Raw genomic sequence first — 55,233 nt, forward strand, 5'->3', positions numbered from 1 at the left:
TCCGCTGCCGGACAGGCCGTCGATTGCAGTGCTGCCGTTCGACAACATGAGCGGGGATCGCGAGCAGGATTATTTTGCCGACGGCATGGTCGAAGAGATCATCACGGCGCTGTCGCGGTTCAAATCGCTGTTCGTCATCGCGCGAAATTCGAGCTTCGCCTACAAGAACAAGGCTATCGACATCAAGCGGGTGGGCCGCGAGCTCGGCGTACGCTATGTGCTGGAAGGCAGCGTGCGCAAGGCCGGCAACCGGGTCCGCATCACCGGCCAGCTGATCGAGGCGACGACCGGCAACCACATCTGGGCCGACCGCTTCGACGGCGAGCTCGAGGATATCTTTGGCCTGCAGGACAAGGTCACCTCGAGCGTTGTCGGCCTGATCGCGCCGAGGCTGGAGCAGGCCGAATTCGAGCGTGTCAGGCAGAAGCCGACGGACAAGCTGGACAGCTACGACCTCTATTTGCGCGGCATGGCGCTGATTCATCAGCGCGCCTCGCTCGCCGATGCCTATAAGCTGTTCAAGCAGGCGATCGAGCTCGATCCGCAGTTCGCCGCGGCGCATGCCATGCTGGCGTGGACCTGGATGGCCCGGCAGGCCACGACCGGCTCGCCGCTCGACGGCCCGGAGCGGTTCGAGGCCGTCAAGCACGCACGGCTGGCGTCGCGACTCGGCGAGGAGGATGCGTTCGTGCAGTCGACGGCCGGCCACGTGTTGACCTATCTCGGGCATGACTACGACCTCGGCTCGTCGATGGTCGAGGAGGCGATCGCGCTGAACCCCAATCTCGGATTCGCCTGGTATTCGCGCGGCTGGGTCTCGCTGATGTGCGGTGAGACCGAACGCGCAATCGAGAGTTTCGACCACATGATCCGGCTTAGTCCGCTCGATCCCCTGCGCGTCAGCGCCTGGATCGGCATGGCGCACGCCTGCTTCTGGCTCGAACGCTATGAGGAGGGGTGCAAGGTTGCCAGGCGGTCGTTGCGCTTCAACTCCAATGCGCATTCATTGGGCGCCTTCATCATCAATGCGATCCGCGCAGGTGATGCGGAGGAGGCGCGAAAGGCGATCGCTCGTCTGTTGCGGGTGCATCCTGGCTTCCGTACCTCGCATATCAGCGAGGCGTTCCCGGTGCGCGACGCCGTATTGCGCGACCAGATCGGCGCTGCGCTGCGTGACGCAGGATTGCCGGAGTAACCAAGGCGTTTTCGAGCGAAGTGGCCGCCGTTTCGCGTCAAGAAGAGCGTCCGAACGACAAGCCCTAGCCCTGCCGGAAACCCATCCGGAATGCGCCCCAGTGGCGGCCGCCGACGAAGATCGGCGATGACAGGTCCTTCATCAACACGAAATTGCCGCCGCCCATGTCGCGGCGGTAGGTCTGCAGCAGGAACGGCTTGGTATTGGCCGCGACCTTGCTCACCGCGCGGTCGTTGAACAGCCGGCGGTTGCGGCAGTTGGCGTTGTTCCACACCGGGTCCGGGCCCTGCGGCTGCCGATAGTTCGGATTGTGGGTCGGCAGATAGCCGCCGCGCGCCCAGGCGACGCAGAACACGATGCGCGGATCGGCCTTCTGGATCGGATCCTGGATCGCGGGCAGCACGCGATCGGTGAAAGAGACATAGTCGGTCAGATACTGTTTCGGATCGGTGCCGGCGATCTCGCGATAGTTCTCGTCCATCAATTGCGCGAGCGTGATGTCACCTTGCGCGACCGCGTTCTCGAACAGGTCGGAGATCCGTTTCGCGGTCTCGATCACGACGCGGATCAGCGGCGTATCAGAGGTCTCGACGCCGCTGTCGGCAATGGTCACGATCAGGCTCTCGGAGAGCTCGAGCAGCTTCGCCACGCGGCCGTCGGCGTGCTTGAGGTCGCGCGAGGACAGGTCGACGCCCTTGGCGAGCTCGTTCAGTTCCGTGATTACGCTCTCGCAATGGCCGAGATTGGAGGTCGCGGCGCGCGCCACGCTGCCGATCTCGGCGCCGACCAAGGAAAAGCCATCCTGCACGCGGCTGATGATGCCCGAGATCTGCTGGGCGCCCTCGCTGGCGCTCTTGGCGCGCAGCGAGGCGTCGCCGCTCTCGCCGATCAGGCTGCCGATCTGGCCGTCGAGATCGCGTACGGTGTCGGAAATCTGATGCGTCGCCTGGCGGGTCGCCTCCGCGAGGTTCTTCACCTCGCCAGCGACCACCGCAAAGCCGCGGCCGGCAGTGCCGGCGCGCGCCGCCTCGATGGTGGCGTTGAGCGCCAAAAGGTTGGTCTGCTTGGCGATCGCCTCGATCGAGCCGGAGACCTTGGCGACCTGGCTGAGCGCTGCACCGACCGCGGCGAGCCGCGCCTCGATCCGACCGACGGCGGCGACGAGTTCCGCAATGTGGCTGACCGCCGTCTGGACCACGCGGCGCGACTCGGCGATCTGGCCGGCCGCGGCGGATGCGGTCGATTGCACCGCCTGCGATGCGTTGGCGATGTCGTGATTGGCCGAGACCATGGTCTCGGCGGTCGCCTGCAAATGATGGAACCGCTCCGACTGGTTGGCGACGCGGCTCGCGACCTCCTGGACATTGCCGGCGATATCAGCGAGTTCGACGCCGAGGCCGCCGATGCGGTCGGCGAGCTGGTCGACCAGCCGTTCGGCCAGCGTCCGGTCCGATGAAATATCCAGCACTGCAAGCTGCGCAGCCGACATATCAGCACGTCCTCCAGTCACGACGGCCCGTCGAGCCGCAGCAGCATTCTCCATTCCGATCTAAAGTGTGATTCGCGAAGGCCGTCTTGCCTGAGCGTGCACTGGGTGGCCCGGATTACGCTTCGCTGCATCCGGACTACCCAGTCATCAAAGCTTGTAGGCCGTGCGGAAGCCGCCCCAGTGCCGGCCGCGGACGCGGATTGGCACGTCGATCTCGCGCATCATCACGGTGTTGCCGTTGCCCATGTCGCGCGCGTAGGTCTGGATCAGATAAGCGCGCTGGTTGCGGCCGGCGGCAAGGCCGGCTGCATCGTTGAAGATGCGGCGGTTGCGGCTGTTGGCGGTGTTGAAGGCGACGTCGCCCGGCCGCTGCGGCTGCGAGTAGACCTTGTTGTGGACCGGCAGATAGCCATTCTGGTCGATCGCGACGCAGAACGCCATCCGCTTGTCCTTGGCAAGGAACGCCTCCTGGAAGGCCGGCAGCGCGCGCTCCGCCCAGTCCAGCATCCGGGTGCGATGCTGCACCGGGTTGGTGCCCGCGATCTCGACATAGTCGGTGTCGAACATGTCTGCGATCGCAATCGCACCGCTCGCCAGCCCGTTCTCGAAGATCTTGCTCAGCGCGTGGCCGGCTTCCATCGCGCGGGTGACGAACTCGGTGTTCTCCTCGTGGATCGCCCACATCCGGTCTTCGATCTTTTCGCGGAGTTCGGCGTTCGCCGCTTCGAAGCGGGCCTGGCAGCCGGCCTTGGAGCGGTCGCCGATCCTGATCCGGCACGCGCCGATATCCTGCAACCTCGCGCTCAGGGTCTCATGGGCCGGCAGCTTCTCGGCGTCGGGGCCGCCGATCAGGATGCCGTCCATCGCGATCTCGTAGACCTGTGCGGTGACGGTGCCGCGCGTGGTCTTGATCTCGATGGTGAGGCTGCAGGGCAGGCGCTCGTTCCTGCGCGGGTCGACACGTTCGTTCTGGCGCAACAGCACCGCGCAGCGGGCCTTCAGCTTCCGGGCGAAGCCGGTCACCGCCTTGCCGGCCTTGGCGACATCGTCGCCATGCGCGGCGGCTTCCTGCGTCGCCGAGTCGATCTCGCCGGCGCTGGTGCCGACCGAGACGATGAAGCTGGAGGCGGAGGCCGCGTTCTGGCCGATCTCGCCGGTAATCTGGTTCTGCTCGGCGACCGCGCCGTTGACGTTCTCGAACACCGGGCGGATCTTTTCGATCGCCTGCGAGATGCGGTGGACGGCGTCCGCCGATCCGGTGGCGTCCTTCTGCAAAGCCTCGATCTTCCGCGTGATCTCCTCGGTTGCGCTCTGGGTCTGTACCGCCAGCGCCTTGACCTCGGTCGCGACCACCGCAAAGCCCTTGCCGGCGGCGCCGGCGCGCGCCGCTTCGATCGTCGAGTTGAGCGCGAGAAGGGTGGTCTGCCGCGCGATCTGCGCGATCAGATTGACGACGTTGCCGATCGCGGCGGAGGATTCGCGCAACCGATCGACATTGGCGGTGGCCTCGCGCGCCGCGGCCGCGGCGTCGTCGGCGAGCTGGCTCGCGCTGCGCACCTGTTGGCCGATGCCTTCTGCGGAATGGGTGAAGCGGTCGGCGGCCTCAGAGAACGTTGTCGCGGTGCTCTGTGCGTCGCTGCTGCGGCCGGTCAGCGCATCGGTGCGGGCGCGAATGGTGGCAAGCTTGGCTGCCGTCGCCTCGGCGCCGTCGGCAACCGAGCTGGCGGCGCGCTCGAGCTGGCGGATCATCGCGCCGAGCTCGAGTTCCAGCAGCTCCAAGATCTCCTTGGCCGAATCGGCCTCGGTGGAGACCTCGGGCGTGGCAACCGCGGCTGGAACCTGCGGCGCGACGGTTGGCGCAACCGGCTCCGGCACTTGCTTTCGAAACAAACCGAACGCCATGGGAGTTCCGGGGGCTCTGGGAAAGTTACGGCGGGACGGCGGCGATCCTCGCATCCGGGCATGAAGTCATGGTTAACAAGTGCCTCATATTCCGGCATGCGGTAGTATTCCCGGGCCCGAAGGCCTCGCCGATCCTTTGATTTTGACCGTGAGAGGCCTATAAGGCCGCGTTTTCCACCCTCGTTCAGACCCTAAGCCTCGAAGAGACGTCGCATGGCCGGCCATTCCCAATTCAAGAACATCATGCACCGCAAGGGCCGGCAGGATGCCCAGAAGTCGAAGCTTTTCGGCAAGCTGGCGCGCGAAATCACTGTGGCGGCCAAGCTCGGCACCCCCGATCCGGCGATGAACCCGCGCCTGCGCGCCGCCGTGGTCGCGGCCCGCGCCGAGAACATGCCCAAGGACAATATCGACCGCGCCATCAAGAAGGCGGCCGGCAACGAGGGCGAGAACTATGACGAGATCCGCTACGAGGGCTATGGCCCCGGCGGCGTCGCCGTCATCGTCGAGGCGCTGACCGACAACCGCAACCGCGCCGCCTCCGACATCCGCTCGTTCTTCACCAAGTCCGGCGGTAATCTCGGCGAAACCGGCTCGGTCGCCTTTATGTTCGATCGCACCGGCATCATCGAATACGACGCCAAGGTCGCCTCCGACGATGCCATGCTGGACGCCGCAATCGAGGCCGGCGCCGACGACGTGGTGTCCAGCGAGGGCGGCCACGAGGTCTACGCCTCGCAGGATACCTTCCGCGACGTGGCCAAGGCGCTGGAAGCGAAGTTCGGCGAGCCGCGCAAGGCGGCGCTGACCTGGAAGCCGCAGAACACCGTCGCGGTCGACGACGAAACCGGCGAAAAGCTGCTGAAGCTGATGGATCTGCTCAACGAGCACGACGACGTGCAGAACGTGTTCGCCAATTTCGAGGTGTCCGACGCGCTGATCGCGAAGATGGGCGGCTGAGCCACTTACTCTGCTGTCATCGCCCGAACACTCGACCGGGCGATCCAGTATTCCAGAGGCTGTCGTTGTGCTTGATCCGATAGGCCGCGGCGTACTGGATCCCCCGCTTTCGCGGGGGATGACGAGCACGGCTGGATGACGGGCACCGTGCGATGACGCGCGGAGCGGGGGATGGTACTCCGTTTGTGTTTCGTTCTCGCAGGCCAGGCGGTATCACTACCCCATGACAGCCCAGCCGATTCGCTCTCCCGTCCGCATCATCGGTATCGATCCGGGTCTCCGCCGCACCGGCTGGGGCGTGATCGAGACCGAAGGCAACCGTCTGGTGTATATCGGTTGCGGCTCGGTCGAGCCGCCGGACGATCTGCCGCTGGCGAGCCGGCTGCTCGCGATCCATGAGGGGCTTGCCGCGGTGCTCGGCGACTTCAGGCCGGCCGAGGCCGCGGTCGAGCAGACCTTCGTCAACAAGGACGGCGTTGCCACGCTGAAGCTCGGCCAGGCCCGCGGCGTAGCCATGCTGGCGCCCGCAATGTTCGGTATCTCGGTTGCCGAATACGCGCCGAACCAGGTCAAGAAGACCGTGGTCGGCGCCGGTCACGCCGAGAAGAACCAGATCCAGGTGATGCTGAAGATCCTGCTGCCGAAAGCCGAGCCGCCCTCCGCCGACGCCGCGGACGCGCTCGCGGTCGCGATCACCCATGCCCATCACCGCCAAAGTGCGGCGCTGCGGCTCAGGGTGGCGAACCTATGATCGGTGCGAGTGAGGCGGGCGCGCTGATCGGGCTCCCTCCCCCCTTGCGGGCAAGGGGTGGGGAGAGGGGTAAGCCCAGGGCGAGACGGTCGATGCGTTCATCACTCTCGCAAGGTCGGTCACCCGCCGCCGAAACGGAAATTGAGAGAGCGCGTCGTGTGGTACCCCTCTCACTAATCCTCCCCCGCAAGGGGGGAGGGAGCCCTTCCGCCGGTACGTCCCACACTGAAGCATTCGAACGCAGTGCGAGCACCGAGTGCGAGGTGGCAAGATGATCGGCAAGCTCAAAGGCCTGATCGATTCCTATGGCGAGGATTACGTGATCCTCGACGTCGGCGGCGTCGGTTATCAGGTGCATTGCGCTGGTCGCACGCTGCAGGCGTTGCCGTCGCCGGGCGGAGCGGCCGTGCTCTCGATCGAGACCTATGTGCGTGAGGACGCGATCAAGCTGTTCGGCTTCCGCAGTGATCACGAGCGCGAATGGTTTCGCCTGCTGCAAACCGTGCAGGGCGTCGGCGCCAAGGTCGCGCTCGCGGTGCTCGGCACGCTGCCGCCGACCGATCTCGCCAACGCCATCGCGCTGCGCGACAAGGCGGCGGTGGCGCGGACCCCGGGCGTCGGGCCGAAGGTCGCCGAGCGCATCGTCAGCGAATTGAAGGACAAGGCGCCGGGCTTTGCCGATGTCGATCCCGCTGTGGTTCAGCTCTCGGGCGCGATCGACAACAACCGCGCGCCGCGCCCGGTCACCGATGCGATCTCCGCTCTGGTCAATCTCGGCTACGGCCAGCCGCAGGCCGCCGCCGCCATCGCCGCCGCCTCGCGCAGCGCCGGCGAAAGCGCCGAGACCGCGCAGCTGATCCGGCTGGGGCTTAAGGAATTGTCGAAGTGAACACGCCGCCCCGCATCGTGACACCCGAACGCCGCTCCGACGATGTCGGTGACACCGCGCTGCGTCCGCAGTCGCTGACTGAATTCGTCGGCCAGGCCCAGGCACGGAAGAATCTTTCGATCTTCATCGAGGCGGCGAAGAAGCGCGGCGAGGCGCTCGATCACGTGCTGTTCGTCGGTCCCCCCGGCCTCGGCAAGACCACGCTGGCGCAGATCGTCGCGCGCGAGCTCGGCGTCGGCTTCCGCGCCACCTCCGGTCCGGTGATCGCGAAGGCCGGCGACCTCGCGGCGCTGCTCACCAATCTCGAAGAGCGCGACGTGCTGTTCATCGACGAGATCCATCGCCTCAGCCCGGCGGTCGAGGAAGTCCTCTATCCCGCGATGGAAGATTTCCAGCTCGATTTGATCATCGGCGAAGGCCCCGCGGCGCGCTCGGTGAAGATCGAGCTGTCGAAATTCACGCTGGTCGGCGCGACGACGCGCGCGGGGCTGCTCACCAACCCGCTGCGCGATCGTTTCGGCATTCCGGTCCGGCTCAATTTCTACACCGTGGAGGAGCTGGAGAAGATCGTCACCCGCGGCGCCCGCGTGCTGAACATCGGCATGAGCCCGGATGGCGCCAACGAGATCGCGCGCCGCGCCCGCGGCACGCCGCGCATCGCCGGCCGCCTGTTGCGCCGGGTGCGCGACTTTGCCTCCGCTGCCGATGCGGACTCCGTCGATCGCGGCATCGCAGACCGGGCGCTCAGCGCGCTCGAGGTCGACAGCGCCGGGCTCGATGCGATGGACCGGCGCTATCTCACCACCATCGCGCTGAACTATGGCGGCGGGCCGGTCGGCGTCGAGACCATGGCGGCGGCGCTGTCCGAGCCGCGCGATGCGATCGAGGACATCATCGAGCCCTATCTGATCCAGTGCGGCTATCTGCAGCGCACCCCGCGCGGCCGGCTGCTGACCTCGCATGCCTTCCGCCACCTCGGCCTCGCCGAGCCGAACCGCGATCCCTCGCAGTTCGGCCTGTTCAGCGGCAACGGCGACGAGGATTGAACTCAAAGCTCTCGAAGACGTGAAGAAGCGTGTTGGTGCAGCGCATTGCGCCGCCGGTAACCTTGCGCGCTAACCATCGCGGCATCTCTGCAGGCCGTCTGCACAAACGGGGCCCAATTTCGCTCCAATCAAAGGGCCTATGTTCATTCAGGCATCACCGATCACATGTCCATGATCTCACGTCGTCATTTTCTTCGCGGCTTCGGCGGATTGACCGCCGCCTCCGCTTCGACCGCAGCCTACGGCGTCAGCGAGCCGGTCGTCCGGCTCACGCTGACGCGCTACGATCTGTCGCCGCGGCAATGGCCGTCGGACTTTCCGCTCAGGATCGCAGCCCTCGCCGACATCCACGCCTGCGATCCCTGGATGTCGCTTGATCGCATCGCCGAGATCGTCGACCGCACCAACGCACTGAACCCTGACATCATCGTGCTGCTCGGCGACTATGTCGCGGGACTGCGCCACGTCACGCGCTTCATTCCGGCATCCGAATGGGCCGCCGTGCTCAAGGGCTTGAAGGCGCCGCTCGGTGTGCACGCCGTGCTCGGCAATCACGATTACTGGGAAGACAAGATGGTGCAGCGCTTGGGGCAGGGCACACCGGTCGCGCGCCGCGCACTGGAGCGCGCCGGCATCCCGGTCTACGAGAACGACGCAGTGCGGCTCGTCAAGGATAACCGCCCGTTCTGGCTCGCGGGCCTCGGCGACCAGCTCGCCTTCATGGCGGCGCGGCCCTATCGCGAGATCAGGCGCGTCGGCGTCGACGATCTCAACGGGACGCTCGCGAAAGTCACCGACGATGCGCCGGTGATCCTGCTCGCGCACGAGCCCGATGTTGCGCTCCGAGTGCCCTCGCGCGTTGCGCTGCAACTGTCCGGCCACACCCATGGCGGCCAGATCCGGCTGCTCGGCTGGTCGCCGGCGGTGCCGGTCAAGCACGGCATGCGGCTCGCCTACGGCCACATCAAGCTGAAATGCGACGTCGTCGTCTCCGGCGGCCTCGGCTGCAGCATCATGCCGTTCCGCCTCGGCGTGCCGCCCGAGATCGTGCAGGTCACGCTCGGCGGAAAGGGGCCGGTGGTGTCCTGATCGCGCTTGCGTGATCGGATAATTTGCGCAACACGATTGCTCTCCGAGGCAATCGAGGGGCCGCAATTGACCTTACCCCACATCGACGGCGCGATCCGTGATGGCCGACACCATATGCAGGTCCGTGTCTATTACGAAGACACCGATTTTTCCGGCATCGTCTACCACGCCAATTACCTGCGGTTCATGGAGCGCGGGCGTACCAATCATCTCCGATTGATGGGGGCCGAACAGAACGCGCTGTTCGAGGAGGCGCAGGAGGAGACCGGCGGCTTCGCCTTCGTGGTGCGCTCGATGACGCTCGACTTCCTCAAGCCCGCGCGGATGGACGACATGCTCGATGTCGTGACCTGGCCGATCGCGGTGAAGGGCGCCTCCATCATGCTGGCGCAGGAGGTCCGGCGCGGCGATGACGTGCTTGTGAAGGCCCAGGTCCGCGTTGCTTTCGTCAGCCAGGGCAGGGCACAGCCGATCCCGAAGTCCATCCGTGCGCTGATGAAGGCCGATCTAGCTTAGTTATTGGGCGATAGGAAACGCCCCATCGACTCCATGCGGCGCGACGATAGATTTGCGCGTGACAGAGCGCGATCAGATTGATCGCGCTTGTCTTCTATTTCGAGCATGATCTTTTCGGAAAACCGCTTCACACTTTTCCGGATCATGCTTCAACAACGAGGGATCGCCGATGTCACGCCCGCCGCTGCCACCTTTCACCCGTGAGACCGCCGCGCAGAAGGCGCGCATGGCGGAAGATGCCTGGAATTCGCGCGACCCCGTCCGGGTTGCCAGCGCCTATACCGAGGACAGCCGCTGGCGCAATCGCTCCGAAGTGTTTCAGGGCCGCGAGGCGATCGTCGCTTTCCTCACCCGCAAATGGGAGAAGGAGCAGGACTATCGCCTGATCAAGGATCTCTGGGCGTTCGACGGCAACCGCATCGCGGTGCGCTTCCAGTACGAATGGCACGACGCCAGTGGCAACTGGTTTCGCTCCTACGGGAACGAGCAGTGGGAGTTCGACGAGCACGGCCTGATGCGCCGCCGGGAGGCCTCTATCAACGACATCGCGATTGCGGAAAAGGACCGCCGCTTCCATTGGCCGGCGCCCGGCCCGCGCCCGGCGGATGTGCCGGGGTTGGGGGATAGTCCGTTTTAGTTGTCGTCCCGACGCCCTGGTGAGCGATCGCACCGCTCCCGGATTGCGCTGCGCTTAATCCGGGCTACGGGATATTACCCGGCCGATCGAAAGCGTTTGCAAGTCTCGATCAAGATCGGTTTATTCGGCGATTGCAACCTCAACGCGTCCGCCGGACTCATTTCATGTCAATTGAACGTTCTACAGCCCTTGTGCTCACGGGCGTCCTCCTCGCGAGCGCTTTTTTAGCCATTCCAATCCAGCCAAGCGCGGCGAAGAGTGAGATGCGCGGGCCCGACACCTGGGGATCGATGTTCAGGCATCAGATCGAGAGGTGTTGGAGGAAGCCTGTACGCGTCGGTGACGAGGCCGCGAGCATGAAGGTTGAGTTCGTGGTCAAGCTGACGCGAGAGGGTAAACTGGATGGGCAACCCGAGGTGCTGCCGGGGAGCAAGTCGGCCACGTCAGATTATGCGCGAGCCTATCAAGCGAGTGCGCTGCGAGCGATCACCGACTGCCAGCCGTTCACTTTGCCGGCCGAATATTACGATCAATGGAAGCACTTCCACCCGGTCTTTATGGAATGGCCCGCAGGGCAGGGGCAACCTGCCGCTGGGGAGCTCGATACGCGCAAGCTTTCGATTTGCCGGGGATGCTGACCGCGGCGCGCAGGCTACCGCGATACTTCACCTCGCCCCGCTTGCGGGGAGAGGTCGGATCGCATCGTCAGATGCGATCCGGGTGAGAGGGAGTCTCCGCGAGTTCGTCTCTCAGCGACCTCGTGGAGACTCCCCCTCATCCCGACCTTCTCCCCGCAGGCGGGGAGAAGGAGAAGCTTACGCCGCCGCCTTGTGCCGCGCGATCTCAGCCTTGTAGAGCTCGAATTCTTCCGCGACCGCCTTCGCCACCGAAGGCCGGGCGCGCAGGCGTTCGTAATAGGCCTTCAGCGCCGGCCATTTCGCGAGCTCGATCGGCGGCGTCGCCATGGTCCAGTTGATCACCGTGACGAGATAGGCGTCGGCGACGCTGAAATGATCGAGCAGGTAGTCGCGGCCCTTCAGATGGTCCTCGACATAGTCGAGCCGCGAGACGTATTTCTCCAGTGCATAGGACTTGGCCTCCGGCGGCGCCTTCTTGTCGAGCAGCGGCAGGAACAGGCCCTTGTGCAGCTCGGTGCCGATGAAGCACAGCCATTGATGCAGCTTCGAACGTTCGGCGTTCGACGCGGTGCCGAGGCCGGCCCGCGGGAACTGGTCGGCGACATATTGCAGGATCGCGGCGTTCTCGGTCAGCACCACGCCGTCGTCGGTGCGCAGCGTCGGCACCAGGCCAAGCGGGTTGACCTTGCTGAAGTCGGAGCCGTCGTTGCGTACCTGCTTGGTCTTCGGATCGACCTCGAGATAGTTGGCCGGCTGGCCGGCTTCATAGAGCGCGACGCGGGTCGCCATCGAGCACGCGAGCGGCGAGAAATAAAGATCCATGGGAGCCTCCAGTATCTGGCGCGGGGGTCCGGCCGTTGTTGATTTTTGTACTGTCCTGGATAATATTTGTGGCGTCAAGGAATTTAGTGCGAAATGGTACAAAAAAGTAAGAAGCCACCATCTACTGCCAAAATTGCAGCACCCGTTGCGCCGAAGCGGCGCGGGCGGCCGCGCGCCTATGAGCCGGATGTCGCCCTCGGCAAGGCGCTCGATCTGTTCCGCCGCGATGGCTTTGCCGCGACCTCGCTCGATGATCTGAGCGCCGCGACCGGCATGAACCGGCCGAGCCTCTATGGCGCGTTCGGCGACAAGCGCGAGCTCTACATCAAGAGCTACCAGCGCTATCGCGATGACGCGCGCGCCGCGATGGCCGACATCTTCCGCGACGATGCGCCGTTGCGCGAGCGGCTGGAGCGCATCTATCGCATCGCGCTCGACATCTATCTCTCCGGCGAGTCCGGCCCGCGCGGCTGCTTCACGGTGATGACGGCAGCCTCGGAGGCGGTGTCGGATCCCGATATCCGCAGCATGGTGCTGGAGGGCCTAACCGAGCTCGACAAGGCGTTCGGCATCTGCTTCCGCCATGCCAAGGAGCGCGGCGAGCTGCCTGAGGGCGCCGACCCGGCGGCGCTGGCGCACCTTGCATCCGCCACCATCCACACGATCGCGATCCGTGCCCGTGCCCGCGTGCCGCGCGGGGAACTCGAGGCGATCGTGAAGGGGGCCGTCGACCTGATGTGCCGGGCCCAATAGAGGCGGCAAAAATTCTTCAGCAGTAAATGTCGGGTTCTGGTTTTCCGACCCGTCTTCCGTAAGGTCTCCCCGCTCACGGAAACGGAACATCATGGGAAAAGTCAGGACTTCAGCATTCTCGGTCTCGATCGACGGATTTGGCGCGGCACCGCGTCAGAGCCTCGAAAATCCATTCGGCGAAGGCGGCATGGTGTTGCCCGGCTGGTTCCTCCAGACCCGGACATTCCGCCAGACCTTCGGCCAGGACGGCGGCAGCACCGGGCTCGATGACGAGATCGCGCGCAAGTCGATGGAAAATATCGGCGCCTGGATCCTCGGGCGGAATATGTTCGGCCCAATCCGCGGGCCGTGGCCGGACGAGTCCTGGAAAGGCTGGTGGGGCCCCAATCCGCCGTATCACACGCCGACCTATGTGCTGACCCATCATGCGCGGCCCGACATCCAAATGGAAGGCGGCACCACGTTTCACTTCGTGACGTCAGGCATTCACGTCGCGCTTGAGCGCGCGCGCGCGGTTGCCGGGGACAAGGACATCCGGGTCGGCGGCGGCGTGTCGCTGGTGCGCCAGTTCCTGGAAGCGCGCCTGCTCGACGAGGTGCAGCTGGCGCTATCGCCGGTGCTGCTCGGCGCCGGTGAGAATCTGTTCGCAGGCCTCGACCTGCCTGCGCTCGGTTACGCCGTCGTCTCGCAGGTCGCGAGCCCGAACGCGACCCACGTCACCTTCGCGCGCCAATCCTAAGATCGTTCACGCCTGCGTCAGCGGCCAACATCGGCGGTTGACGCGGGCGCAGTTCGGTCGTATTTAACCCAAAGGTTATTTAACCGATGAGCTAAGTACGAACATGCCGCTGGACCCCCTCAGTTCGACCTTCGCGGCGCTGGCCGATCCGACCCGGCGCGCGATCCTGGCGCGGCTCGCGCTCGGCGAGACCTCGGTGATGGAGCTGGCGGAGCCGTTCGACATGAGCCTGCCGGCAATCTCCAAGCACCTGAAGGTGCTGGAGCATGCCGGGCTGATCTCGCGCGGGCGCGAAGCGCAGTGGCGGCCGTGCCGGATCGCGCCCGACTCGTTCAAGCAGGTCGATGGCTGGCTCGGAAATTTCCGCCGCTTCTGGGATGAGAGCTTCAACCGCCTCGATGGCCTGCTCGAGGAGATGAAGGCGGAGGAGGCCGCAAAGGCTCCGCCGCGCAACACCCGTAAAATCAGAGTAAAGGAGAAGCAACGTGGACGCACGCGTGAATAAGACGCTGAAGATCACCACCCCGTCGGATTTCGAATTCGCGATGACGCGGCAGTTCGACGCGCCGCGGCGCTTCGTGTTCGATGCGATGACCAAGCCGGAATATCTGGTGCGCTGGCTTGGCTGCGAGACCCTCGTGATGCCGGTGTGCGAGGTCGACCTGCGCGTCGGCGGCGCCTATCGGTTCGTGTTCCGCTCGTCCGAGGGCATCGAGCATGAACTCGCCGGCACCTATCGCGAGGTGGTGCGCCCCGAGCGGCTGGCGTTCGGCGAGACCTTCTCGATGCCGGGCTTCACCAGCGAGGAATATCTCGTCATCTCGACCTTCGTCGAGGAAGCCGGCACCACCACGCTGACCACCACCATCCGCCATCCCACCAAGGAGGCGCGTGACGGCCATCTCAACTCCGGCATCGATAAGGGCGTCGCGCCCGCCTACGACCGGCTCGCCGAGGTGGTTGCCGAGATGGGCTGAGGGGTGAGGTTGCAGCCGATCTGCTTGTCGTCCCGGCGAAGGCCGGGACCCGTAACCACAGGACATCGTTGTTGTGCAGGATGCCTCCCCCGCGTGCCCCAATGAGGGGCCGCGGGGTATGGGTCCCGGCCTTCGCCGGGATGACACCGTTTGTGGCGTGGCGGCGCTGCTAATACCCCCGCTTGCGATCGACCACGTTCTCCAGCTCCCCGTTTTGCTCGAAGCGCGCGATCTGTGCCGCGACGTATTTCGAGATATCGTCGGCGTCGGTGTCGGCGGCATTGTGCGGCGTCAGCACCACCTTCGGATGGCTCCAGAACGGGCTGTCCTGCGGCAGCGGTTCGGTCTCGTAGACGTCGAGCGAGGCGGCACCCAGCGTACCGTCGTCGAGCGCGCGGAGGATATCCGCCTCGTTCTGCAATCCGCCGCGGCCGGCATTGATGATCACGGGTGCGCCGAGCGGGCTGTTGCGGTTCAGCTTCGCGAACGCATCGCGATTCAGCACATGGCGCGTGTCCGGTGTCAGCGGCAGCAGGCAGACCAGGATGTTGGTCGCGCGCAGGAACGCGTCGAGTCCGTCGGCGCCGTGGTAGCATGCGATGCCGTCGATCCGCTTCTCGCTGCGGCTCCAGCCGACGACGCGGAAGCCGAGCGCGCGCAGCGCCTGCGCGGCGGCCGCGCCGAGCGTGCCGAGCCCCATCACGCCGACGGTGATCGCGTTCGCGGCCCATTGATAATCCGGCGCCCAGCGCTTCAATCGCTGCGACTCGCGCAAGTACGGCTCCTGGCGGTGATGCATCAGCACGTGCAACACGACATATTCGGTCATCCGGCCGGTGAGGTCGGAGACCGCAACGCGCACCAGCGGCACGTCGGGCAGCGAGCGGTCGGCCATCAGCGCGTCGACGCCGGCGCCGAGGTTGAAGATGACGCGCAGGTTCTTGAACGCGGCGAGCTCGCCCGGCTTCGGCTTCCACACTGCGGCATAGTGCACCTCGGCGGGGTCCAGCGCGCCGTCCGGCAGCAGCACGACGGGGCGGTCGGGGCAGACCGCGTCGAACCGCGCCTTCCAGCGCGCCGACGACCAGTTTTCCGAGCCGCCATTGATCAGCAGCGCCAATGCGCCCTTGCCCATCCGGATACCTCCAATTTCAATGTGATCTATATCACAGAGCGAAGCCGACCCGCTCCCTAGTCTCCTGCCATCAACCGGGGAGAACTTCCATGCGCAAACTGATCCTGGCCGCGGCCGTCATCGTCGCCTCCGCCGCCACCGCAGACGCCGGCCAGAGCCGTGGCCTCGTGCTCGCGAACGCTGATGCGCCCGCCCAGGCGCAACCGGCCGTTGCTCCTGATCAGGCCGAGGCCCAGCCGGCGCCGTCGCAGGCCCAGCCGGCCGAGGCCTCGAGGGCGCAAGCGTCGCGTCCGGTGAAGCGGACCCAGACGAGCCGCCGGGAGAGCGATGAAGCCAAGGCTCGCCGGATCGCTGCCCGCTACGGCGTCTACTGGTGATCGCAGCGTCCTCGTCGCGGTGATGGCCGAGGCGCGCCACCGCCATGGCTTTGCAACGCGCCTCGGCCAAATTCATCACCGGCGTCAGGAACCGAGATTTCTTTCGCTCCGCCTGTCGGCAGCGGGCATAATCGTTCGTTCTTGCAATGAACGGAGATGCCTTTTCGATGCTGTACGCCATTCTCTGCTATCATGACGAAGACTTGGTCGGCTCCTGGAGCAAGGAGCACGACGCCTCGGTCATGCAGAAACTGTCCGTCGTGCAGGATAAGCTCGCCAAGCAGGGCAAGCTCGGCCCGGTGGCGCGGCTGTTGCCGACCACCGCGGCGACCACGCTGCGCAAGGAAAACCCGCCGCTGGTGCTGGACGGCCCGTTCGCCGAAACCAAGGAGCAGCTGCTCGGCTTCTACCTGGTCGAGGGCAAGAATCTCGACGAGGTGCTCGATATCGCGCGCGACCTCGGCGAGGCCAATCCCGGCGGCACCTATGAGATCCGTCCGGTCGGCTACTTCACTCCGGGGGACGCAAAGCCGTGAGCGTGACCGACACCGCCTGGATCGATGCCGCGCTGACGTCAGCGCGTCCCCAGGCGGTCGGCGCATTGCTGCGCTACTTCCGCAATCTCGATACCGCCGAGGAAGCCTTCCAGAATGCCTGCCTGCGGGCGCTGAAGAGCTGGCCGCAGAACGGCCCGCCGCGCGATCCGGCGTCGTGGCTGATCATGGTCGGCCGCAATGTCGCGATCGACGACATCAGGCGCAGCAAGAAGCAGGAAGCGTTGCCCGACGACGACCGGGCGATCTCCGACCTCGACGATGCCGAGGACGAGATCGCCGAGCGGCTCGACGGCTCGCACTACCGCGACGACATCCTGCGGCTGCTGTTCATCTGCTGTCACAAGGACCTGCCGGCGACCCAGCAGATCGCGCTGGCGCTGCGCATCGTCTCCGGCCTCACGGTAAAGCAGATCGCGCGCGCCTTCCTGGTCTCGGAAGCAGCCATGGAGCAGCGCATCACGCGGGCCAAGACGCGCGTCGCCGACGCCAATGTGCCGTTCGAGACGCCGGGCGCGGTCGAGCGCAGCGAGCGGCTCGCCTCGGTCGCGGCGATGATCTATCTGATCTTCAACGAGGGCTACTCGGCGAGCGGCGACACCGCCGAGATCCGCTCGCCGCTGTGCGAGGAGGCGATCAGGCTCGCCCGCCTGCTGCTGCGGCTGTTCCAGAGCGAGCCGGAGATCATGGGGCTGACCGCGCTGCTGTTGTTGCAGCACGCCCGCGCCGCCGCGCGCTTCGATGCGGACGGCCAGGTGATCCTGCTCGACGACCAGGACCGCGGCCTGTGGAACCAGAAGCTGATCGCGGAGGGGATCGCGCTGATCGACAAGGCGATGCGCCACCGCAAGAGCGGGCCCTATCAGGTGCAGGCCGCGATCGCCGCCCTGCACGCCCGCGCGGAAAAGCCCGAGGATACCGACTGGGCCCAGATCGACCTGCTTTACGGTGCGCTCGAGGTCATGCAGCCGTCGCCGGTGATCACGCTCAACCGCGCGGTTGCGGTCTCCAAGGTGAAGGGGCCGGAAGCCGCGCTCGAGATGATCGAGCCGCTGGCGCCGCGGCTTGCAAACTACTTCCATTATTTCGGCGTGCGCGGCGCCTTCCTGATGCAGCTCGGCCGCAACGAGGAAGCCCGCGTCGCCTTCGACCGCGCCATCGCGCTCGCCAACACCACAGCCGAAGCCGCCCACATCCGCATGCATATCGACCGCCTGATGCGCGACAGCCAGCCGCGCAATGCGAAGGCGAAGTAGCGGGCTAGCTTGGTCGCGTATGGTTCGTGTCCAGCTGAGAGACTTCCCGTGTGACACCCCTCTCCCTACCCCTCCCCCGCAAGGGGGGAGGGAACCCCTCCGCCGGTGCTTCCCTCACGACAGCGCAAGAGCATAGCTAGTCAATCGCGTCAGGTGAGCACGCAGGTCAGGCACCCTCCCCCTTGCGGGTAGGGGAATCGCATATGGCGATGGAGGGGTGTTGCCAAGCGGTTGGAACTGGATTCTTTGGGTGTCTCTCGCTTCCCGAGGGAGACCAGAATGCGCCAACTCAAGCGCCTGCTTCGACCACTCAAGGACCCCCGCGCCAGCAACGTGCGGCACGATCTGGTGGAGATCATCGTCATCGCCTTGGCGGCGACACTGGCCGGCGCCAAGACCTGCACCGAGTTCGAGTTCTTCGGCAAAGGCCGAGAGGAGCTGTTGCAGCGGTTCCTGGAGCTCAGATCCGGCATCCCCAGCCACGATACGTTCAGCAACGTCTTCCGTGCTCTGGACCCGAAGGGGTTGGAAGCGATTTTGCGCAAGCTCAGCAAGGGCTTCGGCATCAAGGGCGTGGTCAGCATCGACGGCAAGGCGTTGCGCGGCGCCTTCATGCGTGGGCGGCAATCCACACCGCTGCATATGGTCAATGTCTGGGCGGCAGGCACACGCATGGCGCTGGCTCAAAGGAAGGCCCCCAATCGCAACGAGGTTGCCGGCGTTCTCGAAGTCCTCGCCTCGCTCGATCTGGACGGCGCTCTTGTCACTGCCGACGCCTTGCATTGCCGGCCCGATGTCGCGCAAGCCATCCGCGACCGGAAGGGCCACTACGTTCTGGCCATCAAGAGCAATCGCGGCCGGCTCTTCAAGGCCGCCAAGGCGTTGCTCGACACCGCCCGACGGCCTGCGCGAGCAAGCCAGCGAAGAACCGCCGCCCACGATCGCATCGAGCGCCGGCAAGCCATCATCGTGCCGGCACCGCAATTGGCGAAGCAACATGGCTTCTCCGCTATCGTCGCGGTCGGCCGCATCGACAGCTGGCGCGCAACTGCCGGCAAGCCTGCCAAGCGGACGGCCCGATACTTTCTGGCTTCGCGGCGGCTGTCGGCCAAGAAGCTGCTCGACGTCGTCCGCGCCCACTGGAGCATCGAGAACAACCTGCACTGGGTTCTCGACGTTCTGTTCGACGAGGACGCTTGCCGCAGCCGCAAGGACCACGCCCCGGAGAACCTTGCCGTCATCCGCAAGCTCGCCATCAACGCCCTGCAAGCCACGCCAGGTCCAGCGCGGACCAGCCACAAAATGCTCCAGGCAAGATGGAGCAACGACTTCCTTCTCACCGTCCTGGCCCATATGCGATAGCCCTACCTTGCGGGGGAGGGCTGGGGAGAGGGGTAAGCCCCGGGCGAGCTGATCAATTTGTGCGTCGCTCTCGCAACTCCGGTAGCGCTTGAGAAAAATCTTCACCCGCGCTGTCGGCCCCGCATCCCTTCGTTCGTCATGAAGGCAGAGAGCATCACCAAGCGTTACGGAGCCTGCCATGCCGACGATCGTCGACACCGAAGTCTCAAAGCCCGCCCGCATCACCGGCCGCGTCATGAGCGGCGTAGTCATTCTTTTCCTGCTGTTCGATGGCGCGATCAAGCTGGTGCCGTTGCCGGTCGTCACCGAGACCATGGACAAGATGGGCTGGGGCGCGAGCGATACGCTGGCGCGCAGCCTCGGCATCATCACCATCGTCTGCACGTTGTTGTACTCGGTGCCGCCGACCTCGATCCTCGGCGCCATCCTGCTCACCGGCTATCTCGGCGGCGCGATCGCATCGCATCTGCGGATTGGCAGCCCGCTGTTCACCCACACGCTGTTCGGGCTCTATCTCGGCCTGATGGTGTGGGGCGGGCTCTACCTGCGCGACGGCAATCTGCGTGCGCTGCTTCCGTTCCGCCGCTGAGTTATGGTTCAATTCATATTGCTGGAGACCATCATGTTCGAGACCCTTGCCATCATCGCGGTCATCCTCGCGGTCGCGATTGCCGTCATCCTCATCCTCGCGGCGACCAAGCCGAGCACGTTCCGCGTCACGCGTGCGACCAGCATCAACGCGCCGGCCGAACGGATCTTTCCGCTGATCGACGATTTCCGGCAGTGGACGGTCTGGTCGCCTTATGAGAACCGGGATCCTGACATGAAGCGCAGCTACGACGGCGCCGAACGCGGGCAGGGCGCGGTCTATGCCTGGGACGGCAACAAGAATGTCGGCACCGGCCGCATGGAGATATTGCAGTCGTCGGCGCCGTCGAAGGTCGTCATCAAGCTCGACTTCCTCAAGCCGTTCGAGGGCCACAACACCGCCGAGTTCACAATGCTGCCGCAGGGAGATGCGACCAGCGTCACATGGACCATGTATGGTCCGGCTGTCTTCATGTCGAAGGTGATGCAGGTGTTCATGAACCTGGACCACATGATCGGCAAGGATTTCGAGGTCGGTCTCGCCAATCTGAAGAAGCTGACGGAAAAATAGCGCCGTTTCGAGCGAAGTGGTTTACCGGTTCGCATGAAGAAACCGCGCAGGATCTACCCAGGGAGCACGCGATGCAGGTCAACCCCTATCTCTCTTATGACGGCAATTGCGGCGCCGCGCTGAAATTCTACGAGAAGGTTCTCGGCGCGCGGATCGAGGAAACTTTTCCCTATGGCGAGGGCAATGCGGAAATGCAGACCCCGCCGGGCTGGAAGGACAAGATCATGCACGCCCGCCTCACGATCGACGGCGAGATCATCATGGCCTCCGACGCCCCGCCCGGCCACTTCCAGAAGCCGCAGGGATTCCACGTCTCGCTGCAGGTCGAGGATCCCGCGGAGGCCGAACGCCGCTTCAAGGACCTGTCCGAAGGCGGCGCGGTCACCATGCCGTTCGGCAAGACCTTCTTCTCCAACGGCTTCGGCATGTGCGTCGATCAGTTCGGCATCCCCTGGATGGTGAACTGCCCGCAGGGGATGTAGGGCGGACAGCGGTCTCTATCACCGTCATCCCCCGCGAAATGGCTTCGCCTTTGCGCGGGGATGACGGGACGATGAATGCGCTCTACCGGCACCGCGGATAGATCGCGGCGAGCTCGCGACCGCGCAGCAGCAGCAGGCGCGAGGTCAGGCCGCCGCGGCGGATGATCCAGCCGCGCACCGGCGCAGGATAGGCTTCCAGCACCGCTTCGGATGCTTCCGGCTCCGCATAGGTGCGGCCGCGTCGGTCGATCGAGCGGGCGGCGTGGAAGCCGAGCACGGCGCGCCGCGTCACGCAGATGCGGTCGCCCGGCACCATCGAGAGCACCAGCGTGCAGGCCGACAGGCACGGCCCGTCGATCACCACGCGTTCGCCGGACTCGCGCACCTTGTCGAACAGGTCGATGAACGGGCCGACCTGCCCGCCGGGGCTGGCGAGGATGCGAACGTCGGCATGTGCGCAGCCGAGCGTTGCGCAGAGAGCTGCCGCCGCGACGAGTGTTCTCATAAGCGCAATCCCTGCCGCCGATGCGATCGAGGTCCCGCATCCGTGGTCACAGGCTCGCGCCGGAATGGGGCATCGTCAAGACGGATGCCCCGGTTCGCGATCGGCAGGCGGACTCAGGCTGCGCGGTTCTTGAGCGCACCCACGATCGCCGTGAGCACCGCGCCGGCGACGCCGCCGCCCGCGACCTGTCCGATGATGCTGCCGATGTCAGGCGCAGCACCTGAATTGGCAAGCAGCGGGATCAGCATGCCCAGAAGCTGTCCGCCCGCGCCGCCGCCGATGGCGCCGGCGATGGTGTTTCCGAGCGTGCCGAGATCGATGTTCTTGGCCGCTCCCGCGGCGACATTGCCGCCGACGGCTCCGCTGATGATCTGGATGATCAGATTGATGAGGACTCCCGACATGACGCGATTTCTCCCCGGTATCTGGTTCAGCATGGCCGAGGCGCCGGCTGGCGCCCAGCGCCGCAGAGGTTAGGCGCGCGGCGCGCAGAGGTCATGCTGCGCACGCGAAGATTGCGCCCGATGCGGGCGGTATGCACCGGCTTTTTGGGGAGCTTTTCCGCTCGGCCGGCGGCCTCAGGCCGCGCCGGAGACGCCGGCCTCGGCAAAGGTCGCCATGCCGCCGTGGCAGGCCAGTGCCGCGCGCAGCAGCTGGATCGCAACCCCCGCGCCGGAGGCTTCGCCGAGCCGCATCTCGAGATCGAGCAGGGGTGCGAGCTCAAGATCGCGCAGCAGCATGCGATGGCCGAGTTCGGCCGAGACGTGCCCGGCGCGGCAATGTGCGAGGCCGTTGGGCGCAAGCCGCGCCAGCGGCAGCACCGCCGATGTCGCGACGAAGCCGTCGAGCAGCACCGGGATTGATCTTGCGCGCGCCGCCAGCACGGCGCCGAAGATGGCCGCGAGTTCGCGCCCGCCGAGCGCGACGGCGACGGCGAGCGGATCCTCGAGCAGGTTGCGATGTATTTTCAGCGCGGTATCGATCGTGGTGCGCTTGCGCAGCAGGCCGGCATCGTCGACGCCGGTGCCGCGGCCGGCCCAGCGCGCGCCGCGCCCGCCCATCAATGCCGCGCACAGCGTCGCGGCCACCGTGGTGTTGGCGATTCCCATCTCGCCGACCACGAGCAGATCGCATTGCTCCGGCACCGTGCGCCACCCGGTGTCGAGCGCGACCAGGAAGTCGGCGCCATCCATCGCCGGCGCCATCGTGAAATCGCGGGTCGGCCGCGCGAGTTCGAGCGGCTCGACGCGCAATTCGGCGCCGGCGAGCTTGGCGATCTGGTTGATCGCGGCACCGCCTGCGGCGAAGTTCGCCACCATCTGCGCGGTGACCTCGGCGGGAAAGGCCGAGACGCCGCGCTCGGCGATGCCATGATTGCCGGCGAACACGGCGATCGTCACGTGGTCGAGCCGGGGGAGTTCGCGCCGCTGCCAGCGCGCCAGCCAGATCGCGACCTCCTCCAGCCGGCCGAGGCTACCCGGCGGCTTGGTCAGGTTCTGCTGGCGCAGGGTTGCTGCTGCGGCAGTGGCCTCGTCGCCCTCGGGCAGCTCGCGACAAAAGCTGCGGATGTCGTCTAGAGTATTGAACTGCATGCGATTCCCTCGTCGAGCGGGCCGCAAACTAAAGCATGATCCGGAAAAGTGTGAAGCGGTTTTCCGAGAAGATCATGCCCAATCACGAGGCTAAAGCGCGATGACGATCCGCCCGATCTCATCGCGCTTTAGTTCAATTCGAAGGCCGACCATGAATCAATGGCTCGACGATCTCAGGATCGCCATCGCCTTTCTGACCCGGTTGCCGATGCCGCATCCGGACGGCGCGCGGCCGGAAAGCTTTGCGCGGGCGCAGCGACTGTTCCCGCTGGTCGGCGCCGGCATCGGGGCGGCGGTCGGGCTGTTCTGCCTGCTGCTGCGGTCGATCGGCGTGCCGGATCTTGCCGCGGCCGCGCTCACGCTCGGCGGGGCTGCGCTGCTGACCGGTGCGCTGCATGAGGACGGGCTTGCCGATGTCGCCGACGGATTCGGCGGCGGCCGCGATGTCGCGGCCAAGCTCGAGATCATGCGTGATAGCCGGCTCGGGACCTATGGCGCGCTGGCGCTGGTGGTGAGCTTTGCCAGCAAGCTTGCGGCGCTGGCTGCGCTTCCCGACGGCATGGTCGTGCAGAGCCTGATCGCGGCGCATGCGCTCGGTCGCGGCGCGCTGCCGTGGATCGCGATCAGCCTGCCTTACGCCCGGAAAGATGGTCTCGCCGCCAATGCCGGCCGGCCCGATGGTGCGATCGCGGCGGTCGCGGCCGGCATCGCGCTCTTGATAGCAATCCTTGCGCTGCCCCTCGGCAGCGCGCTGCTGGCGGCGATCGCGGCCGGCGCGAGCGCATTGATCATGATGCAATTGGCAAGGCGGCAGATCGGCGGCCAGACCGGCGATGTGCTTGGCGGTGCCGAGCAGGTCGCGGAGACGGCGATCCTGGTGCTGCTCGCAGCGCGGTTGGGATAGTGGAAAAATGAACGGTGAAACGCATCTCTGGCTGATCCGCCACGCGCCGGTCGACGGTCCGCGCGGCGTGATCCATGCGCCGGATGCGCCCGCCGACCTCGGCGATGCCGCGGCCTTCGCCACGTTGCAGGCGCGGCTGCCGGCCAACGCTTTCGCGGTGTGCAGTCCGGCGCGGCGCACCAGCGAGACCGCCGTGCGGCTCGGCCTTACGGCAACGGCGGATGAAGCCTTTCGCGAGCAGGATTTTGGCGATTGGACCGGCCGCCGCCACAGCGAGATCGAGCAAGAGCTCGGCGCGGAAGCCTATCGCGCGTTCTGGCAATCGCCGGGCACCAACCGGCCGCCCGGCGGCGAAAGCTTTGCCGATCAGATCGCCCGCGCGCGAGCTGGGCTAGCACGCTTGCCGGTCGGTGACGTCGTGCTGGTCGTGCATTCCGGCACCATCCGCGCGATCCTCGCGATCGCGCTTGAGCTCGCGCCGGAGCTCGCATTGCGCTTCGTCATCGATCCGCTGTCGCTGACGCGGATCGATCGGCTCAAGAATACGTGGCGTGTTGTTGGCGTGAATCAATCGCCGCTACCAGTCCCGTCATCCTGAGGCGCGAGCGGAGCGAGCCTCGAAGGATGCACAGCCCGGCCGGTAGCCGTCGATCCTTCGAGACGCCGCTACGCGGCTCCTCCGGATGACGGTGATGCAATGAATGCGCGGTTGGAAAGATTACCCATTCCGCCGCTCGCCGCGCAGGGTCGGCAGGCCGATGCCGGCGGCGTCGAAGCCGCCGTCGACGGCGAGGATCTGTCCGGTGATGTAGCTTGAGCGGTCCGAGCAGAGGAAGAAGATCGCCTCCGCCAGCTCCTCCTCCAGCCCATAGCGGTTGAGCGGGATCGCGTCGTGATAGTCGGCGCGGATTTCCGGCGTGTGCACGGCTTTCGCCATCGCGGTCTCGACCGGCCCAGGCGCCACGCCGTTGACGCGGATGCCGAGCGAGGCGAGCTCGACCGCGAGCTGCTTGGTGAGATGCGCGAGCCCCGCCTTGCTGGTGCCGTAGGCCGAGCGCAGCGTCGAGGCGCGCACCGCCGAGATCGAGGTGATGTTGACGATCGCGCCGCCGCCATGCTCGCGCATCAAGGGGGCAGCCGCCTTGGTGCAGAGGAACGGGCCGGTGAGGTTGACCGCCATGATCCGGCTCCAGTCGGCGTCGGAGGTCTCCAATACCGGCGCGAACACCGCCGTGCCGGCATTGTTGACCAGCGCGTCGAGCCGGCCGAAGCGGTTTGCGATCGCAGCGATCGCGGCTGCCACACCGGCAGCGTCAGATACGTCGCAGGTCAGCGCCAGCGTGTCGTCGGGCTGCTTCAAGGCCGCCACTGTGCTCTCCAGCAGCAAGCCCTCGATGTCGAGCAGCGCGACGCGCCAGCCGTCGGCGAGAAAGCGCTTCGCCGCCGCAAGCCCGATGCCGCGCGCGGCGCCGGTCACGAGGGCGACTTTGTGTGCGAAGGGAGTCATCGGAAGGTCCATCGGTTCGGGCAGAAATCCCGACCGTCTGCGACCTTTACCCTAACGTGTCAACCCGACAGGGATGCCTTGTCATTCTTGCGTCGAAAGTGGGCGTCTCGAAGGATGCGCGGTCCCCAGCCCGGGCCGCGCACCCTTCGAGGATCGCACCGCGCCTTACGCCGCGAGCTCGGCGGAGGCGCGCTGCATGTTTGTGGACATGTCCTGGGTCACGATGCTCTGCTCCTCGACCGCAGCGGCGGTGGAGGTGATGTATTCGTTGACGCCGGCGATTGCAGCCTTGATCTCGGACAGCGAGGTCGCCACCGCTGCGGCGATCGAGTTGAGCGCATCGATTTCCGAGGAGATCGTATCGGTCGCCTGCTTGGCCTGGTTGGCGAGGCTCTTCACTTCGGAGGCGACCACCGCGAAGCCGCGGCCGGCTTCGCCCGCGCGTGCCGATTCGATCGTGGCATTGAGCGCGAGCAGGTTGATCTGCCCGGTGATGCTCGAGATCATCTCGACGATGCCGCTCATCGCCTGAGCTGCGGTATTGAGCTTCTGGGCCTGGCCGTCGGCAGCCTCGACGCGGCCGGTGGCGACCGCGGCGTTCTGCTTCGACTTGGTCATGGTCTCCGAGATCTCGCGGATCGAGGCGCTCATCTCCTCGCTGCCGGCGGCGACCGCCTCGATCAGGCCGCGCGCGCTGTCGGCCTTCTTGCGGCCGATCGCCTGCGCGGTGATGTCGGTGGCGTATTTCACCACCTTGTAGGGCTTGCCGTTGAGATCGAGGATCGGGTTGTAGGAGGCCTGGATCCAGATCTCGCGGCCGCCCTTGGCGATGCGCTTGAACTCGCCGGCCTGGAACTCGCCGCGGTTCAGCGCTCCCCAGAACTCGCGATAGCCCTGCGAGCTTGCCTCGACCGGCTCGACGAACATGCTGTGATGCCGGCCCTGGATCTCGGCAAGCGAATAGCCCATCGCGGCGAGGAAGTTCGGATTCGCGTTGCGGATCGTGCCGTCCATGTTGAATTCGATCACCGCCTGCGACTTGCCGATCGCATCGATCTGGCCGTCATTGTCGGCGGCCTTCAGCTTCTGCTCAGTCACGTCGGTCGCGAACTTGACGACCTTGAACGGCTTGCCGCGATCGTCGAGGATCGGATTGTAGCTGGCGAGGATCCAGATCTCCTTGCCGCCCTTGGCGATGCGCTTGAACTCGCCGGCCTCGAACTCGCCGCGGTTCAGCCGCGCCCAGAAATTGCGGTAGGTCGCACTGTCGCGGTCGGCCGTCGGCACGAAGATGCTGTGATGCTTGCCCTGGATCTCGGGGAGCGAATAGCCCATCGCGTTGAGGAAGTTCTCGTTGGCGTTGACGATGGTGCCGTCCATGTTGAACTCGATCACCGCCTGGGCCCGGCCGATCGCAGCGATCTTGCCGGCATCTTCCATACTGTGGATCTTCTGCGCGGTGATGTCGGTGGCGAACTTGACGACGCCGACCGGCTTGCCGGCCTTGTCCAGGATCGGATTGTAGGAGGCCTGGATCCAGATCTCGCGGCCGCCCTTGGCGATGCGCTTGTACTGTGCGGCCTGGAATTCGCCGCGGTTCAGTCGCGCCCAGAATTCGCGATAGTCGTGACTGTCGCGCGTGGCCGGTTCGACGAACATGCTGTGGTGCTTGCCCCTGATCTCGTCGAGCGAGTAGCCCATCGCGTTCAGGAAGTTCTCGTTTGCGGTGACGATGGTACCATCGAGCTTGAACTCGATGACTGCCTGCGACTTGCCGATCGCTGCGGCTTGCGCCAGCGCACTGTCGTTGTTTGCCTTGTTGCTGAAACCGAACATCAGGGCTCCGTGAATGTTCAAATGAGACGGGATGGAAAAGCGGATCGCGGCAACTCACGGAAAGGTTGCAGCGAGCCGTTTAGCATCGGTAAAGGCTGCGGCTTGGCACGGATTGCATAACGCAGTGCGGCGCATGTCCATCTATCTCATTTCGCGAAGTAATTTTTTCATCTGCACGTTATCATCCATAGTCGCGATGCAATGTTCACCGTAATCTTACGGACGAAAATCGATGACAATTCTGGTCTGATGCGGATGATTGCAACGCGTGCACTTCACCAGCTCTGATAGACCTATCACGAAGGCTGATATTGCCGACTGTTTTCAAGGATCGATCCAGCACTTCGATTCGCTGATCTCGACGAATGCGTGTCGCGTCGATGTCCGCTCTCAGCGCCGGGCGCCGCACAAATAATTTCCGCACGAGATGTCGGCACGACTGTCTCCGGCCCGTCCTCGGTAGACCGATTCATGATGGAGTTCCGATGTCGCTCACCCTGCATTACCACCCGCTGTCCTCGTTCTGCTGGAAGGCGCTGGTCGCGCTTTACGAGAACGGCGCACCGTTCACGCCGCATATGGTCAATCTCGGCGATCCCGCCGAGCGCGCGGCGTTGCTCGCGCTGTGGCCGATCGGCCGCTTCCCCGTGCTGCGCGACGAGACGCGCGGCGAGACAGTGCCTGAATCGAGCATCGTCATCGAATATCTCGATCGACACTATCCCGGTGCCGTCAAATTGATCCCGGACCATCCGGACCTCGCGCTGCAGACCCGGCTGCGCGACCGCTTCCTCGATCTCTATGTCCATCTGCCGACGCAGAAGATCGTCGGCGACCGGCTGCGGCCGGCGGACGCCAAGGATCCGCACGGCGTCGCCGAGGCGCGGGCGCAGCTCCGCGCCTCCTATGCGATCCTGGATCAGCAATTGCTGATCCTGGATCAGCAGCTTGGGCATGGCGGCTGGATGATCGGCGAGCATGTCACGCTCGCCGATTGCGCGGCCGCGCCGGCGCTGTTCTACGGCAACAAGGTCGAGCCGATCGGCGAGGCGCACCGCCACCTGGCCGCTTATCTCGAGCGGCTGAAGGCGCGGCCGTCCTTCGCGCGGGTCCTCAAGGAGGCCGAGCCCTATTTCGGCATGTTCCCGCAGGAAGGGTGAGCGCCGATCCGGTTCCGGTTCCGAAAATAAATTGCGGCGCGATGTCGGTTTCGCGTCGTGCCGTTCGTCATCTCCCTGAGACCCGGGCCCTGGAGCGCGCAACCTCCAGAGGCCCGGGCGACATGTGTGGAGACGACATGGCTGCAGCTGGCAACAGGGCGGAGATCATCCGCTCCCTCTTCGCCGCCTATCTCGCCAACGATCGCGCGAGCGTCGAGGCGGCGTTCACTGCGGATTTCCGTTTCTCGACGCCGTATGGCGAGAACATCGACAAGCCGCGCTATTTCGCCGAGTGCTGGCGCGACAGCGGCTGGATCGGCCGCCACGAGATCGAGCGCATCATGGTCGACGGTGTTGAAGCCTTCGTCACCTACCGCTGCGTCGCGCGGGACGGCAAGAGCTTCCGCAACACCGAGTTCTTCGTGTTCGACGGCGACAAGGTATCGCGCATCGACGTCTATTTCGGTCCGTCGCATCAGGACGGCGAGCTCGTCAGGCAGGAGCGGTAAGGCAGCATCGGTGATATGGCGCGTGCGATCGCCGTCATCGGCGCGCACGCTCTGCGAAGGAAGCCCAAACAATGCCCATTGCGCGTGAAAACGGTGGCCTGTCGCAAGCACGGCTCGCGTGCTGGATGCGCCGCAGCCGCCCGCGGTGTTTTCCGATTTCTGGACGCTCGCCTATCAGGCGATCGATGACTAGGAGCCTGCGTCAATGACGTCGAAGACAATTTCAAAGGTCGTGTCGGAAGTGCAAACCGTCCGTCGTCTTTCAACCGAGCGCCGGTGCTGAGATCGGCAGAGAGACAACGGAGCACGACGATGAAGTTCATGGTGATCGTGAAGGCGAACAAGGATACCGAGGCCGGCGTGATGCCGAGCACCGAGATGCTTGCCGCAATGGGCAAGTTCAACGAGGAGATGGTCAAGGCCGGCGTGATGCAGGCCGGCGAGGGCCTGCATCCGACCAGCAGGGGCGCGCGGGTCAAATATGCCGGCGGGCAGGGCACGGTGACCCACGGGCCGTTCGGCCCGAGCGGCGATCTGGTCTGCGGCTTCTGGCTGATCGAGACCAAATCGCTGGATGAAGCGATCGGCTGGATGAAGCGCGCGCCGTTCGGCGGCGGCTCCGAGATCGAGATCCGTCAGGTGTTCGCCGCGGAGGATTTCGGCGAGGCGCTGACGCCCGAACTGCGCGAGCAGGAAGAGCGCCTGCGTGCGCAGGCAGGCCAAAAGTGATACCCGACGTCATTCCACGATATCGCTCCGGCGCACGGCGCGGACGACATGACCATGGTCGCAGGTCATGGATTCCCGGCCTGTGTCTGGTGAAGCATCCTGGAGTGACGAGCGTGAAGATTGCGCGTGATTCAACCGACAAGGAAATCCAACCAATGCGCTTCATGATGCTGATGATCCCGCTCGGCTACGAGTCCGCGCCGGCCAAGCTCGAGCTCGACCCCGAACGGGTCGCCGCGATGATGCGGTACAATCAGGCGCTGAAGGACGCCGGCGTGCTGATCACGCTGGAAGGCCTGCATCCGCTGGCGGCGGGGGCGCGCGTCAAGTTCGTCACCGGCGAGCCCATCGTGATCGACGGTCCGTTCACCGAGGCCAAGGAAGTGATCGGCGGCTTCTGGATGATCGAGGTCGGCTCGCGCGCCGAAGCGATCGAATGGGCCAAGAAGTGCCCGGCTACCGCGAACGAGATGATCGAGATCCGCCAGGTCCAGGAGATGGCCGATTTCTCCGAGGAAGTGCAGCAGGCGGCCGCGACCTTCGAGCATCCGAAGGGCGGTTGGGGCAAGGCGCTGCGTTAAATCAGATCGGGAAGCGGTGACGCCGCGAGCTGTGTCACCGCCCCTCGCATCGACGATCACTGCAACCACCACAACGGAGACGCAAGATGAGCAGCAACACTTTCCTCGCCGTCTATCTCGGCGGCGGCAAGAATGGTTCGCGCATGGCAGCCTGGAACGCGCTGCCGGAGGCCGAGCGGCGTGCCAAGGAGCAGGAGGGCATGGCCGCCTGGGGCGCCTGGGTCGAGAAGCACCACGACGTGATCGTCGAGATGGGCGGACCGCTCGGCAAGACCAAGAAGGTCGGCGAGGGCGGCACCGCCGACATCACCAATCTGATGACCGGATTCACCGTGGTGCGCGCGCCCTCGCATGAGGCGGCGGCAAAGCTGTTCGAGAACCACCCGCACTTTGCGATCTTCCCCGGCGAAGCCGTGGAGATCATGCCGGTGCTGCCGATCCCCGGCCGATAGTCCTCGGACCCAAGCCCGCGCGGTACGGGAGCGATCCGTTAATCTTGATGGACCGGCCGCCCCGCCGCTAGTGACCTTTACTGCCGGCTCATGTAAAAGCCGTTCACATGAGCTGGCGCAAGGACCAAGGCCGCGCCGAGCGCGGCTATCATCACGGTAATCTCAAAGAGGCGTTGCTGCAGGCCGCCCTCGACCTGATCTCGAAGAAGGGGCCGGCCGGCTTCACCTTCGCCGATGCCGCGCGCATGGCCGGCGTCAGCCCCGCCGCGCCCTACCGGCATTTCCGCGACCGTGACGAATTGATCGCCAGTATCGCGCAGCGCGGCTTCGAGCAATTTGAATCGCTGCTGACCGCGGCCTGGGATGACGGCCGTCCGGATACCGTCACCGCGTTCGAGCGGGTCGGCAAAGCCTATCTCGCCTTCGCGCGGGAGGAGCCGGCGTTCTACTCCGCGATGTTCGAATCAGGCCTGCCGCCAGACGCCAATCCAACACTGATGGCCGCGAGCGAGCGCGCCTTTGCGATCATCCGCGCCGCCGCTGAACGCCTTGCGGCACTGGCGCCGCCGGGCATGCCGCGTCCGCCGGCGATGATGATGGCGCTGCACATCTGGTCGATGTCGCACGGAGTCGCCTCGCTGTTCGGCCGCGGCGATGCCGCGCGGCGCAAGCTGCCGATGTCGCCGGAAGAACTGCTCGAGGCCGAAGTGCTGATCTATCTGCGTGGCCTCGGCTTTCGGACCGACCAGAGGCCGGGAACCGCTGCCGCGGATGACAAGCCGGCGGGCCCGTGGGGCAAACCGAAATAAGGTTCAACGCCTGAGCTAAAAATAATCCGAGAGGTGCGTCATCCGCGCTGCTTGACTTTCCCGGGCGATCGGCTATCTATGTAAATGTTATTTACATTCACAACGGCGTGATGCCGTGATGGAGAAGGAAATGGCCTACACCGCTGATGTCAATCGCTGGCGCGGCCCCGTCGAAGAACCCTACCGCCCGTACTTCTACGCGACGCCGTGGCATCCCCTGAAGATCGCCGGGATCATCCTCGGCTTCATGATCTGGTGGCCGATCGGCCTCGCCCTTCTCTTTTTCACACTCGGGAGCAGAAAAATGGCCTGTTGGAGTCACAACGACATGGATCGCTGGCAGAACAAGATGGAGCGCATGCAGGACAAGATGGAGCGGATGAAGAGCCGCATGGAGCGCCGCGGCTTCCCGTTCGGCGGCTTCGGCCCGCCCTCCAGCGGCAACCGCGCCTTCGACGAGTACCGCCAGGACACGCTGCGCCGTCTCGAGGAAGAGCAGGTCGAGTTCAAGAACTTCCTCGATCGCCTGCGCCACGCCAAGGACAAGGAAGAGTTCGATGCCTTCATGGCGCAGCACAAGACCCGTCCGACTCCGCCGAACGACCAGCCGCCGCAGAGCTGATCTTGCAAGGCTGATCACGCGAGGCAAGCGCTAGCCTTCAGGCGATGTGCCCCCATAGCACCTGATGGCCCTGAGCCGCCCGTTTGCGATGAGCAAGCGGGCGGTTTGCATTTTGCGGCTGCCATGTCCACTGTATCGTTCGGGATCGGACGATGAGGCGAAGGCGATGGCGCTATCCACGACGGCGAATTCCGACGAGCTCTGGCTTGCAATCCGGCGCGAGGCGGAAGCTGCCATTGTCGCCGATCCCTTCCTCGAAGCGTCGGCAGCCTTCATCCTCGACCAGGGCGATCTCGGCGGCGCGCTCGCCTTCCTGATTGGCCGGACCATCTGCCGCACTGATGCCGATCGCCTACAGTTCATGCGGACCGCCCGCGAAGCCTATGCGGCCGAGCCCGCGCTGGTCGATGCCGCGGCGACCGATCTGACAGCGATCGTCCGCCGCGACCCGGCGATCACGGGCTTGCTCACGCCGCTGTTGAACTTCAAGGGTTACCTCGCGCTGCAGGCCTGGCGTGTGTCGAACTGGCTGTGGCGTCACGATCGCCCCGACCTCGCGCTGCTGATGCAGAGCGCGGCGGCGGATCAGTTGCAGATCAGCATTCACCCGTCGGCCCAAATCGGAACCGCGGTGTTCCTCGATCATGGCACCGGCATCATCATCGGCGCGCTGGCCTCGGTTGGCGACGAGGTCACGATCCTGCAGAACGTCACCATCGCACGGCATCAGGACGACCCGCGCCACGCTCCGACAATCGGCCGCGGCGTGCTGCTCAGCGCCGGCGCCACGATTATCGGCAATCTCAGCATCGGCGATTTCGCCAAGATCGGCGCCGGCGCGCTGGTGACGTCGGATGTCCCCGCCGGATGCACCGCCGTCGGCGTGCCGGCGCGGCTGACCAATTGCGCGGAAGCGGGCGCTCCGGTGTAAGCCGGACACACCAATTCACCTCTGCATCGTCATGCCGGCATCAGCGCGTCGGCGAGTTGCGTAAAGCTGTCGACATGAAGGTCGAACCAGGGCTCCGGCGCGACGTCCACCTTCGCGGCCGGTCCGAACTCCAGCGGACGGGCGACGAATGCGGTCCGCATGCCGAAGGCGCGGGCCGCCTTCAGGTCGTATTTGTGGCAGGCGACCATCAGGATCTTGTCGGCTGGATAGCCGAGGTAGTCGACGGCAAGCTGATACACCGCCGGTGACGGCTTGTAGCTGTGTGCAAGCTCCGCGGTCAGCACGGCGTCGAACGGCAGCCGGGCGTGCTTGACCACCGCCACGACCGCGGCCATGCCGGCGTTCGACAATGTCGAGGTCACGAACCGGCTGCGCAGGCGCGTTAGGCCCTCGACGCTGTCGGGCCAAGCGTCGAGCTTGCTCCACACCGTGTTCAGTTCGTCACGCTCGTCCCTGGAGAAAGCCTCCGAGAGCCCGTGGCGATCGAGCAGCACGTCCAGCGCCTCGCGATAGATGCGGTCGACCCTGATCCACGGCCGCTTGCCGGCGATCACGTCGTCGAGCGCGGCACGGTAGAGATCGCGCCATTCGCTCGAGAGTTTGGCCCAGTCGAGCGCGAGCCCCTTGGCGGCGTTGACGGCTTGACCCGCACGCAGGATCGGCTGGTAGAAGTCGACGCAGGTCCCTTGCACGTCGAACGCGATCGCGCGGATCTCATCGTGCCACGTCGCAGCCCTTGCCGGCTGCATCCCCGTCATCGCGGCCATGATCGATAGTCCTCCAGCAGTCATGAAGTGTCGTCTGGTCAGATCGGGTAGCACGGTTCTGTCCCCGGTTGCGGTATCGGACGCGGCGCGGCTTCGTTAGGTGAGCACGGCTCTCAGGCTCCCTCTCCCCTTGCGGGAGAGGGCGGGGAGAGGGGTGGCTCCGGACGAATTGCGAGACATCGATTCGACTGCATCAACATGCGCAGCGAGTATCGCCGTTGCTAACGAAGAGCGGAGCAAGCGGTACCCCTCTCCCCAACCCTCCCCCGCAAGGGGGGAGGGAGCCCGGCTATCGTGCTCGCCTCACTGCATGATGCGACGAGATCGTCGTACCCTACACATTCGACCCATGGATCGCGTCGATCACCGCGTCGGTCACTTCTTTCGTCGTCGCCTTGCCGCCGACGTCGGGCGTCAGGATGCCGGCCGCGCAGACCTTCTCGACCGCGGCCATCAGGCGCGCGGCGGCGTCCTTCTCGCCGAGATGCTCCAGCATCTGCGCACCGGTCCAGAAGGTGGCGACGGGGTTGGCGATGCCCTTGCCGGTGATGTCGAAGGCCGAGCCGTGGATCGGCTCGAACATCGAGGGGAAGCGGCGCTGCGGATCGATATTGCCGGTCGGCGCGACGCCGAGGCTGCCGGCCAGGGCGCCGGCGAGATCGGACAGGATGTCGGCGTGCAGATTGGTCGCGACGATGGTGTCGAGGCTCTTCGGATGGAGCGTCATCCGCACCGTCATGGCGTCGACCAGCATCTTGTCCCAGGTCACGTCGGGGAAGTCCTTGGCCACCTCGGCGGCGATCTCGTCCCACATCACCATGCCGTGGCGCTGCGCGTTCGACTTGGTCACCACGGTGAGGAATTTGCGCGGCCGCGACTGCGCGAGCTGGAATGCGTAGCGCATGATCCGCGTGACGCCGACCCGGGTGAAGACCGCGACTTCGGTGCCGACCTCTTCGGGCAGCCCCCTGTGGGCGCGGCCGCCCATCCCGGCATATTCGCCTTCGGAATTCTCGCGCACGATCACCCAGTCGAGATCGCCGACGCCGACATTGCGCAGCGGCGAGGCGACGCCGGGCAGGATCTTGGTCGGCCGCACATTGGCGTACTGGTCAAAGCCCTGGCAGATCGGCAGGCGAAGCCCCCACAGCGTGATGTGGTCGGGCACGTCGGGCGCGCCGACCGCGCCGAAATAGATCGCGTCGAATGTCTTCAATTCCGCGAGGCCGTCGGCCGGCATCATCACGCCGTGCTTCTTGTAATAGTCCGAACCCCAGTCGAAGGTCTTGACGTTGAAGCTGATGTCGCCGGAGCGCTTGGCCAGCGCTTCCAATACGCGGACACCGGCTGAGATCACTTCGGGGCCGATGCCGTCGGCGGGAATGGCGGCGATGGAATGGGTACGCATGATTTGTCTCCGGATGGGTGGTTAGCGGGTTCGCAGGGGATCGGGATGCGGTTCGGCCGCGGCCGGCGCGCGTGACAGCAGCAGCGTGAGCACGGCCGAGAGCACCAGCAGGCCGGCGACGAAATAGAGCCCGCCCTCGAAGCTGCCGGTGCGTTCCTTGATCCAGCCGATCATCGCCGGGCCAACGAAGCCGCCGAGATTGCCGATCGAGTTGATGGTGGCGATCCCGGCCGCGGCGGCCGAGCCCGACAGGAACATGGTCGGCATGCTCCACAGCGGCGGCTTCGACGAGGAGATACCGATATTGACCAGCGTGAGCGCGAGGATCACGGCGGCAAGGCCGGTCCACATTCCGGCCAGCGCGAGGCCGGCTGCTGCCGTCAGGCAGGCCAGCACCACGTGCCAGGTGCGCTCGCCGGTGCGATCGGAGTGCCACGCCCACAGGATCATCGCGGCTACGGCGATGGTCGCGGGCACCGCGTTGAGAAAGCCGACCTGGAGCGACGACAGGCCGAACGCCTTGATGATCTGCGGCGCCCACACGCCGAGTGTGTAAAGCCCGGCCGAGGTGCCGAAATAGACCAGCGCCAGCGCCAGCACGCGCGGATCGGCGAGCCCGCGCCAGATGCTGTGGCTTGCGGTCGCGGCCTTGCCGTCGTTCTCCGCCTTCATGGTCTTGACCAGCCAGGCGCGCTCGTCGTCGGCAAGCCATTTGGCCTGCTCCGGCCGGTCAGTGAGGAAGCCCAGCACCACGAAGCCGAGCAGCACGGCGGGCACGGCCTCCAGCACGAACAGCCATTGCCAGCCCTTGAAGCCGAGCATTCCGTCCATCTCCAGCAGCGCGCCCGACAGCGGCGAGCCGAGCACGGTCGACAGCGGCGCCGCAGCCATGAACAGCGCGGTGACGGCCGCGCGCTGCCGCGCCGGGAACCAGTAGGACAGATAGAGGATGATGCCGGGGAAGAAGCCGGCTTCGGCGGCGCCGAGCAGGAAACGCAGCACGTAGAAGCTGGTCGCGCCCTGCACCAGCGCCATCGCGGCCGAAACGATGCCCCAGGTGATCATCACCCGCGCGATCCAGATCCGCGCGCCGACCTTGTGCAGGATGATGTTGGAGGGCACCTCGAACAGGAAGTAGCCCCAGAAGAAGATACCGGCGCCGAAGCCATAGACGGTCGGCGACAGGCCGATGTCCTTGTTCATGGTCAGCGAGGCAAAGCCGATATTGACGCGGTCGATGAAGGCCACGAAGTACAGCAGCATGATGAACGGCACGATGCGCAGTGAGATCTTGCGCAACACGCGCGTGCCAAGCTGGCTTTCCATGGGCTTCCCCGGGGTTCGTCTTGTTGTTGGGACGGCGCGTTATGCCGCACCACCGAAAAGCCTAGAAGGCTGCGGCCTTCCGGTTCAACCCGTGTGGGTTTATACAAAAAAATGATATAATCCTTGCTTTGTCATTGCGAGGAGCGAAGCGACGAAGCGATCCACCGCTCCGCCTATGCGGTGGCACGGATTGCTTCGCGGAGCCTGTCATCCGGCGGCGCTTCGCGCCGACCGGGTGGCTCGCAACGACGGTGGATAGGTTCTGGAGTAAACACGTCTTGGAACTGCACCAGCTTCGCTGCTTCGTGGCGGCTGCCGAGGAACTGCATTTCGGCCGCGCCGCGCAACGCCTGCAGATGATGCCGTCGGCGCTCGGCCGTCACATCAAGCTGCTGGAAGAGGACCTCGGCGCGCGGTTGTTCGCGCGCACCACGCGTGCGGTGTCGCTGACCGAGGACGGCGCAACGTTGCTGCGCGAGGGGCGTGCGCTGCTCAGCCGCGCCGAGGCGATCGAGGATGGCTTTCGCCGCTGGCTGCGCAAGCCGCAGGCGCGGCGCTTCCGGATCGGCGCGATCGACAGCGCCGCGGCCGGCTTGCTGCCGCCGCTGCTGCGCGACGTCCGCGCCGCCCATCCCGACGTTGCCGTGCAATTGCTCGAGGAGAAGACGATCCGGCTGCTGCCGAAGCTATTGTCCGGTGCGCTCGATCTCGCGTTCGTGCGCCCGCCGGAGCGGCCCGACCGCCGCATCGAGTTTTTTCCTCTGCTGCAGGAGACCGCCGTGGTGGCGCTGTCGCACAAGCATGGACTGGCGCGGCGCAAGCAGATCGTGTTGCCCGATATCGCCGATCAGCCGTTGATCGTGCCCGAGCGCCGCTCGCGGCCGCACAGCCACGACCTCACGACCAAGCTGTTCGACGAGGCCGGGTTGACGCCGAACATCCAGGAGATCGCCGACGAAAAGCAGACCATCGTCAACATGGTCGCGGCACGGCTTGGCGTTGCCATCGTGCCGCGCTGGACCGCGCGGATGGCGATCCCGGGCGTGCGTTTCGTTCCCCTCAGGCTCAAACGCGGCAGCGCCGCCGGCCGCCTGCCGCTCGCCGCCGCCTGGCTGAAAGGCTCCCGCGATCCGGTCCGCGACCAGGTGATCGCGGTGCTGGAGGCAAGGTTGAAGAGTTACGCGAGGGAGGCGTGACGGCTCTCTCCATCGTCATTCCGGGGCTCGCGAAGCGAGAGCCCGGAATCCATCGGGCCGCATTTTCAAACGATGAATGGATTCCGGGCTCGACGCTGACGCGTCGCCCCGGAATGACGGGAGGATGCGGACGTGCCCCCTAACGCTCCCGGCGTTCTGACGCCCCGGCTTCCGGTGCAGGATACAGGGCAGCCGCTGCGATCATGCCGGCGACCGCACCGATGGTCGCCAGGACGAATGGAGCCGCATACGCCGATGCCACCTCCGTCGTCCTGAGCGTCGCCCCCAGCGCGGCGATGCTGATGGCAAAACCGGCCTGGCGGACGATCATTGTCATCGCGGACGTCATGCCGGCCTGCGCCGGCGGCGCAAGGGCCAAGGCGGTGCTGCCCAATTGCGGGTTGGCCAGCGCCGCTCCAACGCCGATCGTCAGCATGCCGGCGACCGTTGCGATGCTGCGCAGGGTGGCATCGGCGGATAGCGCAGCGATCACGAGCAACAGATCTCCGGAAGCGATGGTGCCGAAGGCGACCATGAAGAAACGCCGCCAGCCCCATTGGGTGACGAGGCGGCCGCCCAGCAGCGGGACCAGCAGCATCGGCAATGTCGCCGCGAGCAAGGCCACGCCCGCCACTTCCATGCTGACATGCAGGCCGGCGCTCAGGAACAGCGGCAGATAGACCAATACCGCCCAGTAGCCGAATTGGATCGAAGTCAAGGACGCGCCGACCCCGATCATCGGCGCGGTCGCGAATACGCGCGGGTCGAGCACGGGATTTCGGCTGTGCCACTGCTGCCGGACGAATGCCAATGCCGCCGCCGCGCTCGCGATCAGGCCAGCCGCTCTGACGGTCGACGGCGCGTCGGGCTTCAGCAGTGCGTCGATCGCAAGACCCAGTGACAGCGTCAACAGCACGATACCCCAGGGATCGAGCGGGCGTCCGCCGGATTCGCGCGTCTCCGCGACGACCCGAGGCACGGCAAAGGCCAGCGTCAGGCAAAACGGAATGTTGGCATAAAAGATCGAGCGCCAGCCGAACCAGGCGGCAAGCAATCCACCCAGCGTTGGGCCCAGAGCCATCGCAACGCCCGAGATCGTCCCGATGGTGGCGAAGGCCTGCGCCCGCCGACGCTGGTGCGGGAATGCGCCGGCGACCAGCGCGAGCGCGCCGGTACCCAGGAAGGCCGCACCGACGCCTTGCAGCGCGCGTGCCGTGAGCAGCAGCGGAGCGCTCGCCGCCGCGCCGCAGCCGATCGAGGCCAGCAGAAACACGATGTTGCCGGCCAGCATCGCGCGCCGACGGCCGAAGCGATCCGCAAGCGCGCCTGACGCGAGCAACGCGCCGGTGAAGGCAAGGCTGTAGGCGTCGATGACCCAGGCGGTGCCTGCAACGGCAAATCCGAGATCGTCGGCAATGCCCGGCATGGCGACCACGACCGCGGTCACATCGAACAGGATCAGGAATGCGCCAAGGCTGAGCACGAATGTGGTCAGGTTCGATCGCTCGCGAGCGACCTCGGTTGAGCGATCGTGCATGTCGTGCCTGCTCCCCGCCCGGATTGCGTTCGGGGTCTGCCTACGCCGATCCTGCTGACACCATGGTGGCAGCAGGACGCTGCACGCGATGCCAAACCTGCTGCCTGAGCGGTTCGCACGGGCGTTGCGGCCGTGGCACCCGCGGCATTTCAACCCGACGGGCAACTCAGCAAAAACCTGTCAATCCATCGCGCCGGAAATATTTCGCTTTATCAGAAGTGCAACTCGGTTTATGGTTCGCCCGTCTCACCCGATCGAGGGGCGCTGCGCATCGTCAGGAGTGTTGCGGTGAGATGCGGTGGACGCCGAGGTCACGAAAGACGACGCGTGACGGAGGCGGACGGTGAAGTTGTGTGGTCCTGACGCCCTAACGGCAGGTGTCTTCGTGCAAGATGCGTTGCGTCATGCACGGGCGGTGACAAGCAAGCCCAGTCTCGCCGGGGAGAGCACGAAGTAAGCCGTAACCCATCGCGCAGGGAAAGCCGGAGTTCCCGGTTACACCTGTGGTCCTACCCCCCGAGCTTTCTACCCATTGCTCGGGGCCCATGGGTGCGATCGGCACCCGGCTTTCCCTGCGCCCTCTGTTTCCAGAGCGGCGAAACGAAGAGCACAGCTCGGACAGATCTTGTCGCGAGATGCGAAGCTATGTCCCCTTCCCATGACACCGCGTGTTTGCCTTGAATGCCGATGTTCGACAATAAATCGAGAACCATCCCTATCGTCTTCCTGCTTTCCGCCAGGACGACGATAGGAGCGAGCTGCACACGGCCCGGCGGGTTCCCCGGGTAGATCCGGTGCCGGCGCAGCTCAAGTCTCCCCCGGTTTTGCGGATCGGCCATGAGTTCCCTGTCGGTGGACTCGCGTTATGTTATAATATAACAGTCTTCTCTATGGCGAATACGCATACCCACGACCACCATCACGGCCATGCCCATCCCCACGGGCACAGCCATGGCCCAGCCGCCCATCCGGCCCAGACCGCGCACTGGTCGATCCTGCGGATGCCCGTGCCGGCCCGGCTGCTCGCCGCGTTCGCGGTCTCGGCCGGCCTGTGGGGCGTGGTCTGGCTGGCGATGAGGTGAGGCCCGTGGCTGCGCTTGTCACCTTCCGCGACGTCACCCTCGGCTATGACCGCCACCCGGCGGTGCACCATCTCAATGGTGTGGTCGAGGCGGGCGCGCTGCTTGCCGTGATCGGCCCGAACGGCGCCGGCAAGTCGACCCTGCTGCGCGGCATCGCGGGCGTGCTCAAGCCGCTGTCGGGCGTGATCGATCTCGACGGGCTCGAGCACCGTGACATCGCCTACCTGCCGCAATCCGCCGACATCGACCGCACCTTCCCGATCTCGGTGTTCGATTTCGTCGGCACCGGGCTGTGGCGCTCGACCGGCTTCTTCGGCGGCATCGGCAAGGCCGCGCGCGGCAAGATTTTGGCGGCGCTCGCCGCGGTCGGCCTCAACGGTTTTGAGAACCGGCCGATCGGCACGCTGTCCGGCGGCCAGATGCAGCGCATGCTGTTCGCGCGCGTGCTGTTGCAGGACGCCCGCCTGATCGTGCTCGACGAACCGTTCAACGCCATCGACGCCAAGACCACCGCCGATCTGCTTGATCTGGTGAAGCGCTGGAACGGCGAGGGTCGCACCGTGCTGGCGGCGCTGCACGACCTCGACATGGTGCGCAACAATTTCCCGGAAACGCTCCTGCTGGCGCGAGGCCCGGTGGAATGGGGCCCGACGGCAGAGGCGCTGACGGCGGAGAACCTGACGGTCGCGATGCGGATGTGCGAAGCGTTCGACGACTCTGCCGCGGCCTGCGCCGCCGATCCGCGCTCACGGGCTGCCTGACGCCGATGCTGACTGACGCACTGATCACGCCCTTCACCGAGTTCGAGTTCATGCGCCGCGCGCTGGCGGCCGTGATCGCGCTGTCGCTCGGCGGTGCGCCGATCGGCGTGTTCCTGATGCTGCGGCGGATGAGCCTGGTCGGCGATGCCATGGCGCATGCGATCCTGCCGGGCGCCGCGATCGGCTTCCTGCTGTCAGGGCTCAATCTGTTCGCGATGACGACCGGCGGCCTGATCGCGGGCTTCACCGTGGCGCTGCTGGCGGGCCTTGTCGCCCGCACCACCGAGCTGAAGGAGGACGCCTCGCTTGCGACCTTCTACCTGGTCTCGCTCGCGCTCGGCGTCACCATCGTCTCGATCAAGGGCACCAACATCGACCTCTTGCACGTGCTGTTCGGCAACATCCTGGCGATGGACGACCAGACGCTGCTGGTGATCGCATTCAATGCCACCATCACGCTCTTGGTGCTTGCGGTGATCTACCGGCCGCTGGTGATCGAATGCGTCGATCCGGTGTTCCTGCGCACCGTGAGCCGGGCCGGTGCGCCGGCGCATCTCGCCTTCCTGGCGCTGGTCGTGGTCAACCTCGTCAACGGCTTCCACGCGCTCGGCACGCTGCTCGGCGTCGGGCTGATGATCCTGCCTGCGGGCATCGCGCGGTTCTGGTCGCGCGACATCACCACCATGATCTGCATCGCGGTCGCTAGCGCGATTGTTTCCGGCTATGCCGGGCTCGTGCTGTCGTACCAGACCCGGATTCCCTCCGGCCCCGCGATCATCCTGGTTGCGGCGGGTCTCTATATCGTGTCGCTGCTGTTCGGCAATGTCAGCGGCCTGGTGCGGCAGCTGTTTCCCGGACGGCATCTCGAGGCGTAATGATGCGGCATTTGCTTGGCTTGATATCCCTGGCGCTGGTGCTGGCGAGCGGTGCGGCACAAGCCGCCGAACGCATCAACGTGGTCGCGAGTTTCTCGATCCTCGCCGACATGGTGCGCAATGTCGGCGGCAACGACGTCGACGTGGTGGCGCTGGTCGGGCCCGATGGCGATGCGCATGTCTACGCGCCGACGCCGGCGGACGCCAAGAAGGTCGCCGACGCCCGCCTCCTCGTCATCAACGGCCTCGGCTTCGAGGGCTGGCTGCCGCGCCTGCTGCAGGCCTCCGGCAGCAAGGCGCCGATCGCGGTGGCCACCAAGGGGATCATGCCGCGGAAGCTGGGCGGCCATGACGATCCGCATGCCTGGCAATCCGTCGCCAATGCGAAGATCTACGTTGCCAATATCCGCGACGGACTGATCGCCGCGGCCCCCGACAAGGCGGCCGTCTTCAAGGCCAATGCCGACGCTTATCTCGCCAGGCTGGAGGCGCTCGACCGCGAGGTGCACGAGGCGGTGGCGAAAATACCGGAGGTGCGTCGCAAGGTGATCTCGACCCACGACGCCTTCGGCTATTTCGCCGACGCTTACGGGATCACGTTCTTCTCGCCGCTCAGCGTCTCCACGGATTCCGAGCCCAGCGCGCGCGATATCGCCGCCATCGTCGCCCAGATCAAGCTTGCGAAAATTCCTGCAGTTTTTCTCGAAAATATCAGCGATCCCCGCCTGATCCAGCGGATCGCAGCCGAGACCGGCGCCCGGGTCGGCGGCACCCTGTATTCGGACAGTTTGACGGGCGAAAAGGGCCAGGCACCCACTTACATTGATATGGTCAGGCACAATATAAAGGCCCTGACCAGCGCGGTCGCCGGGTAGGGGCAGGGGCCTCCCTGCCGGGGTTGAGCGCGAACCCAAGTTCCCGGAGTTGTTATGGCTGAAGCTTCGCAAAAAATTCCTGTGACCGTGCTGACGGGCTATCTCGGCGCCGGCAAGACCACGCTGTTGAACCGCATCCTGTCGGAAAACCACGGCAAGAAATACGCGGTCATCGTCAACGAATTCGGCGAGATCGGCATCGACAATGACCTCATCATCGGCGCCGATGAGGAAGTGTTCGAGATGAACAATGGCTGCGTCTGCTGCACGGTGCGCGGCGACCTCGTCCGCATCATGGACGGCTTGATGAAGCGCAAGGGCAAGTTCGACGCCATCATCGTCGAGACCACCGGCCTTGCCGATCCGGCGCCGGTCGCGCAGACCTTCTTCGTCGACGAGGACGTGCAGAAGAACGCCCGGCTCGATGCCGTGGTCACGGTCGCCGACGCCAAGTGGCTGAGCGACCGCTTGAAGGATGCGCCGGAAGCCAAGAACCAGATCGCGTTCGCCGATGTCATCGTGCTGAACAAGACCGACCTGGTCTCCAAGCCCGAGCTTGCCGAGGTCGAGGCCCGCATCCGCGGCATCAATCCCTACGCAAAGCTGCACCGTACCGAACGTTGTCAGGTTGGCTTGACCGACGTGCTGGAGCGCGGCGCGTTCGACCTCGACCGCATCCTGGAGATCGAGCCCGATTTCCTCGAGGCCGGCGACGATCACGACCATGACCATCACCATCATGACCACGGTCATCACCATGACCATGATCACCACCATCATGATCACGGTCATGGCTTGAAGCACTATCACGACGAGGACATGCAGTCGCTGTCGCTGCGTTCGGAGAAGCCGCTCGACCCGACCAAGTTCATGCCATGGCTGCAGAACCTAGTCGCCACCGAGGGCCAGAAGATCCTGCGCTCGAAGGGCATCCTCGCCTTCACCGGTGATGACGACCGCTACGTGTTCCAGGGCGTCCACATGATGCTGGAGGGCGATCATCAGCGGAAGTGGAAGGACGGCGAGAAGCGCGAGAGCCGCGTCGTGTTCATCGGTCGCGAGCTGCCGGAGCAGGCGATCCGCGACGGCTTCGAGCAGTGCATCACCACGTGATGAAGGAGTTCGACCCGGGCGAGGCCCAATCTTCCATCGTGTCGATCACCGACCGCGTCAAGCCGCTTCCGCTGGGCGCAGCGGTCGGCTCGGTGCATTTCCTCGGCGACCGCGCGTTCTTCGTCGGTGCGGAGGAGAGCATTGCGATTGCAACCGCCGACGGCGAGATCACGCGCACCGAGACGCATTTCGATGCCATCCTGTGCGCGGCCTCCGACGGCAAGCGGCTGGTCACCGGCGGTGACGACGGCAAGCTGATCGCGATCGACGCCAAGGGCGAGATCTCGACAGTCGCGATCGACGCCAAGCGGCGCTGGATCGACAATGTCGCCCTGCACAGCGACGGCACCGTGGCGTGGTCGGCAGGCAAGACCGCCTTCGTGCGCAATCCCAAGGGCGAGGAAAAAACGTTCGAGGTGCCGTCGACCGTCGGCGGGCTGGCGTTCGCACCGAAGGGGCTGCGGCTCGCGATCGCGCATTACAACGGCGTGACGTTGTGGTTTCCCAACATGGCCGCCAATCCGGAATTCCTGGAATGGGCCGGCTCGCATCTCGCGGTCACCTTCAGCCCGGATAACAAGTTCCTGGTCACGGCGATGCACGAGGCCGCCATGCATGGCTGGCGGCTCGCCGACAACCGGCACATGCGGATGAGCGGCTATCCGGGCCGGGTGCGCTCGATGTCGTGGAGCGTCGGCGGCAAGGGGCTCGCGACCTCGGGCGCCGATACCGTGATCGTCTGGCCGTTCACCAGCAAGGACGGGCCGATGGGCAAGGAGCCGGCGATGCTGGCGCCGATGCCGGCGCGGGTCGCCGTGGTCGCCTGCCATCCGAAGAACGACATCATGGCGGTCGGCTATGCCGATGGCACCGTGCTGATGGTCCGGCTCGAGGACGGCGCCGAGATCCTGGTACGGCGGAATACCGGCACGGCGGTGTCTGCGCTGGGCTGGAATGCCAAAGGCACGCTGCTCGCCTTCGGCACGGAAGATGGTGACGCGGGCATTCTGGAAATGTAAGAGATCGCTGCATACGCAGCGTTTTCGAGCGAAGTGGGTACCGGTTCGCGTGAAGAAAACGCATCAAATGAAGAACCGGTAGATGCCATGCGATTCCTCACGACATTCCAGCTCGCCGACTTCCTCGACACGCTGATCAGCCTGACATCGGCCTTTGTGCTCGGCACCCTGATCGGGGCCGAGCGGCAGTACCGGCAGCGCACCGCGGGCCTGCGCACCAACGTGCTGGTCGCGGTCGGCGCGGCCGCCTTCGTCGACCTCGCGATGCATCTGGCGGGCGCCGACGGCGCGGTGCGGGTGATCGCCTATGTCGTGTCGGGGATCGGCTTCCTCGGCGCCGGCGTCATCATGAAGCAGGGCATGGACGTGCGCGGCCTCAACACCGCGGCGACGCTGTGGGCCTCGGCCGCGGTCGGCTCCTGCGCCGGCGCCGACCTGGTGGCGCAGGCCGCGGCGCTGACCGTGTTCGTGATCGCCGGCAACACGCTGCTGCGTCCGCTGGTCAACGCCATCAACCGTATCCCGCTCAACGAGAAGGCGCTGGAGGCGACCTACTACTTCAAGGTCGTGGTCACCGCGGAGGTGCTGCCCGATGTGCGCGACGCCGTCGTGGAGAAGCTCGAGGCCGCGAACTATCCGGTCGCCGATGTCAACGTGGTCGAGGCCGGCGACGACTTCCTCGAGATCGTGGCGGAGCTGGTCTCGACCGCGGTCGAACCCAACGAGCTGAACGCGGTAGTGGTCGACATGCAACATCAGCCCGGCGTGCGCCACGCGACCTGGGAAATCAGCACCACGGATTGAGGCGGTTCCACGCAGGCGGCGCCCAGGAACCATGCGGTGGCCGGATCGTTGACCTCGCTGACACGATGCGGGGTGAACGAGATGGCTGCGGATCGAACCAAGTTGCGGGCGGACGTCGTGATCGCCTCCACGCTGGTGGTGGCAGGCGTCGCGGTCGCCGTGCTGTCGCTGCAGGCAATCAACGCATCTTCGCCGCAAGAGCTGGCGCAGGCAGCCCAGCCGCTACAGCCATCGCCGGCGCCGCCGAAGACCGCGCCGCCGGCCGAGTCAAGACCCGGCGGCGAACGGCCGACCACGCCGGCGCCGGAGCCGGCGCGTCCCGATGCCGAGGCGCAGAAGGCCGGCGCCAAGCCGGTGCTGCCGCCGGCGCCCGCCGAGAAGACCGCACCACCGATCGAGAAGAAATAGGCTCTCCGGTCGGCGCATGTGACGCGCATTTGACTGATGCTGCCGATTATACTGTCTCGCCTCCGTCATCCCCGCCCGCCATAATCCGTCGTCTTGCCAACGACAGATGGGGCCATCCATGAAGATCGAGGACGTCCGGCGCACCGCCTATTCGATGCCGCTCACCAACCCGTCGTTTCCGCCGGGGCCGTACCGGTTCTTCGACCGCGAATATTTCATCATCACCTACAAGACCGATCCGGAAGCGCTCCAGGCCGTGGTGCCGGAGCCGCTCGAGGTTGCCGAGCCCGTGGTGAAGTATGAATTCATCCGCATGCCGGACTCGACCGGCTTCGGCGACTACACCGAGACCGGGCAGGTGATCCCGGTCCGCTTCAAGGGCGAATTGGGCGCCTACACCCACGCGATGTATCTCGACGACGAGGGCCCGATCGCCGGCGGCCGCGAGCTGTGGGGATTTCCGAAGAAGCTGGCCAAGCCCAGGATCGAGGTCGAGAGCGACGTCCTGGTCGGCTCGCTGCATTACGGCTCGGTGCTGTGCGCCTCCGCCACCATGGGCTACAAGCATCGCAAGGTCGACCACGACACCGTGCTGAAATCGATGGCGGCGCCGAACTTTATTCTCAAGATCATCCCGCATGTCGACGGCAGCCCGCGGATCTGCGAGCTGGTGCGGTTTCATCTCGAGGACATCACCTTGAAGGAGGCATGGACCGGCCCCGCCGCGCTCGGCCTGTTTCCTCACGCGCTGTGCGACGTCGCCCGCCTGCCGGTGCGCGAGGTGGTCTCGGCGCTGCACTACAAGGCCGATCTTACGCTCGGTCTCGGCTCGGTGGCGTTCGACTATATAGCGAAATAGCTGCCGTCATTCCGGGCCTGGCCCTTCGGGCCATCCCGGAATGACGAGAGTGGAGATCGGGTCGGGTCAGCGCACCAGGATGTTCTTGAACTGCCAGGGATCGCTGGTGTCGATGTCTTCCGGAAACAGTCCCGGGCGATCCGTCAGCGGGGTCCAGTCGGTGTAAAAGCCCTTCACCGGGCCGAGATAGGGCAGCTGGATTTCCAGCAACCGGTCGAAATCCATCTCGTCGGCTTCGACGATGCCCTCGTTCGGATTCTCCAGCGCCCACACCATGCCGCCGAGCACGGCGGAGGTCACCTGCAGGCCGGTGGCGTTCTGATAGGGCGCGAGCTTGCGGGTTTCTTCGATCGAGAGCTGCGAGCCGTACCAGTAGGCGTTGTTGTCGTGGCCGAACAGCAGCACGCCGAGTTCGTCGATGCCGTCGACGATTTCGTTCTCGTCGAGGATGTGGTGCTTCTCCTGCATCCTGGCGGCGCGGCCGAACATTTCATGCAGCGACAGCACCGCGTCGTCACACGGATGATAGGCGTAGTGGCAGGTCGGCCGGTAGATCGCGGTGCCTGATGCATCACGCACCGTGAAGTAATCGGAGATCGAGATCGACTCGTTGTGGGTGACGAGGAAGCCGTATTGCGCGCCGCGGGTCGGGCACCAGGTCCGCACCCGCGTGTCGGCGCCGGGCTGCATCAGGTAGATGGCCGCGCCGCAGCCGGCTTCGTGGGTCCGTGCATTCTCGGGCATCCATTTTTCATGGGTGCCCCAGCCGAGTTCGGACGGCTGCACGCCTTCCGACAGGAAACCTTCCACCGACCAGGTGTTGACGAAAACATCGGGCTCCTTCGGCGACTTGGAGCGCTGGGTATCGCGCTCGGCGATGTGGATGCCCTTGACACCCGCCTGCCGCATCAGGTCCGCCCACTCGGCCTTGGTCTTTGGCCTGGGGGCATTGAGCTTCAGATCGGCGGCGACATTGAGCAGCGCCTGCTTGACGAAGAATGAGACCATGCCGGGATTGGCGCCGCAGCAGGACACGGCCGTGGTCGAGCCCGCGGGGCGTGCCTTCTTGGCGGCCAGCGTCACTTCGCGAAGCGCGTAGTTGGAGCGCGCTTCAGGACCCTTCGACGAATCGAAATAGAAGCCGAGCCAGGGCTCGTTGACGGTGTCGATATAAAGTGCGCCAAGCTCGTTGCAGAGCTCCATGATGTCGGTCGAGCCGGTATCGACCGAGAGATTGACGCAAAAGCCCTGGCCGCCGCCTTCGGTGAGCAGCGGGCTCAGCAAGTCGCGATAATTGTCCTTGGTCACGGCCTGCTGGATGAATTTTACGTTGTGCTTCTCGCAATGCGCCTTGCGGCCCTCGTCCTTGGGATCGATCACGGTGATGCGCGACTTGTCGTAATCGAGATGCCGCTCGATCATCGGCAACGTGCCTTTGCCGATCGAGCCGAAGCCGATCATGACAATGGGGCCGGTGATTTTCGCGTAGATCTGCGAGGAGGGGCTCATCATTTTCTCCAGGAGAGCGCCGAGCGGCGGGTAGAGTGGATCAGGGATTGCGTCGCTTTGCGGTGACTTCGATTTCGACCTTCATCTCGGGCTTCAGAAGCCCGGCCACGATCAGCAGTGTCGCCGCCGGACGGATGTCGCCGAGAACCTCGCCACAGACCAAGAAATGGGCATCCGCGTCGTTGACGTCGGTGAGGTAGTAGGTCGCGCGGACGATGTCGGCCATCGCGAAGCCCCCCTCCTTGAGGGCGGCCTCGATGGTCTTGAAGCAGTTCCGTGACTGGCTCGTGACATCCGATGGCATGGTCATCGTGGTGTAGTCGTAGCCGGTGGTTCCTGCGACAAAAGCGAAATCGCCGTCGATCACGGCTCGGCTGTAGCCGGCGGTCTTCTCGAACGGCGAGCCGGTGGAAATCAGGCGGCGGGACATGCTGGACCTCGACGGAAAATGGCTGTGCGCGGGGTTTACGGGCATTCTTGCCGCCCGCGCAACCCCTCGGATTCTGACCTGGAAGCCTGACGGCTGGGGCTAGCGGGACTGCTGCGTGGTGTCCGGCGGCGAGGGCGGCGCGCCGGCCCAGCGCCGGATCAGGATGTCCCGGACGATCATGACCGAGATCAGGACCAGCATGATCGTGGTGACGAGGCCGCGCCAACGCGGGCGCGCGCCATCGATTGCGGGAAGGCTCTCCGACATGGTGCCCGCCCTACGCCGCGTGCGGCACGGCGAGCGGTGCCTTTCGGGAACGGGATGCCTTGGTCTTGAGCAATGGTCTCTTGGGCAACAGCGGTGCGCCGGCCGGCGTGATCATGCCCCAGGCGCCGTCCAGCGCCCCCTCGACCAGCTCGAGGCCGAGCAGCCGGTCGCGCTCGAACGCGCCCGGCAGCGACAGCTCGCCGGTCTTGGCGGCGGTGAAGCCGAAGCGGGCGTAGTAGGGCGCATCGCCCAGCAGGATCACGGCGCCATGGCCGCGGGCCTTCGCCACAGCCAGCGCGCGCTGCATCAGCGCGGCGCCGACGCCGAGGCCGCGGCAGTCGTCGTCGACCGCCAGCGGCCCCAGCATCAGCGCGCTGCGGCCTCCCGCGCTGACGTGCCACAGCCGCACGGTTCCGACCAACCGGTCGCCCTGGCGCACCGCGGCAAGGCTCAGGCCTTGGGCGGGCGCGCGTCCGTCACGCAGGCGCTGGCAGGTGCGCGCTTGGCGGTTCTCGCCAAAGCAGGCATCCAGCAGCGCTTCGCGCGCGACGACGTCCGAGGCACGCTCCGCACGGATCGCGAACGGGGCGGCTCTTCGGATGAGGGCAGCGGCGGTGTTCCGTTTTGCAGTCATGGCACGTCAGTCCCCGCTTGCAACGGCATGGCGTACGCCGCAGCAAGCGTCGTTCGGAAAAATCAAAAATGATCGGTAAGGAGCCGGCGGGGCCGGCTCCCGGTTCATCAGGCCTCGACCTCGAGGCGGTTTAGATGTGGTAGGTCTTGAGCGGCGGAATGCCGTTGAACGCCACCGACGAGTAGGTCGACGTATAGGCGCCGGTGCCTTCGATCAGCAGCTTGTCGCCGATCTCGAGCGTCACCGGAAGCGGATACGGCAGCTTCTCGTACAGCACGTCGGCGCTATCGCAGGTCGGGCCCGCGAGCACGCACGGCGTCATGTCCGCCCCGTCATGCGGGGTGCGGATCGCGTAGCGGATCGACTCATCCATCGTCTCGGCGAGACCGCCGAACTTGCCGATGTCGAGATAGACCCAGCGCACCTCGTCCTCGTCGCTCTTGCGCGAGATCAGCACGACCTCGGTCTCGATCACGCCCGCATTGCCGACCATGCCGCGGCCCGGCTCGATGATCGTCTCCGGGATCTGGTTGCCGAAATGCTTGCGCAGCGCGCGGAAGATCGACCGGCCATATTGCAGCACCGGCGGAACGTCCTTGAGATACTTGGTCGGGAAGCCGCCGCCCATGTTGACCATGGTGAGGTTGATGCCGCGCTCGGCGCAGTCACGGAACACGGTCGAGGCCATCGCGAGCGCGCGGTCCCACGCCTTCACCTTGCGCTGCTGCGAGCCGACATGGAACGAGATACCGCACGGCTCCAGCCCAAGGCGCTTGGCGAGGTCGAGCACCTCGACCGCCATCTCGGGATCGCAGCCGAACTTGCGCGACAGCGGCCACTCGGCGCCGGCGCAGTCATAGAGGATGCGGCAGAACACCTTGGCGCCGGGAGCGGCGCGGGCGACCTTCTCGACCTCGGCGGCGCAATCGACTGCGAACAGGCGAATGCCGAGCGCGAAGGCGCGCGCGATGTCGCGCTCCTTCTTGATCGTGTTGCCATAGGAGATGCGGTCCGGCGTCGCACCGGCAGCCAGCGCCATCTCGATCTCCGCGACGGTCGCGGTGTCGAAGCAGGAGCCGAGCGAAGCCAGCAGCGACAGCACTTCGGGCGCAGGGTTGGCCTTCACCGCGTAGAACACGCGGCTGTCCGGCAGCGCCTTGGCAAAGGTCTGGTAGTTGTCGCGCACGACTTCGAGGTCGACGACGAGGCACGGCTCGGTGTCGAGACCATCCTGGCGGCGGTTGCGCAGGAATTCCTGGATACGTTCAGTCATGGCACTCTCCAGCGGCCCCAGCGACGGGATCCGCATCAACGTGACGTCGGGTGAGAGCGCTCCGGCCACATCGCGCGATGGAGGCGCGTCGAGGCCAAAAGACTCAAACCAGACTGTGCTGCCGTGGATTGGTTGGGAGAGTTTCCCGCCCGCTCACCTGGCAATGAAGGACAAGCCTTTTCAGTAGCCCGCGCCGGCGTTGGACTGCCGGTAGAGACCAAAAAAGCCCGATCCGTCGTTGCTTTAAGTCGCGTCCCCCGTGGAGAGCGGGGTGCGCCGGTTCGCCTCCGGCTGCCAGTCACGGTTGCAAAGAGTGGCGAGACCTTCAACAAGGCATCCCTGGAGAGAGATGCTGGCCGCCTCGTGTCCAGATGGACTGTCCAAATGGACGTAAGCGACCCTCGGTTCTTCCACCCCTTGGCGGCTGTCCGGCCTCTTGTCCGGATACCTACCGACTGACACACGACCACAGGCACGTGCGAAATTGGGCAAGGCAGGAAATAAGTCTTTTGAATTCGCTTCGCAAGAATTTTTTTGCGATAGCGACAAATTTCCCTAACGCGCGCTTGCGATGGCGCGTCGAGCAGTCGCTGAAGATGAACGGCCGTTAAGAATGGCTAACGAAGCGTGTGCGTTTTAGCCCTGTGCCGCAGCGCTTTCTTGAATCGCACGAACTCACGCGCGACGCGTGAACGGCTCGATGCGCTGCGCGCCGCGGATGAAGGCGATCATGATCAGGACGCCGAGGCCGAACAGCACGGCCTGCAGGATGTGCGCGCCGGTGTCGTTGAGTCCAAACAGGATCGCGAGCGCCCAGCCGCCGGCGAACGCCGCGCCGAATACTTCCGCGCCGATCAGGATCGCCGCCGAGATCACCGTGATGACGCTCGGCCAGTAGATCCGGCTGTTGCCTGAGGCGGAGGGCTGCATGGTCATGAAATAGGTCCTGTTCAGGGGGCGCAATCTCTCCGAAAAGAGCCCATCTATCAAGCGCAAAAGGCCCAAAAATGCCGTATCGCGTGATATAGATTGGGCCGCATTTTCAAGGCGAAAAACGGGACATTCGATGTCAGAAACCAGCGCAGAGGCTATTGCCAACCCCCTCCTGAAGGCGTGGCAGACGCCGCTCGAGACACCGCCCTTCGCCGAGATCAAGCCGGAGCATTTCCTGCCCGCCTTCGAGCAGGCCTTCGCCGATCATTCGGCGGAAGTGGCTGCGATCACCCATGATCCGGCGCTGCCCGACTTCGACAATACGATCACGGCGCTGGAGCGTTCCGGCAAGCTGCTGTCGAAGGTTTCGGCCGTGTTCTACGACCTGGTGTCGGCGCATTCCAACCCGGCGATCCTGGAGATCGACAAGGAAGTGTCGCCGCGGATGGCGCGGCACTGGAATCCGATCATGATGAACGCTGTGCTGTTTGGCCGCATCGCCATGCTGCACGAGAAGCGCGCCTCGCTCGGCCTCACCGGCGAGCAGATGCGGCTCTTGGAGCGTACCTATACCCGCTTCCACCGCTCCGGCGCCGGGCTCGACGAGGCCGCAAAAGTACGGATGGCCGAGATCAACGAGCGGCTCGCCCATCTCGGCACCTCGTTCAGCCACCATCTGCTCGGCGACGAGCAGCAATGGTTCATGGAACTCGGCGAGGGCGACCGCGCCGGCCTCTCCGACACATTCGTGGCGGCTGCCAAGGCTGCGGCGGAAGAGCGCGGTATGGCCGGCAAGGCGATCGTGACGCTGTCGCGCTCCTCGGTCGAGCCGTTCCTGCAGAGCTCGCAGCGGCGCGACCTGCGCGAGAAGGTCTACAAGGCCTTCACCGCCCGCGGCGACAATGGCAACGCCAACGACAACAACGCGACCATCGTGGAGATCCTCAGGCTCCGCGAGGAGACTGCGAAGATCCTGGGCTTCCCGACCTACGCCGCCTACCGCCTCGAGGATTCCATGGCCAAGACGCCGGAGGCCGTGCGCGGTCTGCTGGAGCGGGTCTGGAAGCCGGCGCGGGCGCGGGCGCTCGCCGACCGCGACGCGTTGCAGGCGCTGATCACGGAGGAGGGCGGTAATTTCACCTTGGCGGCCTGGGACTGGCGCTACTACGCCGAGAAGCTGCGCCAGCGGCGCGCCAATTTCGACGATTCCGCGATCAAGCCCTATCTGGTGCTCGACCACATGATCGAGGCCGCCTTCGACTGCGCCACCCGCCTGTTCGGCGTCACCTTCGCGGAGCGCAAGGACATCCCGGTCTGGCACCCGGACGTCCGGGTCTGGGAGGTCAAGGGCCGCGATGGCCAGCACAAGGCGCTGTTCTATGGCGACTACTTCGCGCGGCCTTCGAAGCGCTCCGGCGCCTGGATGACCTCGCTGCGCGACCAGCAGAAGCTCGACGGCGACGTCGCGCCGCTGGTCATCAATGTCTGCAACTTCGCCAAGGGCGCCGACGGCGCGCCGTCGCTGCTGTCGCCGGACGATGCGCGGACCCTGTTCCACGAGTTCGGCCACGGCCTGCACGGCATGCTCTCCAACGTGACCTACCCGTCACTGTCGGGCACGTCCGTGTTCACCGACTTCGTCGAGTTGCCCTCGCAGCTCTACGAGCACTGGCAGGAACGGCCCGAGGTGTTGCAGCGCTTCGCCCGCCACTACCAGACCGGGGAGGCGCTACCGGACGATTTGCTCAAGCGCTTCCTCGCCGCGCGCAAGTTCAACCAGGGCTTTGCCACCGTCGAGTTCGTCTCCTCGGCGCTGGTCGACCTCGAATTCCACACCCAGCCGGCGGCGGCGAGCCGGGACGTCCGCGCCTTCGAACAGAAGGAGCTGGAGAAGATCGGCATGCCCGCGGAAATCTCGCTGCGCCACCGGCCGACCCAGTTCGGTCACATCTTCTCCGGCGACCATTATGCCTCCGGCTATTACAGCTACATGTGGTCGGAGGTGATGGACGCCGACGCCTTCGGCGCCTTCGAGGAGGCCGGCGACATCTTCGATCCGGCGACCGCCAAGCGGCTGCATGACGACATCTACTCGTCGGGCGGCTCACGCGATCCGGAGGAGGCCTATGTCGCCTTCCGCGGCCGCGAACCGGAGCCGGATGCCCTGCTGCGCCGGCGCGGCCTGCTCGAGACGCCAGAGGCGGCCTGAAGGTGAGGCTGTCCCTCAGCCGGCCGATCGCCTGGCTCGTGCTCGCGGTCACCGTCGTGCTCGGCACGGCGGCGGCCGAGGCCCATCCGCATGTCTGGATCACCGCCAAAAGCGAAGTGATCTACGCGCCCGACGGCACCATCACCGGCGTCCGCCACGCCTGGACCTTCGACGACATGTTCTCGACCTATGCGCTGCAGGGCATCGAGACCAAGGTGAAGGGTGCCTACAGCCGCGAGGAGCTGGCGCCGCTGGCCCAGACCAATGTCGAGTCGCTGAAGGAATACGCCTACTTCACCTTCGCCAAGGGCGACGGCAAGAAGCAGAAGTTCACCGAGCCGGTCGACTATTTCCTCGAGTACAAGGACTCGGCGCTGACGCTGCACTTCACCCTGCCGGTGAAGACGCCGTTCAAGGCCAGCAAGCTCTCGCTCGAAGTGTTCGACCCGACCTATTTCATCGATTTCCAGTTCGCCGATAAGGATCCGGTCAAGCTGGTCGGTGCCGCCGCCGACTGCAAGATGCAGTTCGAGCGGCCGAACAGTGACGGCACCGCCGCCGCGCAGAAGCTCGGCGAGCAGAACTTCCTCGACGGCAGCAACGGCAATTTCGGCATGATGTTCGCCAACAAGATCACGGTGGAGTGCCCATGACGCAGAACGTCTCTCGTGCGATGCGCGGTCTTGCGCTTTCGGCCGCCGTGCTGACCGGGTTCGCGCTGCTCGACGGCACGGTTCATGCGCTGCTGGCGCAGAATCCGTTCGGTGCGCCGCGCGCGGCGGAGCCGCAGGGCGGGATCGTCGGCTGGCTATTGGCCAAGCAGTCGGAGTTCTACCGCGAGATCTCGCAGACCATCCGCGCCGCGAAGTCCGATGGCTCGGCGGTCTGGACGCTGCTTGCGATCTCGTTTGCCTACGGGATCTTCCATGCCGCCGGTCCCGGCCACGGCAAGGCGGTGATCTCGTCCTACATGGTCGCCAACCGCGAGACGGCCCGGCGCGGCGTCGTGCTGTCGTTCGCCTCGGCGCTGATGCAGTCGCTGGTCGCGGTCGCCATCGTCGG

At 65.5% G+C, this 55,233-nt stretch carries 62 protein-coding genes (2 of these 62 cut by a window edge); 43 read left to right on the plus strand and 19 right to left on the minus strand.

The window, feature by feature from the left end:
• Nucleotides 1–1,195, plus strand: the 3' portion of a protein-coding gene (locus JQ507_03480; protein QRI73159.1) for an adenylate/guanylate cyclase domain-containing protein. Its footprint begins 500 nt before the window's first position; 1,195 of the gene's 1,695 nt are visible here — the last part of the coding sequence; the start codon falls outside the window, past its left edge; the stop codon is at nt 1,193–1,195.
• Between the two features lie 64 nt (nt 1,196–1,259).
• Here JQ507_03480 and JQ507_03485 read toward each other — a convergent pair whose 3' ends face one another.
• Nucleotides 1,260–2,684: a methyl-accepting chemotaxis protein gene (locus JQ507_03485; GenBank protein ID QRI70611.1), complete on the minus strand. Its 1,425-nt coding sequence runs from the start codon at nt 2,682–2,684 to the stop codon at nt 1,260–1,262.
• A 147-nt stretch (nt 2,685–2,831) separates the two neighbouring features.
• Nucleotides 2,832–4,586: a methyl-accepting chemotaxis protein gene (locus tag JQ507_03490; GenBank protein ID QRI70612.1), complete on the minus strand. Its 1,755-nt coding sequence runs from the start codon at nt 4,584–4,586 to the stop codon at nt 2,832–2,834.
• Nucleotides 4,587–4,799: 213 nt separating this feature from the next.
• Between JQ507_03490 and JQ507_03495 the strand changes: the two genes are divergently transcribed.
• The 8 genes from JQ507_03495 (at nt 4,800) to JQ507_03530 (ending at nt 11,112) form a co-directional block, all read left to right on the plus strand.
• On the plus strand, nt 4,800–5,546 hold the full coding sequence (locus tag JQ507_03495; protein QRI70613.1) for a YebC/PmpR family DNA-binding transcriptional regulator: 747 nt from the start codon (nt 4,800–4,802) through the stop codon (nt 5,544–5,546).
• Between the two features lie 223 nt (nt 5,547–5,769).
• Complete coding sequence (gene ruvC / locus JQ507_03500) at nt 5,770–6,297, plus strand: crossover junction endodeoxyribonuclease RuvC (GenBank protein ID QRI70614.1); 528 nt, start codon at nt 5,770–5,772, stop codon at nt 6,295–6,297.
• Nucleotides 6,298–6,568: 271 nt separating this feature from the next.
• The gene (gene ruvA, locus JQ507_03505; protein ID QRI70615.1) at nt 6,569–7,186 is read left to right on the plus strand and encodes a Holliday junction branch migration protein RuvA; all 618 of its coding nucleotides are present in this window, start codon (nt 6,569–6,571) and stop codon (nt 7,184–7,186) included.
• Nucleotides 7,183–8,232 carry a Holliday junction branch migration DNA helicase RuvB gene (gene ruvB / locus JQ507_03510; GenBank protein QRI70616.1) on the plus strand — a complete coding sequence of 350 codons (1,050 nt, stop codon included), beginning with the start codon at nt 7,183–7,185 and terminating at the stop codon, nt 8,230–8,232. Before ruvA ends, ruvB begins: the two co-directional genes overlap by 4 nt.
• A 171-nt stretch (nt 8,233–8,403) precedes the next feature.
• Nucleotides 8,404–9,321, plus strand: coding sequence for a metallophosphoesterase (locus JQ507_03515; protein QRI70617.1), 918 nt, complete (start codon nt 8,404–8,406; stop codon nt 9,319–9,321).
• Nucleotides 9,322–9,387: 66 nt separating this feature from the next.
• A complete protein-coding gene (gene ybgC / locus JQ507_03520) occupies nt 9,388–9,837 on the plus strand; it encodes a tol-pal system-associated acyl-CoA thioesterase (protein QRI70618.1) in 450 nt (149 codons plus the stop codon).
• Between the two features lie 169 nt (nt 9,838–10,006).
• The gene (locus tag JQ507_03525; protein ID QRI70619.1) at nt 10,007–10,474 is read left to right on the plus strand and encodes a nuclear transport factor 2 family protein; all 468 of its coding nucleotides are present in this window, start codon (nt 10,007–10,009) and stop codon (nt 10,472–10,474) included.
• A 356-nt stretch (nt 10,475–10,830) separates the two neighbouring features.
• A complete protein-coding gene (locus JQ507_03530; GenBank protein ID QRI70620.1) occupies nt 10,831–11,112 on the plus strand; it encodes a hypothetical protein in 282 nt (93 codons plus the stop codon).
• Between the two features lie 177 nt (nt 11,113–11,289).
• Here JQ507_03530 and JQ507_03535 read toward each other — a convergent pair whose 3' ends face one another.
• Nucleotides 11,290–11,934: a glutathione S-transferase N-terminal domain-containing protein gene (locus JQ507_03535; protein ID QRI70621.1), complete on the minus strand. Its 645-nt coding sequence runs from the start codon at nt 11,932–11,934 to the stop codon at nt 11,290–11,292.
• Nucleotides 11,935–12,027: 93 nt separating this feature from the next.
• On the opposite strand from JQ507_03535, the gene JQ507_03540 reads away from it, so the two are divergent.
• The 4 genes from JQ507_03540 to JQ507_03555 all read left to right on the plus strand — a co-directional run bounded on the left by JQ507_03540 (nt 12,028) and on the right by JQ507_03555 (nt 14,403).
• The gene (locus JQ507_03540) at nt 12,028–12,687 is read left to right on the plus strand and encodes a TetR/AcrR family transcriptional regulator (protein QRI70622.1); all 660 of its coding nucleotides are present in this window, start codon (nt 12,028–12,030) and stop codon (nt 12,685–12,687) included.
• 91 nt (nt 12,688–12,778) lie between these two features.
• Nucleotides 12,779–13,426, plus strand: a complete 648-nt coding sequence (locus JQ507_03545; GenBank protein QRI70623.1) for a dihydrofolate reductase — start codon at nt 12,779–12,781, stop codon at nt 13,424–13,426.
• A 103-nt stretch (nt 13,427–13,529) separates the two neighbouring features.
• Nucleotides 13,530–13,931: a winged helix-turn-helix transcriptional regulator gene (locus JQ507_03550; GenBank protein QRI70624.1), complete on the plus strand. Its 402-nt coding sequence runs from the start codon at nt 13,530–13,532 to the stop codon at nt 13,929–13,931.
• Complete coding sequence (locus JQ507_03555) at nt 13,912–14,403, plus strand: SRPBCC domain-containing protein (protein QRI70625.1); 492 nt, start codon at nt 13,912–13,914, stop codon at nt 14,401–14,403. The genes JQ507_03550 and JQ507_03555 overlap by 20 nt, the downstream gene beginning before the upstream one ends.
• A 169-nt stretch (nt 14,404–14,572) precedes the next feature.
• On the opposite strand, the gene JQ507_03560 is transcribed toward JQ507_03555, so the two are convergent.
• A complete protein-coding gene (locus JQ507_03560) occupies nt 14,573–15,538 on the minus strand; it encodes a glyoxylate/hydroxypyruvate reductase A (GenBank protein QRI70626.1) in 966 nt (321 codons plus the stop codon).
• A gap of 89 nt (nt 15,539–15,627) precedes the next feature.
• Between JQ507_03560 and JQ507_03565 the strand changes: the two genes are divergently transcribed.
• From JQ507_03565 to JQ507_03595, 7 genes are all read left to right on the plus strand, one after another.
• Nucleotides 15,628–15,915 (plus strand): hypothetical protein, encoded by a 288-nt coding sequence (locus tag JQ507_03565; protein QRI70627.1) that lies wholly within the window; start codon nt 15,628–15,630, stop codon nt 15,913–15,915.
• A gap of 167 nt (nt 15,916–16,082) precedes the next feature.
• Entirely contained in the window at nt 16,083–16,451 is a 369-nt protein-coding gene (locus tag JQ507_03570; protein QRI70628.1) for a YciI family protein, read from the plus strand.
• Nucleotides 16,448–17,725: an RNA polymerase sigma factor gene (locus JQ507_03575; protein ID QRI70629.1), complete on the plus strand. Its 1,278-nt coding sequence runs from the start codon at nt 16,448–16,450 to the stop codon at nt 17,723–17,725. Before JQ507_03570 ends, JQ507_03575 begins: the two co-directional genes overlap by 4 nt.
• 279 nt (nt 17,726–18,004) lie before the next feature.
• Nucleotides 18,005–19,087 carry an ISAs1 family transposase gene (locus JQ507_03580; GenBank protein QRI70630.1) on the plus strand — a complete coding sequence of 361 codons (1,083 nt, stop codon included), beginning with the start codon at nt 18,005–18,007 and terminating at the stop codon, nt 19,085–19,087.
• Between the two features lie 178 nt (nt 19,088–19,265).
• Nucleotides 19,266–19,676, plus strand: a complete 411-nt coding sequence (locus JQ507_03585) for a DoxX family protein (GenBank protein ID QRI70631.1) — start codon at nt 19,266–19,268, stop codon at nt 19,674–19,676.
• A 33-nt stretch (nt 19,677–19,709) separates the two neighbouring features.
• On the plus strand, nt 19,710–20,246 hold the full coding sequence (locus JQ507_03590) for an SRPBCC family protein (protein QRI70632.1): 537 nt from the start codon (nt 19,710–19,712) through the stop codon (nt 20,244–20,246).
• Nucleotides 20,247–20,317: 71 nt separating this feature from the next.
• The gene (locus tag JQ507_03595; protein QRI70633.1) at nt 20,318–20,728 is read left to right on the plus strand and encodes a VOC family protein; all 411 of its coding nucleotides are present in this window, start codon (nt 20,318–20,320) and stop codon (nt 20,726–20,728) included.
• An 82-nt stretch (nt 20,729–20,810) separates the two neighbouring features.
• Here the strand turns inward: JQ507_03595 and JQ507_03600 are convergent, their stop codons facing one another.
• From JQ507_03600 to cobT, 3 genes are all read right to left on the minus strand, one after another.
• Complete coding sequence (locus tag JQ507_03600; protein QRI70634.1) at nt 20,811–21,233, minus strand: hypothetical protein; 423 nt, start codon at nt 21,231–21,233, stop codon at nt 20,811–20,813.
• Between the two features lie 113 nt (nt 21,234–21,346).
• Nucleotides 21,347–21,637, minus strand: coding sequence for a hypothetical protein (locus JQ507_03605; protein ID QRI70635.1), 291 nt, complete (start codon nt 21,635–21,637; stop codon nt 21,347–21,349).
• A gap of 174 nt (nt 21,638–21,811) precedes the next feature.
• Nucleotides 21,812–22,825: a nicotinate-nucleotide--dimethylbenzimidazole phosphoribosyltransferase gene (cobT, locus tag JQ507_03610; protein QRI70636.1), complete on the minus strand. Its 1,014-nt coding sequence runs from the start codon at nt 22,823–22,825 to the stop codon at nt 21,812–21,814.
• 151 nt (nt 22,826–22,976) lie between these two features.
• Between cobT and cobS the strand changes: the two genes are divergently transcribed.
• Both cobS and JQ507_03620 read left to right on the plus strand, forming a co-directional pair.
• Nucleotides 22,977–23,729 (plus strand): adenosylcobinamide-GDP ribazoletransferase, encoded by a 753-nt coding sequence (cobS, locus tag JQ507_03615; protein QRI70637.1) that lies wholly within the window; start codon nt 22,977–22,979, stop codon nt 23,727–23,729.
• A 7-nt stretch (nt 23,730–23,736) separates the two neighbouring features.
• The gene (locus tag JQ507_03620; protein ID QRI70638.1) at nt 23,737–24,327 is read left to right on the plus strand and encodes a histidine phosphatase family protein; all 591 of its coding nucleotides are present in this window, start codon (nt 23,737–23,739) and stop codon (nt 24,325–24,327) included.
• 120 nt (nt 24,328–24,447) lie between these two features.
• Here the strand turns inward: JQ507_03620 and JQ507_03625 are convergent, their stop codons facing one another.
• Both JQ507_03625 and JQ507_03630 read right to left on the minus strand, forming a co-directional pair.
• Entirely contained in the window at nt 24,448–25,236 is a 789-nt protein-coding gene (locus JQ507_03625) for an SDR family oxidoreductase (GenBank protein ID QRI70639.1), read from the minus strand.
• A gap of 165 nt (nt 25,237–25,401) precedes the next feature.
• Nucleotides 25,402–27,072 (minus strand): PAS domain-containing methyl-accepting chemotaxis protein, encoded by a 1,671-nt coding sequence (locus JQ507_03630; protein QRI70640.1) that lies wholly within the window; start codon nt 27,070–27,072, stop codon nt 25,402–25,404.
• A 485-nt stretch (nt 27,073–27,557) separates the two neighbouring features.
• On the opposite strand from JQ507_03630, the gene JQ507_03635 reads away from it, so the two are divergent.
• From JQ507_03635 to JQ507_03670, 8 genes are all read left to right on the plus strand, one after another.
• A complete protein-coding gene (locus JQ507_03635; protein ID QRI70641.1) occupies nt 27,558–28,232 on the plus strand; it encodes a glutathione S-transferase family protein in 675 nt (224 codons plus the stop codon).
• Between the two features lie 137 nt (nt 28,233–28,369).
• A complete protein-coding gene (locus JQ507_03640) occupies nt 28,370–28,741 on the plus strand; it encodes a nuclear transport factor 2 family protein (protein ID QRI70642.1) in 372 nt (123 codons plus the stop codon).
• 312 nt (nt 28,742–29,053) lie between these two features.
• Nucleotides 29,054–29,470, plus strand: coding sequence for a YciI family protein (locus JQ507_03645; protein ID QRI70643.1), 417 nt, complete (start codon nt 29,054–29,056; stop codon nt 29,468–29,470).
• A 155-nt stretch (nt 29,471–29,625) separates the two neighbouring features.
• On the plus strand, nt 29,626–30,051 hold the full coding sequence (locus tag JQ507_03650; GenBank protein QRI70644.1) for a YciI family protein: 426 nt from the start codon (nt 29,626–29,628) through the stop codon (nt 30,049–30,051).
• Between the two features lie 86 nt (nt 30,052–30,137).
• Entirely contained in the window at nt 30,138–30,503 is a 366-nt protein-coding gene (locus tag JQ507_03655; GenBank protein QRI70645.1) for a hypothetical protein, read from the plus strand.
• Nucleotides 30,504–30,610: 107 nt separating this feature from the next.
• Entirely contained in the window at nt 30,611–31,312 is a 702-nt protein-coding gene (locus tag JQ507_03660; GenBank protein QRI70646.1) for a TetR/AcrR family transcriptional regulator, read from the plus strand.
• A gap of 130 nt (nt 31,313–31,442) precedes the next feature.
• A complete protein-coding gene (locus JQ507_03665; protein ID QRI70647.1) occupies nt 31,443–31,934 on the plus strand; it encodes a DUF2852 domain-containing protein in 492 nt (163 codons plus the stop codon).
• A gap of 166 nt (nt 31,935–32,100) precedes the next feature.
• The gene (locus JQ507_03670; GenBank protein ID QRI70648.1) at nt 32,101–32,865 is read left to right on the plus strand and encodes a serine O-acetyltransferase; all 765 of its coding nucleotides are present in this window, start codon (nt 32,101–32,103) and stop codon (nt 32,863–32,865) included.
• Nucleotides 32,866–32,894: 29 nt separating this feature from the next.
• Here the strand turns inward: JQ507_03670 and JQ507_03675 are convergent, their stop codons facing one another.
• The 3 genes from JQ507_03675 to JQ507_03685 form a co-directional block, all read right to left on the minus strand.
• Nucleotides 32,895–33,644, minus strand: coding sequence for a haloacid dehalogenase type II (locus JQ507_03675; protein ID QRI73160.1), 750 nt, complete (start codon nt 33,642–33,644; stop codon nt 32,895–32,897).
• 343 nt (nt 33,645–33,987) lie between these two features.
• Nucleotides 33,988–35,061 carry a tartrate dehydrogenase gene (locus JQ507_03680; GenBank protein ID QRI70649.1) on the minus strand — a complete coding sequence of 358 codons (1,074 nt, stop codon included), beginning with the start codon at nt 35,059–35,061 and terminating at the stop codon, nt 33,988–33,990.
• A 21-nt stretch (nt 35,062–35,082) separates the two neighbouring features.
• Entirely contained in the window at nt 35,083–36,387 is a 1,305-nt protein-coding gene (locus JQ507_03685; protein ID QRI70650.1) for an MFS transporter, read from the minus strand.
• Between the two features lie 278 nt (nt 36,388–36,665).
• Between JQ507_03685 and JQ507_03690 the strand changes: the two genes are divergently transcribed.
• The gene (locus JQ507_03690) at nt 36,666–37,583 is read left to right on the plus strand and encodes a LysR family transcriptional regulator (protein ID QRI70651.1); all 918 of its coding nucleotides are present in this window, start codon (nt 36,666–36,668) and stop codon (nt 37,581–37,583) included.
• A gap of 139 nt (nt 37,584–37,722) precedes the next feature.
• Here JQ507_03690 and JQ507_03695 read toward each other — a convergent pair whose 3' ends face one another.
• The gene (locus JQ507_03695) at nt 37,723–39,120 is read right to left on the minus strand and encodes an MFS transporter (protein QRI70652.1); all 1,398 of its coding nucleotides are present in this window, start codon (nt 39,118–39,120) and stop codon (nt 37,723–37,725) included.
• Between the two features lie 890 nt (nt 39,121–40,010).
• Here JQ507_03695 and JQ507_03700 point away from each other — a divergent pair.
• From JQ507_03700 to JQ507_03740, 9 genes are all read left to right on the plus strand, one after another.
• Complete coding sequence (locus JQ507_03700; GenBank protein QRI70653.1) at nt 40,011–40,202, plus strand: hypothetical protein; 192 nt, start codon at nt 40,011–40,013, stop codon at nt 40,200–40,202.
• Between the two features lie 5 nt (nt 40,203–40,207).
• Nucleotides 40,208–40,963, plus strand: coding sequence for an ABC transporter ATP-binding protein (locus JQ507_03705; protein QRI70654.1), 756 nt, complete (start codon nt 40,208–40,210; stop codon nt 40,961–40,963).
• A gap of 5 nt (nt 40,964–40,968) precedes the next feature.
• Nucleotides 40,969–41,838 (plus strand): metal ABC transporter permease, encoded by an 870-nt coding sequence (locus tag JQ507_03710; GenBank protein QRI70655.1) that lies wholly within the window; start codon nt 40,969–40,971, stop codon nt 41,836–41,838.
• A gap of 2 nt (nt 41,839–41,840) precedes the next feature.
• The gene (locus tag JQ507_03715) at nt 41,841–42,713 is read left to right on the plus strand and encodes a metal ABC transporter substrate-binding protein (protein QRI70656.1); all 873 of its coding nucleotides are present in this window, start codon (nt 41,841–41,843) and stop codon (nt 42,711–42,713) included.
• A gap of 54 nt (nt 42,714–42,767) precedes the next feature.
• The gene (locus tag JQ507_03720; protein QRI70657.1) at nt 42,768–43,826 is read left to right on the plus strand and encodes a GTP-binding protein; all 1,059 of its coding nucleotides are present in this window, start codon (nt 42,768–42,770) and stop codon (nt 43,824–43,826) included.
• Nucleotides 43,826–44,845, plus strand: coding sequence for a WD40 repeat domain-containing protein (locus JQ507_03725; protein ID QRI70658.1), 1,020 nt, complete (start codon nt 43,826–43,828; stop codon nt 44,843–44,845). The genes JQ507_03720 and JQ507_03725 overlap by 1 nt, the downstream gene beginning before the upstream one ends.
• A gap of 87 nt (nt 44,846–44,932) precedes the next feature.
• On the plus strand, nt 44,933–45,649 hold the full coding sequence (locus JQ507_03730; protein QRI70659.1) for an MgtC/SapB family protein: 717 nt from the start codon (nt 44,933–44,935) through the stop codon (nt 45,647–45,649).
• A gap of 81 nt (nt 45,650–45,730) precedes the next feature.
• Nucleotides 45,731–46,057, plus strand: coding sequence for a hypothetical protein (locus tag JQ507_03735; protein ID QRI70660.1), 327 nt, complete (start codon nt 45,731–45,733; stop codon nt 46,055–46,057).
• 118 nt (nt 46,058–46,175) lie between these two features.
• Nucleotides 46,176–46,916 (plus strand): acetoacetate decarboxylase, encoded by a 741-nt coding sequence (locus JQ507_03740; protein ID QRI70661.1) that lies wholly within the window; start codon nt 46,176–46,178, stop codon nt 46,914–46,916.
• A gap of 66 nt (nt 46,917–46,982) precedes the next feature.
• Here JQ507_03740 and JQ507_03745 read toward each other — a convergent pair whose 3' ends face one another.
• The 6 genes from JQ507_03745 to JQ507_03770 all read right to left on the minus strand — a co-directional run bounded on the left by JQ507_03745 (nt 46,983) and on the right by JQ507_03770 (nt 51,959).
• A complete protein-coding gene (locus JQ507_03745; protein QRI70662.1) occupies nt 46,983–48,425 on the minus strand; it encodes a homospermidine synthase in 1,443 nt (480 codons plus the stop codon).
• A 40-nt stretch (nt 48,426–48,465) separates the two neighbouring features.
• Nucleotides 48,466–48,855, minus strand: a complete 390-nt coding sequence (locus JQ507_03750) for a RidA family protein (GenBank protein QRI70663.1) — start codon at nt 48,853–48,855, stop codon at nt 48,466–48,468.
• 99 nt (nt 48,856–48,954) lie between these two features.
• Entirely contained in the window at nt 48,955–49,122 is a 168-nt protein-coding gene (locus JQ507_03755; protein ID QRI70664.1) for a hypothetical protein, read from the minus strand.
• A 10-nt stretch (nt 49,123–49,132) separates the two neighbouring features.
• Nucleotides 49,133–49,756, minus strand: a complete 624-nt coding sequence (locus JQ507_03760) for an N-acetyltransferase (GenBank protein QRI70665.1) — start codon at nt 49,754–49,756, stop codon at nt 49,133–49,135.
• Between the two features lie 130 nt (nt 49,757–49,886).
• Nucleotides 49,887–51,029, minus strand: coding sequence for a type III PLP-dependent enzyme (locus tag JQ507_03765; protein ID QRI70666.1), 1,143 nt, complete (start codon nt 51,027–51,029; stop codon nt 49,887–49,889).
• A gap of 675 nt (nt 51,030–51,704) precedes the next feature.
• Nucleotides 51,705–51,959 carry a hypothetical protein gene (locus tag JQ507_03770; protein QRI73161.1) on the minus strand — a complete coding sequence of 85 codons (255 nt, stop codon included), beginning with the start codon at nt 51,957–51,959 and terminating at the stop codon, nt 51,705–51,707.
• Between the two features lie 136 nt (nt 51,960–52,095).
• Here JQ507_03770 and JQ507_03775 point away from each other — a divergent pair, with 136 nt between their 5' ends.
• The 3 genes in view from JQ507_03775 to JQ507_03785 are tightly spaced (at most 26 nt apart) and all read left to right on the plus strand, a layout consistent with a single transcriptional unit that may run on beyond the window.
• Nucleotides 52,096–54,171 (plus strand): M3 family metallopeptidase, encoded by a 2,076-nt coding sequence (locus tag JQ507_03775; GenBank protein QRI70667.1) that lies wholly within the window; start codon nt 52,096–52,098, stop codon nt 54,169–54,171.
• A 26-nt stretch (nt 54,172–54,197) separates the two neighbouring features.
• Entirely contained in the window at nt 54,198–54,824 is a 627-nt protein-coding gene (locus JQ507_03780; protein QRI73162.1) for a DUF1007 family protein, read from the plus strand.
• Nucleotides 54,821–55,233, plus strand: partial view of a nickel/cobalt transporter gene (locus JQ507_03785; GenBank protein ID QRI70668.1) — the beginning only. Its footprint extends 712 nt past the window's final position; the window shows 413 of its 1,125 coding nt (coding positions 1–413); its start codon is at nt 54,821–54,823; its stop codon lies beyond the right edge, outside the window. Before JQ507_03780 ends, JQ507_03785 begins: the two co-directional genes overlap by 4 nt.

Origin of the sequence: Bradyrhizobium sp. PSBB068, assembly GCA_016839165.1 — a bacterium.
Lineage (GTDB): Bacteria > Pseudomonadota > Alphaproteobacteria > Rhizobiales > Xanthobacteraceae > Bradyrhizobium.

Coding starts and splice junctions, on each gene's coding strand:
- JQ507_03485 (QRI70611.1), bottom strand. CDS start 2,684: ATGTCGGCTGCGCAGCTTGCAGTGCTGGATATTTCATCGGACCGGACG.
- JQ507_03490 (QRI70612.1), bottom strand. CDS start 4,586: ATGGCGTTCGGTTTGTTTCGAAAGCAAGTGCCGGAGCCGGTTGCGCCA.
- JQ507_03495 (QRI70613.1), top strand. CDS start 4,800: ATGGCCGGCCATTCCCAATTCAAGAACATCATGCACCGCAAGGGCCGG.
- ruvC (QRI70614.1), top strand. CDS start 5,770: ATGACAGCCCAGCCGATTCGCTCTCCCGTCCGCATCATCGGTATCGAT.
- ruvA (QRI70615.1), top strand. CDS start 6,569: ATGATCGGCAAGCTCAAAGGCCTGATCGATTCCTATGGCGAGGATTAC.
- JQ507_03515 (QRI70617.1), top strand. CDS start 8,404: ATGATCTCACGTCGTCATTTTCTTCGCGGCTTCGGCGGATTGACCGCC.
- JQ507_03525 (QRI70619.1), top strand. CDS start 10,007: ATGTCACGCCCGCCGCTGCCACCTTTCACCCGTGAGACCGCCGCGCAG.
- JQ507_03530 (QRI70620.1), top strand. CDS start 10,831: ATGAAGGTTGAGTTCGTGGTCAAGCTGACGCGAGAGGGTAAACTGGAT.
- JQ507_03535 (QRI70621.1), bottom strand. CDS start 11,934: ATGGATCTTTATTTCTCGCCGCTCGCGTGCTCGATGGCGACCCGCGTC.
- JQ507_03540 (QRI70622.1), top strand. CDS start 12,028: ATGGTACAAAAAAGTAAGAAGCCACCATCTACTGCCAAAATTGCAGCA.
- JQ507_03545 (QRI70623.1), top strand. CDS start 12,779: ATGGGAAAAGTCAGGACTTCAGCATTCTCGGTCTCGATCGACGGATTT.
- JQ507_03550 (QRI70624.1), top strand. CDS start 13,530: ATGCCGCTGGACCCCCTCAGTTCGACCTTCGCGGCGCTGGCCGATCCG.
- JQ507_03560 (QRI70626.1), bottom strand. CDS start 15,538: ATGGGCAAGGGCGCATTGGCGCTGCTGATCAATGGCGGCTCGGAAAAC.
- JQ507_03565 (QRI70627.1), top strand. CDS start 15,628: ATGCGCAAACTGATCCTGGCCGCGGCCGTCATCGTCGCCTCCGCCGCC.
- JQ507_03570 (QRI70628.1), top strand. CDS start 16,083: ATGCTGTACGCCATTCTCTGCTATCATGACGAAGACTTGGTCGGCTCC.
- JQ507_03580 (QRI70630.1), top strand. CDS start 18,005: ATGCGCCAACTCAAGCGCCTGCTTCGACCACTCAAGGACCCCCGCGCC.
- JQ507_03585 (QRI70631.1), top strand. CDS start 19,266: ATGCCGACGATCGTCGACACCGAAGTCTCAAAGCCCGCCCGCATCACC.
- JQ507_03590 (QRI70632.1), top strand. CDS start 19,710: ATGTTCGAGACCCTTGCCATCATCGCGGTCATCCTCGCGGTCGCGATT.
- JQ507_03595 (QRI70633.1), top strand. CDS start 20,318: ATGCAGGTCAACCCCTATCTCTCTTATGACGGCAATTGCGGCGCCGCG.
- JQ507_03600 (QRI70634.1), bottom strand. CDS start 21,233: ATGAGAACACTCGTCGCGGCGGCAGCTCTCTGCGCAACGCTCGGCTGC.
- JQ507_03605 (QRI70635.1), bottom strand. CDS start 21,637: ATGTCGGGAGTCCTCATCAATCTGATCATCCAGATCATCAGCGGAGCC.
- cobT (QRI70636.1), bottom strand. CDS start 22,825: ATGCAGTTCAATACTCTAGACGACATCCGCAGCTTTTGTCGCGAGCTG.
- cobS (QRI70637.1), top strand. CDS start 22,977: ATGAATCAATGGCTCGACGATCTCAGGATCGCCATCGCCTTTCTGACC.
- JQ507_03620 (QRI70638.1), top strand. CDS start 23,737: ATGAACGGTGAAACGCATCTCTGGCTGATCCGCCACGCGCCGGTCGAC.
- JQ507_03625 (QRI70639.1), bottom strand. CDS start 25,236: ATGACTCCCTTCGCACACAAAGTCGCCCTCGTGACCGGCGCCGCGCGC.
- JQ507_03630 (QRI70640.1), bottom strand. CDS start 27,072: ATGTTCGGTTTCAGCAACAAGGCAAACAACGACAGTGCGCTGGCGCAA.
- JQ507_03635 (QRI70641.1), top strand. CDS start 27,558: ATGTCGCTCACCCTGCATTACCACCCGCTGTCCTCGTTCTGCTGGAAG.
- JQ507_03640 (QRI70642.1), top strand. CDS start 28,370: ATGGCTGCAGCTGGCAACAGGGCGGAGATCATCCGCTCCCTCTTCGCC.
- JQ507_03645 (QRI70643.1), top strand. CDS start 29,054: ATGAAGTTCATGGTGATCGTGAAGGCGAACAAGGATACCGAGGCCGGC.
- JQ507_03650 (QRI70644.1), top strand. CDS start 29,626: ATGCGCTTCATGATGCTGATGATCCCGCTCGGCTACGAGTCCGCGCCG.
- JQ507_03655 (QRI70645.1), top strand. CDS start 30,138: ATGAGCAGCAACACTTTCCTCGCCGTCTATCTCGGCGGCGGCAAGAAT.
- JQ507_03660 (QRI70646.1), top strand. CDS start 30,611: ATGAGCTGGCGCAAGGACCAAGGCCGCGCCGAGCGCGGCTATCATCAC.
- JQ507_03665 (QRI70647.1), top strand. CDS start 31,443: ATGGCCTACACCGCTGATGTCAATCGCTGGCGCGGCCCCGTCGAAGAA.
- JQ507_03670 (QRI70648.1), top strand. CDS start 32,101: ATGGCGCTATCCACGACGGCGAATTCCGACGAGCTCTGGCTTGCAATC.
- JQ507_03675 (QRI73160.1), bottom strand. CDS start 33,644: ATGACGGGGATGCAGCCGGCAAGGGCTGCGACGTGGCACGATGAGATC.
- JQ507_03680 (QRI70649.1), bottom strand. CDS start 35,061: ATGCGTACCCATTCCATCGCCGCCATTCCCGCCGACGGCATCGGCCCC.
- JQ507_03685 (QRI70650.1), bottom strand. CDS start 36,387: ATGGAAAGCCAGCTTGGCACGCGCGTGTTGCGCAAGATCTCACTGCGC.
- JQ507_03695 (QRI70652.1), bottom strand. CDS start 39,120: ATGCACGATCGCTCAACCGAGGTCGCTCGCGAGCGATCGAACCTGACC.
- JQ507_03700 (QRI70653.1), top strand. CDS start 40,011: ATGGCGAATACGCATACCCACGACCACCATCACGGCCATGCCCATCCC.
- JQ507_03710 (QRI70655.1), top strand. CDS start 40,969: ATGCTGACTGACGCACTGATCACGCCCTTCACCGAGTTCGAGTTCATG.
- JQ507_03715 (QRI70656.1), top strand. CDS start 41,841: ATGCGGCATTTGCTTGGCTTGATATCCCTGGCGCTGGTGCTGGCGAGC.
- JQ507_03720 (QRI70657.1), top strand. CDS start 42,768: ATGGCTGAAGCTTCGCAAAAAATTCCTGTGACCGTGCTGACGGGCTAT.
- JQ507_03725 (QRI70658.1), top strand. CDS start 43,826: ATGAAGGAGTTCGACCCGGGCGAGGCCCAATCTTCCATCGTGTCGATC.
- JQ507_03730 (QRI70659.1), top strand. CDS start 44,933: ATGCGATTCCTCACGACATTCCAGCTCGCCGACTTCCTCGACACGCTG.
- JQ507_03735 (QRI70660.1), top strand. CDS start 45,731: ATGGCTGCGGATCGAACCAAGTTGCGGGCGGACGTCGTGATCGCCTCC.
- JQ507_03740 (QRI70661.1), top strand. CDS start 46,176: ATGAAGATCGAGGACGTCCGGCGCACCGCCTATTCGATGCCGCTCACC.
- JQ507_03745 (QRI70662.1), bottom strand. CDS start 48,425: ATGAGCCCCTCCTCGCAGATCTACGCGAAAATCACCGGCCCCATTGTC.
- JQ507_03750 (QRI70663.1), bottom strand. CDS start 48,855: ATGTCCCGCCGCCTGATTTCCACCGGCTCGCCGTTCGAGAAGACCGCC.
- JQ507_03755 (QRI70664.1), bottom strand. CDS start 49,122: ATGTCGGAGAGCCTTCCCGCAATCGATGGCGCGCGCCCGCGTTGGCGC.
- JQ507_03760 (QRI70665.1), bottom strand. CDS start 49,756: ATGACTGCAAAACGGAACACCGCCGCTGCCCTCATCCGAAGAGCCGCC.
- JQ507_03765 (QRI70666.1), bottom strand. CDS start 51,029: ATGACTGAACGTATCCAGGAATTCCTGCGCAACCGCCGCCAGGATGGT.
- JQ507_03770 (QRI73161.1), bottom strand. CDS start 51,959: ATGCAGCCCTCCGCCTCAGGCAACAGCCGGATCTACTGGCCGAGCGTC.
- JQ507_03775 (QRI70667.1), top strand. CDS start 52,096: ATGTCAGAAACCAGCGCAGAGGCTATTGCCAACCCCCTCCTGAAGGCG.